Raw genomic sequence first — 56790 nt, forward strand, 5'->3', positions numbered from 1 at the left:
TGAGCCATGATCAAACTCTTCAGTTCAAACATCTTTGGGTTTTGAGAAAACCCTAAACTTGGCTCAGCAATCGTTGGTTACATCTTTGATTTCTCGCGGAGTAACTTGTGATGCTGATAATCTGTTGACTAGCAGTCTGACTCCACAAGCACCCACACGAATTGCTTGATTCAGTTGTTAAAGAGCGGTGATTGATTCTTTCGTCTCAACCGAGGCGCGCATTCTACAGCGCCTGGTGTTGCTGTCAAGCGGTTATTTAAGAAGTTTTTCAAAGTTTCCCGTGGGAAACATTAACAACTTCAACCACTTGCGCTTTCGATCTCTCGTTAGCGGGAGGCGAATTCTACAGCGTTGTTCGCTGCTGTCAACACCTCTTTTTCACCGCTTTCGGCCGAGAGGATCGAACCACTGATAAAGCCAAACGACAGCGCCTTATCCACGGCTTCCGGACTTCGATGAACTGAAGCCCCGCGCTGCCGAAAATCGTTTAACTCATTGAAACTCAAGGAGTTTTCCGTTTCGACTGCGCCGGAAGTGGGGCGAATTATAGACGTCTGGAATCTGCCGTCAACACCTATTTTCACAATTCTGTCACATCAGTCAAAAAGCCGCGCAAATGCAAAAGGCCGGCCCCAGGGGGCCGGCCTTTTGCATTGCCCCTTACAGGCTAGGAAACGCGAACTGCGAAGCCTCGTGACTGGACCGCTGCGGCCAACGCTGGGTAATCGCCTTACGTCGGGTATAGAAACGCACGCCATCGGGACCATAGGCATACAGGTCGCCGAACAACGAACGCTTCCACCCGCCAAAGCTGTGATATGCAACAGGCACCGGCAGTGGAACGTTGACGCCCACCATGCCCACTTCGATCTCATCGCAGAACAACCGCGCCGCTTCACCATCGCGGGTGAAGATACAGGTGCCGTTGCCATATTCGTGATCGTTGATCAGTTGCATCGCCTCTTCTAGGCTGTTGACTCGGACGATACACAGCACCGGCCCGAAGATCTCTTCCTTATAGATGCGCATCTCGGGTGTCACGCGATCAAACAGGCAGCCGCCCAGGAAGAAGCCTTCCTCATGACCGACGACGCTCAAGCCACGACCGTCGACGATCAGCGAAGCCCCCGCCGAGACGCCATCCTCTATATAGCCACTGACCTTGTCCCGATGCTGACCGGTCACGAGTGGCCCCATGTCCAGTCCGCAAGAAGTCCCCGCACCGATTTTCAGCGCCTTGATCTGCGGCACCAACTTGGACACCAGTGCGTCGGCCACCTGGTCGCCGACACAGACCGCCACCGAAATCGCCATGCAACGCTCGCCGCACGAACCGTACGCCGCGCCCATCAGTGCGCTGACCGCATTGTCCAGATCGGCATCCGGCATCAGGACCGCATGGTTCTTCGCCCCGCCCAGCGCCTGGACGCGTTTGCCGCGCCGGGTGCCTTCGGCATAGATGTATTCGGCAATCGGCGTCGAGCCGACAAAACTCAAGGCCTTCACTTCCGGCGCTTCGATCAACGCATCCACCGCCGCCTTGTCGCCATGCACCACACTCAACACGCCCTTGGGCAGCCCCGCCTCCAACAGCAACTGGGCGATCAGCAAGGTCGAGCTCGGGTCGCGCTCGGACGGCTTGAGAATGAAACAGTTACCGCAAACGATCGCCAACGGGTACATCCACAGCGGCACCATCGCCGGGAAGTTGAACGGCGTGATGCCTGCAACGACACCCAAGGGTTGAAAGTCTGACCAGGCGTCGATATTCGGTCCTACGTTACGGCTGTATTCGCCCTTCAGGATTTCCGGCGCGGCGCAGGCGAACTCGACGTTTTCAATGCCACGCTTGAGCTCACCAGCCGCGTCTTCCAGGGTCTTGCCGTGTTCTTCGCTGATCAACTGGGCAATGCGCGATTCGTTCTGCTCCAGCAATTGCTTGAAACGAAACATCACCTGCGCGCGCTTCGCCGGCGGCGTGCTGCGCCAGGCCGGGAAAGCCGCCTTGGCCGCGTCGATGGCCTGTTCAATGGTCGCGCGATCCGCCAAAGGCACCTTATGGATCGCCTGGCCAGTGGACGGGTTGAACACGTCGGCCGTGCGAGCACTGTCGTTCAGCAGTTCGCCATTGATCAAATGCGGGATGAGGCTCATGAGGACTCCAGAATTTATCCACAGGCGCCCGTCACCGGACGCCCGTTGTTGAAAGCGATTAGGAAAGGGTGGGTCAGTCGAGCTTGTTCAGCACTTCGCCGACCGCATCGAACAAACGGTCCAGGTCCTGCGGCTTGCTGTTGAACGTTGGTCCGAACTGCAAGGTGTCACCACCAAAGCGCACATAGAAACCGGCCTTCCACAACGCCATGCCGGCCTCGAACGGACGCACGATCGCATCGCCGTCCCGCGCAGCGATCTGGATCGCCCCGGCCAGGCCATAGTTGCGAATGTCGATGACGTTCTTCGCCCCTTTCACCCCATGCAGTGCGTTCTCGAAATGCGGTGCGACCTCGGCCACGCTCTGCACGAGGTTTTCCTTCTGCAGCAGGTCCAGCGCCGCCAGGCCGGCCGCGCAGGCCACCGGATGCGCCGAGTAGGTGTAGCCATGGGGGAATTCCACGGCGTATTCGGGCGTCGGCTGATTCATGAAGGTCTGGTAGATCTCGGAACTGGCAATCACCGCGCCCATGGGGATCGCGCCGTTGGTGACTTGCTTGGCGATGCACATCAGGTCCGGTGTCACGCCAAAGCTGTCGGCACCGAACATCGAACCGGTGCGGCCGAAGCCGGTGATCACTTCGTCGAACACCAGCAGGATGCTGTGCTGGTCGCAGATTTCCCGCAGGCGCTTGAGGTAACCCTCAGGCGGCACCAACACGCCAGCCGAACCCGCCATCGGCTCGACGAACACTGCCGCGACGTTGGAAGCGTCATGCAATTCGATCAGCTTCAGCAGTTCATCGGCCAGGGCGACACCACCCTCCTTGGGCATGCCACGGGAATAGGCGTTGCTGGCCAGCAGGGTGTGCGGCAGGTGGTCGACGTCGATCATGGCCTGGCCGAACAGCTTGCGGTTGCCGCTGACACCGCCAAGGCTGGTGCCGGCGATGTTCACGCCGTGATAGCCACGGGCACGGCCGATCATCTTGGTCTTGGTCGCTTGCCCCTTGAGGCGCCAGTAGGCGCGGACCATTTTCACCGCGGTGTCGGCGCACTCCGAACCGGAGTCGGTAAAGAACACATGGTTGAGGTTGCCGGGGGTCAGGCTGGTGATTTTTTCCGCCAACTGAAACGACAGCGGGTGACCGTACTGGAACCCCGGCGAGTAATCGAGGGTGCCCAGTTGTTTGGCGACCGCGTCCTGGATTTCCTTGCGGGTGTGCCCGGCACCGCAGGTCCACAGGCCCGACAGCGAGTCGTAGACCTTGCGGCCCTTGTCGTCGACCAGCCAACTGCCCTCGGCGGCCACGATCAGGCGAGGGTCGCGCTGGAAGTTGCGGTTGGCAGTGTAGGGCATCCAGTGAGCATCGAGCTTGAGCTGACTGGCCAGGGAACCGGCTGCGTGTTCGGGCATGTTCATCGACAAAACCTCTCAGGACAAAGGCGACAGGGATCAAAAGGCGTTATTGCAGCTAAGTTGCCACGGCGATAAAGTCGGTGAAATTCAACTTTTCTAACCTTCAGTCAGTAGCCTACTAAACTATGAGCACCCGCCGCCCCGATCCCCTGGCCCAGGTCAGCGACTTCGACATCCGCCTGTTGCGCATTTTTCGCAGCGTGGTGGAGTGCGGCGGTTTCTCCGCCGCCGAAACGGTGCTCGGCATTGGCCGCTCGGCCATCAGCCAACAGATGAGCGATCTGGAGCAACGCCTGGGCCTGCGTTTGTGCCAGCGCGGGCGCGCGGGGTTTTCGCTGACGGAAGAAGGGCGCGAGGTGTATCAGTCAGCGTTGCAGCTATTAAGTGCGCTGGAAAGCTTCCGCACCGAGGTCAACGGCCTGCACCAGCACCTGCGTGGCGAACTGACCATCGGCCTGACCGACAACCTCGTCACCCTGCCCCACATGCGTATCACCCATGCATTGGCCCAATTGAAAGAACGCGGGCCCGACGTGCAGATCCAGATTCGCATGATCGCCCCGAATGAAGTCGAGCAAGGCGTACTCGACGGTCGCCTGCATGTCGGCGTGGTTCCCCAGGCCAGCGCCCTGTCCGGGTTGGAATATCAACCGCTCTACAGCGAACGGTCGTTGCTGTATTGCGCCGTGGGGCATCCATTGTTCTATGTGGATGACCAACAACTCGACGACAATCGCCTCAACAGCCAGGACGCCATCGCGCCCACCTTCCGCCTGCCGGCCGACATCCAGGCCCACTACCAGGCGCTCAACTGCACGGCCAGTGCGTCGGACCGTGAAGGCATGGCGTTCCTGATCCTGACCGGACGCTACATCGGCTACCTGCCGGACCACTACGCCAACCTCTGGGTCCAGCAAGGCCGGTTGCGAGCCCTGAAACCTACGACTCGCTTCTATGACCTGAGCCTGGCGTCGGTCACGCGCAAGGGGCGGCGGCCTCATCTGGTGCTGGAGAGTTTTCTCGAAAGCCTGGCGGCAACGCGCTGAGTCTGGATCGCCAAACGGCTTTAAATGAGGGTGGCACTTGTCGGATCGCCGCCGGTGCGTTATCAACGCATTTGCTTGCCCCACAGACCCAGCCCGGAAACGTCCATGACCTTTGAAGTCCCTGCCCACGGTGGCAAGCCCACCAGTCGCATTCGTCAGAAAAACGAAGAGACCATTCTCAAGGCCGCTGAAGATGAATTCGCCCGCCACGGGTTCAAGGGCACCAGCATGAATGCCATTGCCTTGAAGGCCGGGTTGCCCAAGGCAAACCTGCATTATTACTTCACCAATAAACTTGGCCTGTACGTGGCGGTGCTGAGCAACATCATCGAGTTGTGGGACAGCACCTTCAATCACCTCACCGCCGAAGATGATCCGGCCGAGGCCTTGACCCGCTACATTCGCGCCAAGATGGAGTTCTCCCGTCGCCAGCCCCAGGCCTCGCGCCTGTTTGCCATGGAGGTGATCAGCGGTGGCGAGTGCCTGACCGAGTACTTCAACCAGGATTATCGCGCCTGGTTCGGCGGCCGCGCTGCCGTGTTCCAGGCCTGGATCGACGCCGGCAAGATGGACCCGGTCGACCCGGTGCACCTCATTTTCCTGCTGTGGGGCAGTACCCAGCATTACGCCGACTTCGCCACCCAGATCTGCCGCGTGACCGGGCGCAGCAAATTGACCAAGCAGGACATGATCGAAGCCGGCGACAACCTGATCCGTATCATTCTCAAGGGCTGCGGCCTGACACCAGCCATTTAAGATTGCCCATGCCTTTTACCCTTGCCGGTTTTTGCGAATACCGCGAAGAAATTCGCAAGAGCCGCTTCATCACCTTCGCCGCTCCCATCACCTGCCCCGCCGATGCCCAGGCCTTTATCGAGCAGCACAGCGACCTGGACGCCACGCACAACTGCTGGGCCTGGAAGCTCGGCGATCAGTACCGCAGCAACGACGACGGCGAACCGGGCGGTACGGCCGGGCGGCCGATATTGGCCGCCATAGAAGCGCAAGCTTGCGATCAGGTGGTGGTACTGGTTATCCGCTGGTACGGCGGGATCCAACTGGGCACCGGCGGACTGGCGCGGGCGTACGGTGGTGGCGCCAACAAGTGTTTGCAAAACGCTGACAAGATCGAACTGATCAGCCGCGAGGCACTTCGCTGCGCCTGCGGCTTTGCAGAATTGCCCCTGGTGAAGCTACGGGTCGCCGAGTGCGGCGGGCTGGTGACCGAAGAGCAATTCACCGCCAACGGCGTGGCCCTGCAACTGGCCGTCGGCGAAGCGCAGATCCCGCTATTGCAAAAGCAATTGGCTGACTTGAGCCGTGGGCGGATTCTGCTGGAACGTTGAGGGCGAAGGCTCGCCCCTCTGCGCCGCAAAAACTTGCCCACACCCACTGTGCACCCGACTGTGGATAACCTGAGCACATTCTTCTGTAACCCTTCTGTCACGCGGCTTTGAGGGGGATGCTCAGTTTTTGTCCAATCTTTCTTTCAGTTGATAAATCCGCCCGCAAAACAGTTGCTTGCGGTGGTTTATCACCTTTGGGAGAAAGCCGCGCGGCGCTTATGCCCGCGCGTCTCGCTTGCGCACAATTACTGTGGAGCAAGCTGTGGATAACCCGTTCATGGGTCTTCAGGTGCCAATAACGGCATGGCTCGCAGGGGCTTGATCATTTTTTAACCACTGGCCACGAACAGGCAAGACCTGCATCAGGCCCCATGCCAGTTCAAAGAACAGAAATACCCAGACGATGGCACTGGCCCCGTGGAGCAATGCATAAAGCATCCACGTTGCAAACAGCAACCGCCCCGCCGCGTCATAGCGCCCATACGTCGGCTGTGGGTCGCGGATCCGCAACACCGACCACACACAGACAATCGAACCCAGCAGGTTCGCCATCAACAGGTGCGCGGGCGCAAACGCCGGCAACTCACCCGGCAGTTCGAGTGCCTGAGCGAGGCTCGTCAGCGCGCCATGCAGCATGGCAAACGTCCAGGGCGTGGCGAAGGCGGCGGTCACGATCAGGTCGTACCAGGCGCCGCCGCGCACCACGCGGCGGTACTGCGTTGGGGTCCACATAAACAATGCTCCAGATAATCAAGGAGCGAACAGGCTAAAGCTTGGGGTATGCTCCAGGGTCAAGCCCTTCTGGAGACCCTCATGCGCATCGGTGAACTCGCCCAGGCCTGCGCCGTCAGCCGCGATACGCTGCGCTTCTATGAGCAGCGCGGCCTGATCGCGGCGGGCCGCAGCGCCAATGGTTATCGCGATTACCCCGACGACATGGTGCAACTGGTGCTCTACATCAAGACGGCCCAGCGCCTGGGCTTTACTCTGGGCGAGATCGGCCATAGCGTCGCCGCCCTGTGGCGCGTACCGGATCCGGGCCACGCCATCACGCAATTGCTACAGGACAAACTGACCCTGATCGAAACCCGCATGACCGAACTCGACGCGTTGCGTCACGAGCTGAAACAACGGCTCGGGCAACGTTGTCCATTAAATCCGTGACCTTTTTCTTTCAAGGATGCCCTCATGAATTCGGCAAAAAACGCATTGATCATCGGTGCCTCCCGGGGCTTGGGCCTCGGCCTGGTGAAGGTGTTGCTGGACGATGGCTGGAACGTGACCGCCACCGTGCGCAACCCGCAGAACGCCGAGGCGTTGAAGGCGTTAGGTCCGGTTCGGATCGAAAAACTCGACATGGACGACCAGCAAGCGGTCATCGCCCTGAGCCAGCAGCTCAAGGGTGAAACCTTCGACCTGCTGTTCGTCAATGCCGGCGTCAAGGGCCCGGACAATCAGAGCCCCGGTGGCGCGACGCTGGCCGAAGTCGGCCAGTTGTTCTTCACCAACGCCGTGGCACCGATCAACCTGGCGCAGCGCTTCGTCGGCCAGATCCGCGAGGGCAGCGGCGTGCTGGCGTTCATGAGCTCGGTGCTGGGCAGCGTGACCATGCCCGACGCCCCGGAGCTGGCGCTGTACAAGGCCAGCAAGGCCGCCCTCAACTCCATGACCAACAGCTTTGTCAGCCAACTGGGCGACCAGACGTTGACCGTACTGTCGCTGCACCCGGGCTGGGTGAAGACCGACATGGGCGGTGAAGGGGCGGACATCGATGTCCAGACCAGCACCCGCGGCTTGATCGACCAGGTCAACGCCTTCGCCGGCAAAGGCGGGCATCACTTCGTCAACTACAAGGGCGAGACGATTCCCTGGTAAACCTTGTGGGAGCGCGCCTGCTCGCGAAAGAGGCCGGCCAGCCACCTGAGTGGCACCTGACACACCGCTTTCGCGAGCAAGCTCGCTCCCACAAGGGGCCGGGGCAAGGCACTGGCCATGTGCGACTGAACCTGAGTAAACTCCCCACCTCGCCCCCGACGGCGACCCTGGATCAGCAGACAGGGCATCACTGAGCTGGCTAACCTGAACCCACTTTCAGAGGAGCCGGCCACCATGCCTGCGACCCGTACCTGGTTAAAAAACCCCCTCGCCATTTTCACAGCCAACGACCTCGATGCCCGCGGCGGCCTCGTCCTGCAGGACGGTGTGATCGTCGAACGGCTGGGCCTTGGCCAGCAGCCCGCCCAGCCCTGTGACACGGTCTTCGACGCGCGCGAGCACGTGATCCTGCCCGGACTGATCAACACCCATCACCACTTCTATCAGACGCTGACACGGGCCTGGGCGCCGGTGGTGAACCAGCCGTTGTTTCCATGGCTGAAGACCCTCTACCCAGTGTGGGCGAGGCTGACCCCGGAAAAACTCGCCCTGGCGAGCAAAGTGGCGCTGGCCGAGCTGCTGCTGTCAGGCTGCACCACCGCCGCCGACCATCACTACCTGTTTCCCGACGGCCTGGAAAACGCCATCGACGTGCAAGTGCAGAGTGTGCGCGAACTGGGCATGCGCGCCATGCTCACGCGCGGTTCCATGAGCCTGGGCGAAGCCGACGGTGGCCTGCCGCCGCAACAGACCGTGCAGCAGGGCGAGGTCATTCTCCAAGACAGCCAGCGCCTGATCGATCGCTACCACGAGCGCAACGACGGCGCGCAGATCCAGATTGCCCTGGCGCCCTGCTCGCCGTTCTCGGTCACGCCCGACATCATGCGCGCCAGCGCCGAGCTGGCGGAAAAGCTCGACGTGCGCCTGCACACGCACCTGGCCGAAACCCTCGACGAAGAGGCGTTCTGCCTGCAACGTTTCGGCCTGCGCACGGTGGATTACCTGGACAGTGTCGGCTGGCTCGGCCCGCGCACCTGGCTGGCCCACGGCATTCATTTCAACCCGGACGAGGTCGCCCGTCTCGGCGCCGCCGGCACCGGCATCTGCCATTGCCCGAGCTCCAACATGCGCCTGGCGTCGGGCATCTGCCCCACCCTGGAACTGACCGCCGCCGGCGCTCCGCTGGGCCTGGGGGTCGACGGTTCGGCCTCCAACGATGCCTCGAACATGCTGCTCGAAGCCCGCCAGGCGCTGTACATCCAGCGCCTGCGCTACGGCGCGCCGGCGATCACACCCGAGCGCGTCCTCGGCTGGGCCACCCGTGGCTCGGCGCAATTGCTCGGACGCAGCGACATCGGCGAGCTGGCCGTCGGCAAACAGGCCGACCTGGCGCTGTTCAAGCTCGATGAACTGCGTTTCTCCGGCAGCCACGACCCGATCTCGGCCCTGCTGCTGTGCGGTGCCGACCGGGCCGATCGGGTGATGATCGCCGGCCGCTGGCGGGTCATCGACGGCCAGGTCGAGGGGCTGGACCTGAAGGGGTTGATCGCCGATCACAGCCAGGCGGCGCGAGAGCTGATTGCGGGAAGCTGACCCGACGCCCCTCCCATGTGGGAGCAGGCTTGCTCGCGATAGCGGCCGGTCAGTCGACATCGATGCTGGCGGCACCGACGCTTTCGCGAGCAAGCCCGCTCCCACCTCTGGCGCTGCGCACGATTTACAGGCCGAGCAACGACAACATCACAAACGTCGCGAACAGCACGAAGTGGGTCATGCCTTCGATGGCATTGGTTTCGCCATCGTTGAGGTTGATCGCGCTGACGATCAGGGTGATGAAGATCATCACCGTCTGCACCGGGGTCATTGCCATCTGGAAGGGTTGGCCGGTATAGAGGGCCATGGCCTCCATCACCGGCACCGTGAGAATCACCGTGGACAACGAAGCCCCCAGGGCGATGTTCACCACCGACTGCATGCGATTGGCGAGCGCCGCGCGCAGGGCAGTGAGAATTTCCGGTGCGGCGGAGATGGCGGCCACCAGGATGGCCGTGACCACCGGCGGCGCTCCGGTCCCTTCCAAGCCCAGGTCGATGGCCTTGGACATGACTTCCGCCAGCGCGCCGATCACCACTACACCAAACACCAGCGCCGCGATGGAGAACGCTAGGCTGACGGGTTTCGGCTCGTCCTCCACCGGCTCTTTCCGGCGGCGTTTTTCCGGGTAGCTGTAGCTGAAGAAGTAACTGTGGGGGCCGACCTGCATGCGCAGGAACAAGGTGTACAACACCAGCATCGCGCCAATGGTAAAGGCCGAATAAGTCTTCCAGCTTTCCCGGGGGATGAACTCCGGCACCACCATCGACACCCCCATGGCGGTGAGGATCATCACGCTGTAGGTGCGCGCCGAGTCGTCGTTGTAGACCTGCTCGCCGTGCTTGATCCCGCCCATCAGTGCCGCGAGCCCGAGGATGCCGTTGATGTCGAGCATCACCGCCGAATAGATCGTGTCCCGCACCAGCGTCGGTGAAGCCTGGTTGCTCATCATGATCGCCAGGATCACCACTTCCACCAGCACCGCCGATAAGGTCAGGATCATCGTGCCGTAGGGGTCACCGACCTTTTCCGCCAACAGTTCGGCGTGATGGGCCACGCGCATGGACGCGGCGACGATGAAGCCGATCAGCGCCAATGCGCCGATCAATGCCACCATCTGCCCGCTGCCCAGCAGCCAATGCTCCAGCGGATAAGCCACGAACGCGGCAAGCAACGCCAGCAGCAGGAGTTTTTCTTGCTTGATCAACGTGAGCATCGCTGGCCTTTCATCGTGCACAGGGTCATGAGCTACTAGACTGTCAGGGGCGATGAACGTTTCCTTGGGGTGTGACGGCGGCGAATATTGCCGCACAGTGGATCACCCGGTCAGGTTTTAGCCGACATTGCGCCCGGCCCCTGTAGAATGCCGCCATTGATTCGCTGATGAGAAAAAACCATGTACGACTGGCTCAATGCCTTGCCCAAGGCTGAACTGCACCTGCACCTGGAAGGCTCGCTGGAGCCCGAGCTGCTGTTCGCCCTGGCCGAACGCAACAAGATCGCCCTGCCCTGGAGCGACGTGGACACCCTGCGCAAGGCCTATGCCTTCAACAATCTGCAGGAGTTTCTCGACCTGTATTACCAGGGCGCCGATGTGCTGCGCACGTCCCAGGATTTCTACGACCTGACGTGGGCCTACCTGCTGCGTTGCAAGGCGCAGAACGTGATCCACACCGAACCGTTCTTCGATCCGCAGACCCACACCGACCGCGGCGTCCCGTTCGAAGTGGTGCTCAACGGCATCGCCGCCGCCCTCAAGGACGGTGAGCAGCAGTTGGGCATCACCAGCGGCCTGATCCTGAGCTTCCTGCGCCACCTCAGTGAAGAACAAGCGCAAAACACCCTCGACCAGGCGCTGCCGTTCCGCGACGCCTTTGTCGCCGTGGGCCTGGACAGTTCGGAAATGGGCCATCCGCCGAGCAAGTTCCAGCGGGTCTTCGACCGGGCACGCCACGAAGGCTTCCTGACCGTCGCCCATGCCGGTGAAGAAGGCCCGCCCGAGTACATCTGGGAAGCCCTGGACCTGCTGAAGATCCAGCGCATCGACCATGGCGTGCGGGCCATCGAAGATGAGCGACTGATGCAACGGATCATCGACGAGCAGATCCCGCTGACGGTGTGCCCGTTGTCCAACACCAAGCTGTGCGTGTTCGACGACATGTCGCAGCACAACATCCTCGACATGCTGGAGCGGGGCGTGAAGGTGACGGTCAACTCCGACGACCCGGCGTACTTCGGTGGCTACGTCACCGAGAACTTCCACGCGCTGCACACCCACCTGGGCATGACCCAGGACCAGGCCACCCGCCTGGCGCAGAACAGCCTGGATGCGCGGTTGATCAAGCCTTAAACCTGACGCCTCGCCCCCCGTGGGAGCGGGCTTGCTCGCGAATGCGGTTTGTCAGCGACATATGTGTTTGCTGACACTGTGCATTCGCGGGCAAGCCCGCTCCCACAGGAGGACGGTGTCTAACCTGCTGAACCCTCGCTCAACTCCTCTAACGTCTTGCCTCGGGTTTCCATTCCGAACAGCCAGACCACTGCGGCCGCCACGGCGAAACACAAGGCGCCCAGGGCGAAGACGCCGCCCTGGCCGGTGATGGGGAATACCAGGCCGGTCACCAACGGTCCCAGCAACGAACCGATACGACCGATCGCCGAGGCAAAGCCCGAGCCCGTGGCCCGTGCCGAGGTGGGGTATAGCTCCGGGGTGTAGGTGTAGAGCACCGCCCACATGCCGAACAGGAAAAACTGCATCAGCAGCCCCGTCCCGATCAGCAGCCCGACGTTGCCGCCAAACACCGCGCTCTGGCCATAGAGAAACGCCATCGCCCCGCCCCCCAACAAGGTGATGACGCACACGGGTTTGCGTCCCCAACGCTCCACCAGCCATGCCGCGACAAGAAAGCCGGGAATCCCGCCCAGGGAAATCAGCACGGTGTAATACACCGACTGGGTCACTGCGAACCCCGACTGCTGCAACAGCGCGCTGAGCCAGGACGTCAGGCCATAGAAACCAAGCAGGGCAAAGAACCAGACGCTCCAGATCATCATCGTGCGTTGGCGGTACTGCGGCGACCAGATTTGTGCCAGGGCCGAGAAGAAACCGCCCGGCACGCTCACCTGCCTGGGCAGTCGGATGGGCGCCGGCAGGTCCGCGCGCCCCAGCGAGGCCCGGACCTTGTCTTCGATCCGCCGCAGGACCGCGTCCGCTTCAGCGCCTCGACCGGCCTGCTCCAGCCAGCGCGGAGATTCGGGTATGAAGAAGCGGATCGCCAGGACGAACACCGCCGGTATCGCCAGCACCAGGAAGATGTCGCGCCAGCCGATCACCGGCAACAGGAAGTACGACAGCACACCCGCCGCCACGAAGCCCAGCGGCCAGAAGCCATCCATCAAGGCGATGTAGCGCCCCCGGCGCTGGGCCGGGATCAGCTCGGAAAGCATCGACTGGGCAATCGGAAACTCCATGCCCATGCCAATGCCCAACAGCACGCGAAACAGCGTCAGCGTCTCGATGTCCTGGGCCGTGGAGCACAGGTAACTGGCGACACCCCACAACACGATGCTCCACTGGAACACCGGCTTGCGCCCGAACCGGTCGGCCAGCATCCCCGACAACGACGCCCCCACCACCATGCCGAAGAAACTCGAACTGGCGAGCAGGCCGGCCTGGGCCGTGCTCAGGCCGAACTCGGCTTTGATCGAGCCGAGCAGGAACGTCATCATCGCCAGGTCCATGGAGTCGAAGAAAAACGCCAGGGCAATGATGATGAAGATCACCCGGTGATAACCGCTGATGGGTAACCGCTCCAGGCGTTCCGCCGCGCTGTAACCTTGAATGTCCATGCTGCCTCCCCAATCCGATGATTCCCCGGACCGAGTGTGCGCGAACCCTGCGCGAAGCGACGGCTGGATGCGACCTGCCAGCAGCCCTGAGCGACTTGCCGGCGGCGTTCCTAGAGCGCCATTTCCAGGTTTTCCTGCCGGGCGAACCGGTGAATCTCCTGCTGGCCGAGCGCGGTCACGTGCAACGCGCGCGAATCGTTGGGCAGGCTCAGCCAGCCCGATTGCATGAACAGTTGCAGCAAGGCCGCCCCCAATGCGCCCCCCAGGTGCGGGCGACGCTCGCTCCAGTCGGGGCAGGCGCAAGCGATGTGGGCGTTGCGATGGGCCAGCGCCTGGATGAACAGGCCGCGGCCGGCCAGTTGATTGGCGCCCTTGAGGGTGACCGTCACCCGCTGGTCGCACTGCTCGACCCAACCGTCGTCCAGCAGGCGCTGGTACAGGTCGGCTGCCAGGGTGCCACCCAGGTGATCGTTACACAGCCGGGCGCGCATCAGCGAGACGGGCGCCGACGGCGCCTGGGTCAACTTGACGCTACGCTTGAAAACCTCCGGAATCTGCCGTGGCGTACTGACCAGGGTCGCGCTGGCCAGGGCTTCGACAGCCGCGCCGATCTCGGGCGCAGCCAGGCGAAAGAATCGTTTGCGACCGCGAACCTCGACGTTCAGCAGGCCACCGGCGCACAGGCGCCCCAGATGAGCACTGGCCGAGGACGGCGACAGTCCGGCGAGCAAGGCCAATTCTTCGGCCTGCCGGGCCGTGCCGTCCATCAAGGCCCACATCATTGCGCTGCGCTTGGGATCGGCCAGCAGCGTGGCGATGTGGCTGATGCAAGGTGCATGTTCCATGTATTCACTCCCTGTTGAATCATTCGTCTACTGCTCTGGCGCCTATCGACCAGCAATGGGACCGCCGCAAGCGGCACGATACGGCGCCGGCTCGGGCGGCCGCTAGTATAAGCGTGGCGATCGAGGTTTCCTGCCCTCCGGAAACCTTTGGAGGCGATTGAGCATGCGGGAAATGTCTCTATTTGCCCGCGACTATTGGCTCGCCCCTGATGCGTATGGGAATTGCACCGTCAATCGGCCGCAACGGGCCTGGAGCATCTCTCGCAAAAGGTTGATGGGTTTGCTCAACTGCGCCCGGTGGGCGCACAGCAGATTGAGCGGGGCCCGTTCGCATTGCAGGTGCGGCAGAAGGATGTTCAGGCGCCCGGACAGCACGTCGGTGGAAACATCCAGCCACGACTTATAGGCAATCCCGGCACCCGCCACGGCCCAGCGCCGCACCACATCGGCGTCGTCGCTGAAGCGGTCGCCGCTGACCGTGAGGCTAACCTCCCGCTTGCCGTCATGAAAGCACCAGCGGTCGTGGACGCGGGTGCCAAGCATGTACAGCAGGCAGTTGTGCTGGGCCAGTTGCTCCAGGTGCTGGGGTTCCCCCGCGCGCGCCAGGTAGTCTGGGGAAGCACAGAGCACCCGACGATTGTCCGGTGCGACGGGCAGCGCCACCAGGCTCGAATCCTCCGGCTCGCCATAGCGCAACGCGATGTCCACCGGTTGCTTGAACAGGTCGGCAATGCGATCGCCCAACAGCAGCCGCACCGTCAAGCCCGGGTGCTCGCGCTGGAAGGCATCCAGCCACGGCAGCAGCAGGTTGCGGCCCAGGTCCGAGGGCGCGGACAACTGCAACACTCCGCTGACCTGATCCTGGCCGCTGGTCAACAGCCGTCGTCCTTCGTCGAGACTGCTCAAGGCCGCGCGGGCGTATTCGAGAAAACCTTCCCCTTCGGCAGTCAGGCGCAGGCTGCGGGTGGAACGGGCCAGCAACCGCGCGCCCAAGTGCTGCTCAATTCGCTTCAACGCGGCGCTGGCCACGGCCGCCGACAGGTCCATGACCCGGGCCGCCGCAGAAAGGCTGCCCAGATCGGCTGCACGGACAAACAGCTGCAAGTCATCGAATCGAAGCATGACGGCTCCATTATCAAAAAATCATTGAAAGAGCCTGTTCTTTTAGCCGGTTTTATCGCGCCGATAAATAGCTAACCATGGCCGCATTGTCACCGACCTCACGGAGCTGCTCATGAAAGCCATTGCCTATTACCATTCGTTGCCCATCACCGACCCTCAATCGTTGCAGGACATCGAGCTGCCGGCCCCCGTCGCCGGGCCCCGGGACCTGCTGGTGGAAGTGAAGGCCATCTCGGTCAACCCGGTAGACACCAAGGTTCGCCAGAACGTCCAGCCCGAAGGCGGCGAGGCCAAGGTGCTGGGCTGGGACGTGGCCGGCGTGGTCACGGCCGTGGGCAGCGAGGTCACGTTGTTCAAGGTGGGCGACCGGGTCTTCTACGCCGGCTCCATCGCCCGGGCCGGCGGCAACAGCGAATTGCACGCTGTGGATGAGCGCATCGTCGGCCACATGCCCAAGACCCTCGGTTTCGCCGAAGCGGCCGCCTTGCCCCTGACCGCGATTACCGCCTGGGAGTTGCTGTTCGAACGACTGCACATCCCCCAAGACCAGGACGATCAGGGCCAGAGCCTGCTGATCGTCGGCGCGGCGGGCGGGGTCGGTTCGATCCTGACCCAACTGGCCCATCAACTCACCGGGCTGAAGGTCATCGGCACCGCGTCCCGCCCACAGACCCAAGCGTGGGTACGGGACCTGGGCGCCGACCTGGTGATCGACCACAGCCAGCCGCTGAGCGAGGAATTGAAGAAGGCCGGCCACGGGCCAGTGACCCACGTCGCCAGCCTGACCCAGACCGACCAGCACCTGGACCAGTTGGTCGAGGCGCTGGCGCCCCAGGGCAAACTGGCGCTGATCGATGACCCCAAGGCACTGGACGTGACCAAGCTCAAGCGCAAGAGCCTGTCACTGCATTGGGAGTTCATGTACACCCGCTCGCTGTTCGAGACGCCCGACATGATCGAACAACACACGTTGCTCAACCGGGTCGCCGAGCTGATCGATGCCGGCACGCTGAAGACCACCGTCGGCGAGCATTTCGGCACCATCAACGCCGAGAACCTGCGCCGCGCCCATGGGTTGCTGGAGAGTGGCAAGTCCAAGGGCAAGATCGTACTCGAAGGGTTCTGACCGCGCGGGCCTGGGGTGGCGAGGGAGCGAATGCCCTCGCCACCCTCCCTTCATCGTGCCGTCAGTCCGAGACTTGACCGTTGTCACATTTGCGATCGCATTCCGGTCTACACTCGAGGCCTTTGCAACGCAATCTTTTACGTGAGGAGGTCAGCAATGAAGATCCTGATAAAAGAAGTGGCAAAATCCCAATGGCAAGTGCGCCTCGACCAGCACGTCGTGACGTTCCGCACCGAGGCCGAAGCCCAGGCCTTCGCCAATACCCTGCAAGCGCGGATCCACGCGCCGCATCATTTCCCCGAACAGCAGCAACGCGCGGCCGGCTGAATCAGACCTTGCCGGCGGCCTGGGCCAGTGCCCGGGCATTTTGCAGGCGCCGGGTCAGCATGGCTGCGCTGACCACCAACAGCCCGCAAAGGCTGATCACCAAGGCCATGGGCACGGCGGTGCCGTCATGCAGCGCCGCCACCAGCGCGGCAGACCCGGCTGCCACGGAAAACTGCAGGCAGCCCAACAGGGCCGAAGCGCTGCCGGCCCGGGCGCCCTGCCCGGTCATGGCGCAGGCCGAGGCGTTGGGCAGGATGCACCCCAGGCTGGCGATGCAGATGAACAGTGGGATCAGCAGCGGCCACAACTGCTCGGGCTGCAACGCGCTCACCGCCAGCAGGCTCAACCCCGCCAACAGGTAAACCCATACCGCGCGGGCCAGCAGGAACGCCGGGCCGCGCTTGGCCAACAACCGGGCGTTGACCTGGGCGACCAGGATGAAGCCGGCCGCATTGGTGCCGAACAGCCAGCCGAAGTGTTCGGCAGGCACCCCATACAGCTTGATGAAAACGAACGGCGAGCCGGCGATGTAGGCAAACATCCCGGCGATGGCAATCCCACCCGTCAAGGCATGACCCAAATAAATCGGGTCGGTCAGCAGCCGCGTGTATTGGCGCAATGCCCCTGACAGCGGTTGTCGAGGCACATGGTCCGGCAGGCTTTCCGGCAACCACAAGGCCACGGCCGTCGCCGCCAACGCGCTGAACAGGGTCAGGGCGATGAAGATCGATTGCCAGCCATGCAGGTTCACCAACAAGCCGCCGAGCATCGGCGCCAGGATCGGCGCCAGGCCCATCACCAGCATCAGTTGCGAGAACACCTTGGCCGAGCCCACCGCGTCGCATTTGTCGCTCACCACCGCCCGGGAAATCACCATGCCGGCGCAACCGCCCAGGGCCTGGACGAAACGGGCACCGATCAGCCATTCGAGGCTCGGCGCATAGGCGCACGCCAGGGACGCCAGGGTGAACAAGCCGACGCCGGCCAGCAGGGGAATGCGCCGCCCGAAGCGATCCGCCACCGGGCCATAGCCCAGTTGCCCGATGGACAGCCCAAGGAAATAAGCGGCCAAGGTCAGTTGAATATGTTTTTCGTCCGTACCGAAGGCGGTCGCCATGGCCGGGAAGGCGGGCAGGTAAAAGTCGATCGCCAAGGGACCGAAAGCGCTCAAGGCGCCAAGAATCAGAATGATGCGAAGGTTCATCGGGCGTCCAGGTCAGGCGTCAGTCGGCAGCCCGACAGTTTAGCCCTGCCGGGCGCGCTTGAACATTCCGATAGGTCGCTAACGATTAAAAAACTTCAGGCGGCACTGACCTCGTACCCCTCCTCCTTAATGGCCTCGACCACTGCGGCGGCTGGCAGCGAACTCTGGACCTGGACCGTCTTCGCGCTCAGGTCGACCTGCACGTCGGCGGCCGGATCGCGGGCCTGCACAGCCTGGGTGATGGCTTTGACACAGTGGCCGCAGGACATGCCCTGGACATTGAATACTTGCATGGGATGACTCCTTGGATTGAGGTTGCCAGCAGTTTCAAGCTTGCCCTCATGGCAAGGTCAAGTTCCAGGGAAAACTGCCGGGCTGGCAATCGGCAACGGCCTCAGCCAAGCTGCACACATCAAGGATTCCACACCGGAGGTTCAGCCATGCGCTGGTCAGCGTTCAGCCTGTTTTGCATGCTCGGTTTTTCAGCGGTGGTGCCCCAGGCATCGGCCGACGACTACGGCGTGCTGATCATTTCCCGCGAGCGCCTGGAAGTGGCGACGTCCTGCGAAATCGGCATCTACATTCAGGATCAGCTCTCGGCTCGACTGTTCCAGGAACAAAGCACCTCGTTCAACCTGCCGGCCGGCCGATTCTCCCTGCGCCTGAAACTGTTGCCAGGCCAGGCACCGGGGTGCAACCCGGGCATGCTCGCGCCGGGCTCCCAGGAAATCGTGCTCAAGGCCGGCGACATCCTCAAGTACCGCATCGCCATGAACGAGCAAGGCATGTACCTCAAGCAGGCTGCGCTGGGTTACTGAGCCGTCATCGCGCCCACCTGAGCAGGGCTGCATTTCGGTGGCGCTTGACCTTGCCAGCATGGCAAGGTTGATCCTGTAGTCATTCACTACAGGGAGCCAGACCGATGTCCGAATCCAGCACCTTCGACCTGCCGATCAGCGGCATGACCTGCGCCAGTTGCGCCGGGCGGGTCGAGCGGGCCTTGAGCAAGGTGGCGGGCGTGAACAGCGTCAGCGTCAACCTCGCCAACGAACGCGCCCATCTCGAATTGAACGGCCAGGTTGACCCGCAGATCCTCGTCGATGCGGTCAGGCGTGCCGGCTATGAGGCCGAGGTCAGCCCCGTCGAGCCATCCGCCGAGCTGCAACGCCAACGCCTGGACCATGAACGCCTGGCATTGGTGCTGGCGATCCTGCTGGCCATGCCGCTGGTGTTGCCGATGTTGCTGCAGCCGCTTGGCGTGCACTGGATGTTGCCGGCCTGGGTGCAGTTCGCCCTGGCGACGCCGGTCCAGTTCATCTTCGGGGCGCGTTTTTATGTCGCCGCTTTCAAGGCCGTGCGCGCCGGTGCCGGCAACATGGACCTGCTGGTCGCCCTGGGCACCAGCGCCGGCTACGGCTTGAGCCTTTACGAGTGGGCCAGCGCCCGCCCCGGCAGCCTGCCGCACCTGTACTTCGAAGCCTCGGCGGTGGTGATAGCCCTGGTATTGCTGGGCAAGTACCTGGAAAGCCGCGCCAAGCGACAGACCGCCAGCGCCATCCGCGCCCTCGAAGCCTTGCGACCGGAGCGGGCCATCCAGGTGGTCGACGGCCAGGAGCGCGACATCGCCATCAGCGCCTTGCGCTTGAATGACCTGGTGCTGGTCAAGCCCGGCGAGCGCTTCCCGGTGGACGGTGAAGTGCTGCAAGGCCAGAGTCACGCCGACGAAGCCCTGATCAGCGGTGAGAGCCTGCCGGTGCCCAAACAGCCCGGCGACAAGGTCACCGGTGGCGCCATCAATGGCGAGGGCCGACTGTTGGTGCGCACCCAGGCACTGGGTGCCGAAACCGTCCTGGCGCGCATCATTCGCCTGGTGGAGGACGCCCAGGCCGCCAAGGCACCGATCCAGAAACTGGTAGACAAGGTCAGCCAGGTCTTCGTGCCGGTGGTGCTGGTGCTGGCCTTGGCCACGCTGGTCGGCTGGTGGTGGTACGGTGCGCCGCTGGAAGTCGCCGTGATCAATGCCGTGGCAGTGCTGGTGATCGCCTGTCCCTGTGCCCTGGGCCTGGCGACGCCGACCGCGATCATGGCCGGCACCGGCGTGGCCGCGCGCCACGGGATCCTGATCAAGGATGCTGAGGCGCTGGAGCGCGCCCACGAAGTCGACACCGTGGTGTTCGACAAGACCGGCACCCTGACGTCCGGCACCCCGCGCATCGTGCACTTCAGTGCCCTGGAGGGTAACGAAGACACGCTGCTGCAATGGGCCGGCGCGCTGCAACGCGGCAGCGAGCATCCCCTGGCCAAGGCGGTGCTGGACGCCTGCGGCGAACGCGACTTGAGTGTGCCGGACATCAGCGACAGCCAGTCCCTGACCGGCCGCGGCATTGCCGGCAGCCTCGACGGGCGTCGCCTGGCGTTGGGCAACCGGCGCCTGCTGGAAGAACTGGGGCTGGACCCCGGCACGCTGGCCGAGTCGGCGCAAACGTGGGAAAGCGAAGGCCGCACGTTGTCCTGGCTGATCGAGCAAGCCCCGACGCCACGGGTATTGGGCCTGTTCGCCTTCGGCGACTCGCTCAAGCCCGGCGCCCTGGCTGCCGTCCAGGCCCTGGTTAAGCGCCACATCGCCAGTCACCTGCTCACCGGTGACAACCAGGGCAGCGCTCGGGTGGTGGCTCAAGCGCTGGGCATCGCCAACGTGCATGCCGAGGTGCTGCCGGCGGACAAATCCGCCATCGTCCAACAATTGAAAGACCGTTCGGTGGTGGCAATGGTCGGCGACGGCATCAACGACGCCCCTGCGCTGGCCGCCGCGGACATCGGCATTGCCATGGGTGGCGGCACCGATGTGGCCATGCACGCGGCTGGCATCACCCTGATGCGCGGCGACCCACGACTGGTGCCGGCAGCGCTGGACATCAGCCGCAAGACCTACGCCAAGATCCGCCAGAACCTGTTCTGGGCGTTCGTCTACAACCTGATCGGCATTCCCCTGGCGGCATTCGGCCTGCTCAACCCGGTGCTGGCCGGCGCGGCGATGGCACTGTCGAGCGTCAGCGTGGTGAGCAATGCGTTACTGTTGAAATTCTGGAGACCCGAGCCGTTGGAGGAAAAGCGATGAACATCGGCCAAGCAGCCCGGCAGAGCGGCCTGAGTGCGAAGATGATCCGGTACTACGAATCCATCGGCCTGCTCAAGGCGGCCCATCGTACCGACAGTGGCTACAGGATCTACGGCGCCGAAGACCTGCATACGCTGGCGTTCATCAAGCGTTCGCGGGACCTGGGGTTTTCACTGGAAGAAGTCGGCAAACTGCTGACCCTCTGGCAGGACCGCCAACGGGCCAGCGCCGATGTGAAGGCCCTGGCGCGGCAGCACATCGACGAACTGAACCAGAAAATCCGCGAACTGGCCGAACTGCGCGACACCCTCCAGGACCTAGTGGACCACTGCCACGGCGACCACCGCCCGGACTGCCCGATCCTCAAGGAACTGGCGTCGGGGTGCTGCGCCCGAACCGCCTGAGTGCCCGCCCCCCCCCCCCGGAAAATGGAAAAATTGCGCGCTCAGCACACAATGTCCTTGTGGGAGCGGGCTTGCCCGCGAAGGCGTCATCCCTGCCAGCTCACCTATCGCCTGACACACCGCTTTCGCGGGCAAGCCCGCTCCCACAGTGGGTCTTCGGGGGACGGGAGAATTGCGCTAGACACACCGTTCTTTGTGGGAGCGAGCTTGCTCGCGAAGGCGTCATTCCAGCCAGCTCACCTCTCGCCTGCACACCGCTTTCGCGGGCAAGCCCGCTCCCACAGTGGGTCTTCGGGGGACGGAAGAATTGCCCTCGGCACACCGTTCCTTGTGGGAGCGGGCTTGCCCGCGAAGGCGTCATTCCAGCCAGCTCACCTCTCGCCTGACACACCGCTTTCGCAGGGCAAGCCCGTTCCCACAGGGTTCACTCATCGGGCCGGGCTTTTATTGCATCCAGGGCGGAGGCGGTTCTTCGGTTTTGCCGGGGGGTGCATCGTCGGCGGCGCGGGCGGCCTGGCGACGTTGTTCATCGAGGCGGGCGGCCTCGATCTCGCGCATGACGCCACCCACATCCGCCAGCTCTTCAGGCTCGTCGAACTCGCCGGTCAACACGCTGGCCGGGTGCAAGGTGCCGGACTCATACAACGCCCACATCTCCTTCGCGTATCGGGTGCGCTTGAGTTCCGGGGCGAACCGGCCGAAGTAGGACGCCATGTTGCCCACGTCTCGCTCCAGCATGCTGAAAGCATGGTTGTTGCCCGCGGCATCCACGGCCTGCGGCAGGTCGATGATCACAGGCCCGGTCGGCGTAAGCAGCACGTTGAACTCGGACAGGTCACCGTGCACCAGCCCGGTACACAACATCAGCACGATCTGGGAAATCAGGAACGCGTGATACTCCCGGGCTTGATCCGGCTCCAGTACCACATCGTTCAGGCGCGGCGCCGCATCGCCGTACTCATCGGCCACCAGTTCCATCAGCAGCACGCCTTCGAGGAAGTCATACGGCTTGGGGACTCGCACACCGGCGTTCGCCAACCGGAACAGCGCCGCCACCTCGGCGTTCTGCCACGCGTCCTCGGCTTCCTTGCGCCCGAACTTCGAGCCCTTGGCCATGGCCCGGGCCTGCCGGCTGTTACGCACCTTGCGGCCTTCCTGGTATTCGGCCGCCTGACGAAAACTTCGCTTGTTCGCCTCCTTGTAGACCTTGGCGCAACGTAACTCGTTGCCGCAGCGCACCACATAAACAGCTGCTTCTTTACCACTCATGAGTGGGCGCAGCACTTCGTCGACCAGACCGTCCTCGATCAGGGGTTCAATGCGTTTTGGAGTCTTCATCAGCTTTTATTGTGGGTCCTTTATTACCGAACACGCGAATGACAGTCGTTATACGGCAATCCTCGCTCCACGGGGAGGGGTTGCCGACCTATGAACCTGCGATGCACACACTGTGCCGGATCGCATCGAACGTGCCGAATCATAGCCGACGCCGGGCACGGCGCCGGTAACGGGAGGCGAAGGTATTTGCTACAAGCGCTGACAGCCGCATCCATGGCCAGCGTCGGCGTCAATGCTTGAACAACTCCCCCGGGGTGAAACCGAACATTCCCTTGAAGGCGGCAATGAAGGCGGAGGTCGAATCATAGCCACAGGACAACGCCGCGCTGGTGACACTGTCGCCTTCCTCCAGCGCCCCCAGGGACGACAACAAGCGCATGCGCTGGCGCCAGGCACGGAAACTCAGGCCGGTTTCCCGCTGGAACAAACGCATCAGGGTTTTTTCCGACGTCCCCAGGCGTTCCGCCCAGGCTTGCAGCGTGACGCCTTGCTCGGGCTGCTCGATCAGTTCGTTGCACAGCGCCAACAGGCGGGCATGACGGGGCAACGGCAGGGAAAACCCCACTTCCGGCAGCGTCGCCAACTGGTCGAGCAACACCTGCACCAGGCGTTCTTCCTGGCTATCGCCCTGGGGGTAATCGGCCGGAAACTGACAGAACACCTTGATCAACTCCCGCGCCAGCGGCGTAACTTCCAAGACCCGGCACCGCCCGTCCGCCCACGGGCAGGCCTGGCGATGGACATACAGGCTGCGCATTTCCGCCCGAGTGGACGTCACCACCTGGTGCTCCAGGTCGGCCGGGATCCAGATGCCCCGCTGGGGTGGCGCGAAGAAACTGCCCGCGGCCGTGTGCACGCCAAGAACACCACTGATGGCGTAGGAAAACTGCACCCAGTCATGCCGATGGGCCTGGGTCCAGGACCCCGCGCTCAAGCTTTCGACACGGGCATAGAGTGGCCGCGGCAGTTGAGTCAAGTCGGGGATGCGGCGCTCGAGCTGCTGGTGTCCGTTAGTCGGCATTGATTGGCCTTATGTCGCAAGACGACTGTTTGCGACGACGTTAGGCTAAGTCGTCTTTTCTTACAACTTGCGGTGCCCTATGCATATTTTCCGACACCTCAAACGGATAGTGACCGACTGGTTCCTCTGCGGCATGGTCCTCGCCACGCTGCTGGCCTATTTCTTTCCTACGTTCGGTGCCACCGGGGGCGCCATGCATGCCGAATGGGTCGTCAACATCGGCATCTTCGTGGTGTTTTTCCTGCATGGGGTCAACCTCTCCGGCGAGCAGATCCGCCACGGCCTGAAAAACACCCGGCTGCACCTGATGGTGCAAGGCTTTACCTTTGGCGTGTTCCCGCTGATCTGGCTGATCAGTCACTGGCTGGTGGGCAGTCACGTCCCGGCGCTGCTGATGCTGGGCTTCCTGTACCTGTGCGCCCTGCCCTCGACCATTTCCTCGTCGGTGGCCCTGACCGGCAGCGCCGGCGGCAACGTGCCCGCGGCGATTCTCAACGCGAGCCTCTCCAGCGTACTGGGGGTGGTGCTAACGCCCTTGCTGGTCAGCCTGGTGGTTGGGCACGGCGCCGGGGGAATCGACCTCGGCTCGACCCTGCTCGACCTGTGCCTGATGTTGCTGCTGCCGCTGGTGCTCGGGCAGGTCCTGCGGCGTTGGCTGGCGGGGTTCTTTGGCCGCTACAAACGCTACACCAACATCATCGACAAGCTGGTGATCCTGCTGCTGGTGTACGCGGCGTTCTGCAACTCGATGGTCTCCGGGATCTGGCAGCAGCAAGGCAACGGCCTGCTGCTCAGCGCGGCACTGGGCAGCGCCATCCTGCTGGCGATCATCCTATGGATGACCACCCGCACCGCACGTGCCTTACGGTTCAGCAATGCCGATGAAATTGCCGCGGTGTTCTGCGCCAGCAAAAAATCCCTGGCCGCCGGGGTGCCGATGGCCGCGTTGATCTTTGGCAACAACCCCGGCCTGGGCCTGATCCTGCTGCCGATCATGATCTACCACCCGCTGCAGTTGATCGTCTGCTCGATCCTCGCCGAGCGCTACGCCAGCCGCCGACGGGCACAGGTCGCCCAGGCGAACGAGGCGGCCCTCAGCGCTCGATGATCGCCGTCACCCCCTGGCCGGCCGCCGCGCAGATGGAAATCAGCCCGCGGCCGCGCCCGGCGGCATCGAGCAGCTTGGCGAGATTGGCGACGATGCGCCCGCCCGTGGCGGCGAACGGGTGCCCGGCGGCCAATGAGCTGCCCTTCACGTTCAAGCGGCTGCGGTCGATGGCACCCAGCGGGGTGTCGAGGCCCAGGCGGCTCTTGCAGTAGTCCGGGTCTTCCCAGGCCTTCAACGTGCACAACACCTGGGCGGCGAATGCTTCATGGATCTCGTAGTAATCGAAATCCTGCAGGGTCAGGCCGTTGCGCGCCAGCAACCGCGGCACCGCGTAGACCGGCGCCATCAACAACCCTTCGGCACCATGGACGAAATCCACCGCCGCCGTTTCGCCATCGCGCAGGTACGCCAGGATCGGCAGGCCCTGCGCCTTGGCCCATTCTTCGCTTCCCAACAGCACCAGCGAGGCGCCATCGGTCAACGGCGTGGAATTGCCTGCTGTCAGGGTGCCCTTGGCGCTCTTCTCGAAAGCCGGTTTGAGCGAGGCGAGTTTTTCCGGGGTCAGGTCGGGGCGCAGGTTGTTGTCCCGGGTCAGGCCGAGAAACGGCGTCATCAAATCGTTTTGCCAACCTTCGGCGTAGGACGCGGCCATTTTCTGATGGCTTTCCAGGGCCAACTGATCCTGCGCCTCCCGAGGGATCTGCCAGGTCTGGGCCATCAACTCGCAGTGCTCGCCCATGCTCAGGCCGGTGCGCGGTTCGTTGATGCGCGGCAGGTCAGGCAGCAGGTGCTGGGGGCGCACTTGCAGGAAGGCCTTGATCTTGTCGGCAGTGGTCTTGGCGCGATTGGCTTGCAGCAGGATCCTGCGCAGCCCCTCATTGACCGCAATCGGAGCGTCGGAGGTGGTGTCCACGCCGCCGGCAATGGCGCTGTCGATCTGTCCGAGGGCAATTTTGTTGGCCACCAGCAACACCGTTTCCAGGCCGGTGCCGCAGGCCTGCTGTACATCGTAGGCCGGCGTGGTGGGCGACAGCCGCGAGCCGAGCACGCATTCACGGGTCAGGTTCATGTCCCGGGAATGCTTGAGCACCGCGCCGGCGGCGACTTCGCCAATGTGCAGGCCATGCAGGTTGTAGCGCTCGATCAGCCCCTCGAGCGCGGCGGTCAGCATCGCCTGGTTGCTGGCGGTGGCATAGGGCCCGTTGGAGCGGGCGAACGGAATGCGGTTACCACCGATAATCGCGACGCGGCGTAGCTGTGTCATGAAGAACTCCCCGTGTAGGTTCGAATGCGCAAATGGCCTGAAAAAACGCCGCTCCCTGCGCAAGCTTAGGCTTTATCTCGGCGATCGAACGACTGATTGCCAATCATGGTCCACACTTGGAACCTCATCAGCCGGAGTGTGTTCCATGTCTGACCGCTATATCGACTTCGCCAATTCACCTGTTGGCCTGCGTCTGGTCGGGGCCCTCGGCCTACCCTCGCCGGTGCGCCTGGAGCGCTGGCAGGCTGGGCGGCTGCGACCGATCGAGGGCGCGTTGCTGCTGGGCGGCGGGCCGTTGACCGAGCAGGTGGGCACGTTCGCCAAACGCCTGACCGACGCCATTTTCGTCTACGGTGGCGAACCGAGCCTGGCCACCGAGTGGATCCCCGGCCACGGCCCGAAAATCAAGGCGGTGGTGTATGACGCCAGCCACCTGGTGCAGGCCGACCAGCTCAAGCAACTGCGCGAATTTTTCCAGCCCTTGATGAAAAATCTCGACCGCAGCGCCCACGTGGTCATCCTCGGTCGCGCCCCGGAACGACTCAGCGACCCGTTCGCCGCCAGTACCCAGCGTGCGCTGGAGGGTTTCAGCCGATCCCTGGCCAAGGAGTTGCGCCAGGGCGGGACGCTGCAACTGCTGTACGTTGGCGACGGGGCCGAGACCCAACTCGAAGGTGCGTTGCGCTTCTTCCTGTCGCCCAAGAGTGCCTTCGTGTCCGGGCAGGTCGTTCGCCTCAATGCCTGCGACACCCAGGTCCAGGATTGGACAAGGCCGCTCACCGGGCTCAAGGCTTTGGTCACCGGGGCTGCCCGCGGGATCGGCGCCGCCATCGCCGAAACCCTGGCCCGCGATGGCGCCGACGTGATCCTGCTGGATGTGCCGCAGGCCAAGGCCGACCTCGACGCCCTGGCCGCACGCCTGAGCGGGCGCAGCCTGACCCTGGATATCTGCGCCGAAGACGCGCCTTCGCAATTGATCGAACACTTGCCCGACGGCGTCGACATCGTGGTGCACAACGCCGGCATTACCCGCGACAAGACCCTCGCCAACATGACCCCGGAGTTCTGGGACGCGGTCCTGGCCGTCAACCTCAACGCCCCGCAGGTGCTGACCAAGGCCCTGCTCGACAGCGGCACGCTGCGGGACAATGGCCGGCTCATCCTGCTGGCGTCCATCAGCGGCATCGCCGGCAATCGCGGGCAGACCAACTATGCCGCGAGCAAGGCCGGCCTGATCGGCCTGGCGCAGGCCTGGGCGCCAACTTTGCAGGCGCGGGGTATCAGCATCAACGCCGTGGCACCGGGCTTCATTGAAACGCGCATGACCGCCGAGATTCCTTTCACCCTGCGCGAAGCCGGGCGACGCATGAGCTCCCTGGGCCAGGGCGGCCTGCCGCAGGATGTCGCCGAAACCGTGGCGTGGCTGGCGCAACCCGGCACGGGCGCCGTCACCGGGCAGGCCGTGCGGGTGTGTGGGCAAAGCCTGCTGGGAGCATGACATGACGATCCAATGGCACGAGGTCAGCGGCGCACCGTCGATGACCGCGCTCTACGTGAAAGCGGCGACGCGGCGCAAGATCACCGGCAAGACCTTGCCGGAACAAGGGCTGCGCCAGGTGCTCCAGGTCGACCCGCAGCGACTGGCAGCCTATCGCAAGGTCTGCGGCTTCGCCGAGAACGGCTTGCTGCCGCCGACCTATCCTCACGTCCTGGCCTTCGCCCTGCAAATGCAGTTACTCACCGACCGAAACTTTCCGTTTCCGTTGTTGGGCTTGATCCATTTGAACAACCGCATCCGCGTGCTGCGGCCCATGGGCGGCGTCAACCAGGTGCGGGCCAGCGTCAATGTGGAGAACCTGCAATCTCACCCCAAAGGCGCGGTGTTCGACCTGGTCACCCGCCTGGAGGATCAACTGGGGCTATTGTGGCAAGCCCACAGCCAGATGCTGTGCAGGGGTGTCGAACTGGACGGGACGCCGCTGGCCGACACGCCCGCCACCCACCTGGCATTGATGGAGGTGGCGCACTGGCGCGCACCCGCCGACATTGGGCGGCAGTACGCCAAGGTGTCGGGCGACTACAACCCGATTCACCTGAGCGCCGCCAGCGCCAAACTGTTCGGCTTCCCGACTGCCATTGCCCATGGCCTGTGGAACAAAGCCAGGACGTTGGCCGCCCTGGATCAACACCTGCCCGAGGCCAACCTCGAAATCGAGGTGGCCTTCAAAAAACCCGTACGCCTGCCCAGTGAAGTGACGCTGCTGGCGAGTGCGGCAGGGTCCAGCGGGGACTTGCGGTTGATGGGGGCTGGGGATCTGGAGCACATGGTGGGAAGCTGGCGGCCGGCGGGCTGAGAGGTAACCGCGAGCAATGCAGTGGCCGCAAGGCCGCCTTCGCGAGCAAGCTCGCTCCCACGAGGGACGGAGGCTGTCCGGGACTCTGGGGCTGGCATCCATCCCCCTGTGGGAGCGAACTTGTTCGCGAAGACGTCGGTCCATCCAACGTCAACGCCTCAGGCAGGCCCGCTCCCACAAATGCAATGCACCAACTGGCTATCGCGGCGGATAGGTCGACAGGATCCGCCCCACCGTCTCCCGTACCGCGGTGTTGCGGTCCGTCGGGTTCGGCGAGTCGCTCAGGATCTGTTCATCACTGCCCCGCCACACCAGCTTGCCGTCCTTGCCGTCGAGCAGGTCGATCTGCACGGTGCCGACCTTGTAGCTGATGTTGCGGGTTTCGTTGTACATCGGCCCGCCCCAATAGCCGTTCCAGGGACCGCCCCAACCACCACCATAGTTCGTGGTCACCTGCTGCTGGCGATCCTCGACGATCAGGTAAGCCTGGACCAGCACATCAGCCCGCCCACCCGCCGCCACCGGGCGCAGGCCGCGTTGGTCGAGTTGATCGGCAACGGCTTGGCGAATGCGCTGCTCGGTCAGGTCGCTCTTGATGCGCGGGTCATCGGGACGGTATTGAAGCGCCGGCTCTTTCCAACTCCAACTGCGGTACGCCGCGAAATCGCGGCTGGTGTCGAAGTCGTGATTGACCTGGTTGGAGGCACAGGCGCCCAGTAGCAGCGCAAAGGACAGTAAGGCAAGACGGCGCAACATGGTTTTTCTCCGTTGCAGGATCAACTGGGCGGATACGCCGACATGGCTTTTTCCACCGCTTCGCGGATAGCGTCCGTGCGTGCACCCTGGCTGCCGCGCTGACTGGTTTCGGCGCTGGCGCTCCAGACCGGCTGGCCATTGCGCGCATCGAACAGCTCGACGCGCACGACCACCACCTGCTCCTGGTACGTGCGCACCACCGGCACCGTGTGATACATGCCGTACCCAGGGCCATAGCCGGGGCCGTAGCGGTTGTAGCCGCCGTAGTAGCCGGTGTCGTAGTCATCGCGCACTTGGCGCAGGCGGGTTTCCAGGCGCAGGTCGGCGCTGACGAACAGGTCGGCCGGCCGATTGTCATGCAGCGGGCGCAAGCCGCGCTGGTCCAGCGCATTACTCACTGCCTCGGCCACCTGGGCCGAGTCCGCCCAAGCGGTGCCCGGCGGCAGTTGCCCGTTGCGCCAGGCCCAACTGCGGTAGCGCCCGTAGTCCCGAGGCGGCGCGGGGTACGCACTGCGGTCGAACACCTGGGCGGCTTCGGGTGGTGCCGGCGGCAGCGGGTTGGAAGTGGCGACATACGGGTTGCTGCCCTGGCAGGCCGCCAGCCCCAGGCACAGCACCAATACCCCTGAACGACCTTTCATGTTGCTCTCCAGTGCCGCTGGATCAGCGCGGACGGCAGATCCAGTGCAGATAACGTCCCAATCCGGCAAACGCGGGATGGCGACGGTGGGCCAGCTCCATTTCCAGCAACTGCGCCAGCTCCACGCGCCCTTGGAATTCCACGGGCATGTAGTCATGGAAAACCCGCACGCCACTCTGGCTTTCGACCTGCCACAGGCCTTCAAGTTGCGCCGCCAACGCGCGCGGATCAAGGGGTTGTTGCGGTGTCAGGCTCTGTTTTTCGCCGGCCATGTCATTTTTGCGCAACTTGCGGAAATGCCCCTTGAGCAGGTTGCGATAGACCAGCGCATCGCGGTTGTAGAACGCCAGGGACAACCAGCCGCCCGGCGCCGTGAGCTGATGCAGCACCGGCAGGATGGCATGGGGCTCGGCCAGCCATTCGAGCACCGCATGACACAGCACCAGGTCGTAGGGCTCGGTGAGTTGGCCAAGCAGATCCTGCCACGGCGCCTGGATGAACGTTGCCTGCTGCCCCGCCTCGGCAAACCGTTGGCGGGCACCTTCGAGCATGGGCTCGGCCGGCTCGGCGAGGGTCACCTGGTGACCGCGCTCGGCCAGCCACAGCGACATATGACCCAGGCCCGCGCCAATATCCAGCACCCGCAGCGGGCGCTCAGGCAAGGTTTCCAACAGATCGGCCTGAAGCACCGCCAGGCGGATCGCACCCTTGGCCCCGCCGTAGATTTTCTCGGCAAACCGCGTGGCCAACTGGTCGAAATGACGGTCGCTCATTGGCCGAACCGCCGTTCGCTGTCGGCCAGTTTGCTGCGCACCACGGCGTCCATGTCCAGGCCCAATTCGCTGCACAACAGCAACAGGTACAACACGATGTCACCGACTTCCTGCCCGGCATGGGCCAGGGTGTCTGCCGGCAACTGGCGGGACTGATCCTCGGTCAGCCACTGGAAAATCTCCACCAGCTCGGCCATTTCCACGCTGGCGGCCATGGCGAGGTTCTTCGGGCTGTGGAAGCGCCGCCAATCGTTACGGTCGCGAATGGCGTGCAGGCGTTCGGTCAGTTCAACAAGGTTCATCGGGCTCTCCTGAATGCGCATAGCTTCGGGGGGATGACCGGGGAAGGCAAGCCTCTCGGTGCGCGTGGCAATTTGCCCCATAATCGAACCATCGCGACGCCAACAGCTCCTACAATCAGACAGTTCAACCCGGATCCCCCTCATCAGGACGCACACATGCAGGTAGAAAGCTTTTTCGAATGGCTCGGCCAAGCGCTCGGTTCGGTGATTCGCTTCATCGTCGACCTGCTCAGCGGCCTGTTCAACACCCTGGCCAACGCCGGCGGCAACTTCGTCGACGGCCTGGCGCGCACCTTGGGCATGGACACCTCGATCATCAGCATCATCGCGCTGATCATCGGGTTGATGATGCTGTACTCGGCGATCCGCGCCTTCATGCGGGCCTCGATCATCATGGGGATTATCTGGCTGGTATTGGGGTTGTGGTTGTTGAGTTGGATTATTCACTAGCACCGCGAGTACTCCCCACCACAGAGCCCCCGTGCCGGACACCGCACCTGTGGCGAGGGAGCTTGCTCCCGCTCGGCTGCGAAGCAGTCGTAAAACCGGCTGGCGCGGTATGTTTGAAAAACCGCGTCAGCCCTTTTTTGGGGCGGCTTCGCCACCCAGCGGGAGCAAGCTCCCTCGCCACAATGAGTCCGAGTCACTTTTGAGTATCGCGTGTTCCCCTGCGCACCGGGCACGATCAATTCAGGAACCCGCTACAATTGCGCTCCATCAAGGAGCCCGCATGTCCAACCTGATCACCGACTGGCGCGACCGCCTTACCCATCGCCGGGTCTGGGCGCTGGCGGCGCCGATGATTCTCTCGAACATTTCCGTGCCGCTGGTGGCGCTGGTGGACAGTACGGTCATCGGCCATTTGCCCCATGCCCATCAGTTGGGCGCGGTGGCGGTGGGGGCGAGTTTGTATACCGTGTTGGCGTGGGCCATGGGTTTCCTGCGCATGGGCTCTACCGGGTTCGCCGCCCAGGCCGCCGGACGTGGCGATGGCGCGGCGCTGCGGCAGGTGCTGGTGCAAGGCCTGCTGCTGGCGATGGGGTTGGCGGTGATGCTCGGCGCCGTCGGCGTACCGCTGAGTGGCGTGGCGTTGCACTTCATGCAGCCGTCGGCCGAACTCGACCAATTGACCCGCGACTTTTTCCACACCCGACTCTTCGGCCTACCCGCGGCGCTGGCCAGCTATGCGTTGGTAGGGTGGTTCCTCGGCGCCCAGAATGCCCGGGCGCCGCTGGCGATACTGCTGGTGACCAACCTGGTGAACATCGCCCTGAACCTGTGGTTCGTGATCGGCCTGGACTGGGGCGTGGCCGGCTCGGCCCGAGCCTCGGTGATTGCCGAGTGGACCGGTGCGCTGGTCGGCCTGGCCCTGGCACGCAAGACACTGCGGGCCTGGCCCGGACAGGTGGCCTGGGCAGCCTTGGGGCGGTGGCAGAGCTGGCGCCCGCTGCTGGCGGTGAACCGGGACATTTTCATTCGCAGCCTGGCGCTGCAAGCGGTGTTCTTCCTGATCACCGTACAAGGCGCGCGACTGGGGGACGCGACGGTGGCGGCCAATGCCCTGCTGCTCAACGGCTTGCTGCTGACCGCCCACGCCCTGGACGGCCTCGCCCACGCGGTGGAAGCCTTGTGTGGGCATGCCATCGGCGCCCGCGATCGCCTCGCCCTGCGCCGTTCGCTGGTGGTGGCCTGCGGCTGGTCACTGATTGCAAGCCTTGGGTTCGCGCTGCTGTTCCTGCTCGCCGGCCACCTGTTCATCGCGATGCAAACCGACATTCCCGACGTGCGCGCCACCGCCGACCAGTACCTGCCTTACCTGGCGGCCCTGCCGCTGATTGCGGTCTGGAGCTACCTGCTCGACGGGCTGTTCATCGGCGCCACCCGCGCCCGGGAAATGCGCAACGGCATGCTGCTGACGCTGTTGCTGGTACTGCCTGTCGCCTGGGCGCTGCAAGGCTTGGGCAACCACGGGTTGTGGATCACCTTCCTGCTGTTCATGGCCTTGCGCAGCCTGACCCTCGGGGCCATCGCCTGGCATCTGCAACGGCGCGATCAATGGCTGGGCAGCCCCAGCCCATGACATCTCACCCCGGACCGCCCTGCCATGCCCGGCGTAGCTGATCGAGGTATTCCCGTGGCGACCGGCCTTCCAACTTCGGCACCGGCCGGGCATCGGGGTGTTGCAGGCGAAGCCACAACCAGTCATCGAGCAACGCCTGTTCGGTGAACCCCAGCCCCAGCCCCTCCTGAAAGCGCTTCCAGAGCAAATGATAATCACGCCCGATGGCGCGCGACCAGCGCCAGGCGTGGCGCTCCAGCAGGCATTGCTGGAGTTGGCGTTGCTGCCGATCACTGAGGCTGTGTTCGTTCTCCAGCGCCGTCACCGGCAACCCGGGATTGGTCAGTTGCTGCCAGCCCAGGCTGCCGATGGCGCGGTCGGCCCAGGTGCCACCGAACCAGCGCACCTGGCTGATGGGCCCCAGCCAGCAACTGAGTTCCTGCGGGTCGCAACCGTCGAAAAAATAGCTGGCGGTGTGCGGGTTGTAATAGTTCAGCAACGCTTTGTGGTGCAGGCCCAAGGTCACCGTCAGCATCCGTCGCAGATGCGCCAGCAGTTGTTCCGCCGATGCGCTGCTGATCAACACCAGCCCCGGCCAGGCCTGCGGATCCAGATGACAGAGACTGACCAACCCACCCGCTCGCCGAAGATCCAGCAACAGTGGGCTGTGCTCCCCGAGGCCGTGCAACTCGGTGTCGTCGAACAGCACCTTCGCCTGAACCCCTGCGAACTGTTCTTGCAGGCGCCGCGTCGCGTCGGGCGCACTCGGTACGTCGAGCAGCAACCAATGGGACCCGGCCAGGGCGCCCGCGCTCATGGCGCAATGCCCGCGCCGGGCAGGGTCAGCAACCGGCAAGTGCACAGCGCCTCGGTGCAATGGCTGAAACTGCCGCCGCCGGGTAGCAGGCACAACAAGACCAGCGGCTCGGCACTGCGGATCGCCGACAGGAGCATCGGGTCGACGACCGCCGGCCCTGGCGCGCGGGGGACGATCGGGGCAGCCGCAGACTCCATCGGCGCAGCCAACGCGGACCCGTCGAGAAAGGCACTGATCAGCGGCCGATCCGGATCACCTTCGATAAAACTCACCAACACCTCGGTGCCCTCGCGCAACTCGTCCGCCCCCACCAGCAACTCGGGCGCCAACGGCAGCCAGCAATGGCTGGGACGGGCGCCCTCGCCCTGGTAGACCCAATCGAACTGCACCGCCACGCGCCCGGCTTCTTGCACCGCCGACTCCTCCACCGCCACCACCCAACCCCGTTGCCGGCTCGCCATGCGTGGCTTCGACGGCCGCCGGGCCGCCTCCCACGGCGCGCCCTGGGGGATCGCCTTGAACTGGTTGCCATACACCCCCGCCTGGCCGCGGTGCTCGACGCCGGTCAGCAGCCAGCAGCGGTTCCAGCCCTCCAGGGGATGCGCTGCCAGCGTCACCGCCCGACCAACGTGCAGGTTCTTCAGGTCGCTGCGCCCTCGGGCAAGCTGTGCGCCCGGCAGCGTGCTCTGCACACTGAAGGCCCGTACGCCCGGCGCTGGCCGGTGGTCGCCATAAGCCGCCTCGCCCACCAACGGGAAACGGTCTGGACTGTCGGTGAACACCAGGCAATGTCCGTCCGGGGTCTGTTCGAAATGAAAATGGATGCCGGCTTGCGCGCACAGCCGTTGGAGAAATTGCAGGTCCGACTCCCGGTACTGGGTGCAGAAGTCTTGCGCGGGGTAATCGCCGCTCAGGTCCAGGCACAGGTGCCGGCCGTCGATGCCATGTTCCCGGAGCACCTGGCGCAAGATCTGCGGCACCGAGCGAGCAGCGAAGACCCGTTGGCTGAAGCGCTGCGCCAAGCAGGCCAGCTTCGGCCCGATACGCACCCGGCAGCCGGCACCCGGAGGCTGCTCGAGCAGTTCGTGCAATTGCCCATGAATGCCTCGGCCCGGCGCGCCGAAGCTCAGCCACACGTTGCGGTACAACAGCCCGGCCAAGTCCACGGGGGCGTCGGGGAGCAACAATTGCGCCTCATAGGCGAAGGGTTCGCTGATGGCTTCGCTGCCCGTGAAGGCCACGACGACCAAGGGTTCGGGCAGACCGGCTATCTCCAGACGAAAGGCTGACTCGCGGGCTGGATCGGACATCGGCGTTTCTCTACAGGAGGGGCGGCCGAGGATTCTCGCCGAGAGCCATGGCCGAGTAGAGGGCCGAAGTACAAGTTAGGAAAGGGACTACACGAAATTAGGACTGCGCCGGTTATGTGCACCGATGCGCGGAAATAACACCGGCACAAACAAAAATGCCCTTCAGGACTGCCCGAAAACTCCCGCGATATGCGGTGCAGTTTTCTGACAGACCGAAGGGCATTGCTGATCGTTTGACGATGGAGCAGATGACAAACCGTGGCGAGGGAGCTTGCTCCCGCTGGGCTGCGTAGCGGCCCTTTCCCAGTGAGCGCTTCGCGCTCAAGCGGGAGCAAGCTCCCTCGCCACGATGGGTCAGGTTGGCTGAGGCCATCAAGCCCGCCTCAAGCCACCTATGCCCCACTGAAGCCTCACTTCATCAAGAAGACAGGTACGACGAACGCGTCAGGCCCAGGCGCAAGGCGTCCAGGAACTGGGTGCGCTCGGCAGCGCTGATCCGGGCGCTGGCGCACTTGTCGCGGTAGTGAGTCATCAACTCTTCCGGCGACAGGTGCACGTAGCGCAGCATGTCTTCGATGGTGTCGTGGGTCTCGATACCGGCGTGGTACACACTGCCGTCGGCGTTCTGGTAGATGTTCACCGAGTCGGTGTCACCGAACAGGTTGTGCATGTCGCCAAGGATTTCCTGGTAGGCGCCCACCAGGAAGATGCCCAGCAGGTAGTCTTCGCCCGTGTTGAGGGCATGCACCGGCAGGCTGGTCTCGATGCTCTGCTCGTCGACGTACTGCTTGATCTTGCCGTCGGAGTCGCAGGTCAGGTCTTGCAGCACAGCACGGCGCATCGGCTCTTCGTCAAGGCGATGCAACGGCAGGATCGGCAATACCTGGCCGATGGCCCAGGTGTCCGGCAGGCTCTGGAACACCGAGAAGTTGCAGATGTACTTGTCGGCCAGCTTGTCGTTGAGTTCGTCCAGCACCTGGCGGTGGGACCGCTGGCGAGCCTTCAGCGAATTGTGCAGGCGCCGGCAAACGGCGAAGTAGCACTGCTCGGCCAGGGCTTTCTCGGCCAGGGTCAACTTGCCGTCGGCGTATTGCGCGGCCACGTCGCTCATGTAGTGGGTGGCACGCCAGTAGGTCTCGGTGACCATCTCGATGTCGGTCGGCCCCAACAGGTCCACCAGCCATTGCACGGTTTCCGGCAGTTCCAACTTGTTGTCGATCACCGGCACGTCGTCGTTGTGCTTCTCGACGTCGGTCACCTGCACCACCAGCATGGCGTGGTGGGCGGTCAGCGACCGGCCGCTTTCGGAGAAGATGTGCGGATGCGGCAGGCCCTGGGCGTCGCAGAACTCCTTGAGCATGCCGACCACGACACCGGCGTAGTCGTCCATGTCGTAGTTGATCGAACTGGCATTGCGCGAGTGCGTGCCGTCATAGTCCACGCCCAGACCACCGCCCACGTCGATGTGGTCCACCGGCAGGCCGAGGTTGCGCAGCTCGCCGTAGTAGCGGATGGCTTCCTTGAAGCCGTGCTGGTAGTCCGCCAGGTTGGCGATTTGCGAACCCATGTGGAAGTGCAACAGGCGGATGCCCTGGTCCAGGCCCGCGGCGCGGAAGCGCTCGACCACCGACAACAGTTGCGCGGCCGACAGGCCGAACTTGGATTTCTCGCCGCCGGTATCGGCCCACTTGCTCGATGCCAGGGACGACAGGCGCACCCGCAGGCCGACCTGTGGCTTGACCTTGAGCGAGGTCGCCTCTTCGATCACCAGGCCGACTTCGGACTCTTTCTCGATGACGATGAAAACGTTGTGGCCCAGTTTCTGGCCCATCAGCGCCAGGCGAATGAACTCACGGTCCTTGTAGCCGTTGCAGACGATGGTCCCGCCCTTCGGCGCCAGCGCCAGCACCGCCAGCAGCTCCGGCTTGGAACCGGCTTCCAGGCCGATGGAAACGTTCTGGGTGGCGATGATGTTCTCGATCACCGCTTCCTGCTGGTTGACCTTGATCGGGTAGAGCGCGGTGTATTGGCTCTGGTATTCCAGGCGCGCGATGTTGCTGTCGAACGCACCGGTGAGCTGGCGCACGCGGTCTTGCAGGATGTCGGGGAAGCGCACCAGCAAGGGCAGCGACAGGCCGCTCTGGCGCAGTTGCTCGACTTGCTCGAACAGGTCGATGGGCGAGCTGCCGGGACCGTTCGGACGGACTTCGACGCGACCGGCGTCATTGATCGCGAAATACCCGGCCCCCCAATGGCGAATCCCGTAAACACTGCGGCTGTCCGCAACTGTCCATTGGCTGCCATCGTCTTTGCGTGTGCGTCGTACGGACATCGAAGTCCCCTATAAAGAAGTCAAAATGCACCATCCGGTCGGAGGCTGGGGCAGTCTAGAGAGTGAAAATGACGAATTGTCTGTCAGCAGGGTAGACCCTGCTGGCAGCGCTGAGTTTAGGCTCTGTCTGAAAAGCCTTGATACTCGTTCATGCTGCGTTGAAAACCGGCTCGGAATGCTCATTTACTCCAGTAAACTCCGCTTCCTCGCCGGTTTTCGCCTTGCCTGACCTTCGTCTCAAGACTTTTCAAACAGAGCCTGGAAACCCGTTCAGAACAGGCTCTGTGAAAACCATGCGGGCGACCGCGAACCGTACGTTCGGATCAAGCCGAGGGTGGTTTTCACAGAGGCTGCTAGCCGCCGGATTTCTTGGCCTTGAAACCGTGCTTGACCAATTCGGCCAGCAACAGCTCGACGTGATCGCCCTGGATCTCGATGACGCCGTCCTTCAACGCGCCACCGGTGCCACAGCGTTTCTTCAACGTCGTCGCCAGTTCCTTGAGCGCGTCTTCGGCCAGCGGCACGCCTGTGATCGTGGTCACCGTCTTGCCGCCGCGGCCCTTGCTTTCGCGGCGCACGCGGGCAATGCCATCACCGGCAGGGATGACGGTCTGTTTGCAGATGCAGGCATCCACCGGTTGACGGCAATCAGGGCAATGACGACCGGCGTCGGTAGAAAATACCAGGCCGCCCAAGGCGGCGAAGGATGCGGCTTTTTTGGCCACCGGCAATCCTCTCGGGAGGACAAAGACTGGTCGAGGGAGCAATGCCTCGACCGCGAAGCCCCACTCAGGCAGGGGCAGCGCTACTGGACCGCAGACGTCGGTTCAGCTTGAAAAGTCGCGCAGTGTAACGGCAAAAAGCCGACTTGCTAAGGGCCAATCGGCGCCAATTTATAGCTTCTTTGCGACGCCATCGCCGTGGGCGCGCAAATAGCGCTCCAACGCCGCCAGCGAGTCCGGGCAGTAAGGCTTGCGGCGGATTTCATCCAGCACCTGGTCGATGGGCAGAAACCGCGCTTCGAGCACTTCTTCCGGTTGCAGCACCAGGGGGCCGTCCCACACCGCCGAGAACGCCGAGCACCACAGCCGGCTGCCGGTGTCCTCGAAATAGAAGTGGTCGTGGGCGGTCAGCGCGACGCCGCTCACGCCCAGTTCCTCGGCCAGCTCCCGGGCGGCCGATTCGGTGTAGGTCTCGTGGGCCTGCACCATGCCGCCCGCCGCCACGTCCCAGAATCCCGGATAGATCGCCTTGCTCAACGTGCGCCGGTGAACACACAGTTCGCCGGCCGAGTTGAACAACAGGATGTAGGTGCCGCGCCCGATCAGCCCGCGCTCACGCAGGTCCGAGCGCACCAGGCTGCCCAGCAGGTTGTCGTGTTCATCGACCCAGGCGATCAGCTCGGCATCCGAGGCCTCTCGGTGGGCGACCTCCCGGGCGCTTTCGCTCATCGATCAGCCCTGGTTCAGCAGTTGTCGCAGGTCGATGACCGCCGCGTTGGCCCGGGAAATGTAGTTGGCCATCACCAGCGAATGGTTCGCCAACACGCCGAAGCCGCTGCCATTGAGGATCATCGGACTCCAGACCGGTTCCTGGGACGCTTCCAGTTCACGAATGATCTGCCGGACGCTGACGGTGGCGTTCTTCTTCGCCAGCACGTCGGCGAAGTCCACCTCGATGGCCCGCAGCAAATGCGACAGCGCCCATGCCTGGCCGCGCGCCTCGTAGAACACGTTGTCGATTTGCAGCCATGGGGTCTCGACGACTTCTTCATCCACCTGCGGCACCTGGCCCGGCGCCGGGATTTCGGTTTTCAGCGACGTGTTGAGCTTGACCCGGCCCACGCTGGCCGACAGGCGCTGGGACAACGAACCCAGGCGGGTGCCGACATCCCCCAGCCAGTTGTTCAGGTTGTCGGCACGGGCGTAGAACAGCGCGCTCTTCTGGGCCGGATCGGACAGGCGTGCCTGGTAGCGGCTCAGGGAATTGATGCCTTCCTGGTACTCCGACTCACTGGAGGGCAGCACCCAACTGCGGTTATCGAAGTTGAAGCGCGGCTCGGCCTTGGCCAGGTCGGCGTCTTCGGCGGACTGGGACTGGGAACGGGCGAAGTCCTTGCGCAAGGCGCGGCTCAGGTCGCGGACCTGCACCAGCACGCCGTATTCCCAGCTCGGCATGTTGTCCATCCACAGGCCCGGCGGAAAACGGTCGTTGGAAATGTAGCCGCCCGGTTTGGTCAGCAAGGTGCCGGCCACGGTCTTGAGGGTCTCGACGGTGGTGTAGCCCACCACCATTTGCCGGCCGTCCCGCTCGGCTGCCGCCTGGGCGTTCTGCTGCACCGGGAACAGCGCCGGCTCCTGGCTCCAATACCAACCCAGGGCGATGGTCACCAGCAGGTACAGGCCGACCAGCGTCGCCAGTGCCCGACTGAAAAACAGCCCACCCAGGTAGCTGCGGGTGTCCGATTTCGGTTCGGCGGCACGTTCAGGCGCGCTGCCCGCGCGGTTTTTCCAGTCCAGCATGGCGATGTCCCTTCAATCACTTGAGTTCTCGGTTCGACCACAACCCTACGCCATCGTGCCTGATTTGAAACGCGATAATGTGGCGGCCAGTCAGGCCTGCCCTGGCAGGGTCGTCGAGCAGCCACTATAAATGAAGCGCCGCCGTCGGTCTGCGAAACTGGCCGGTCATTAACTGAATGTCGCGGTTGGACAGATTATTGACGTATGACACTGATGCAAGGGAAAAGAGGTGCTAGCATAGAGCCACCAGTCGACCTCAGCATGCAGCCTAACTAGTAGTCAGGATATGACCGAGCCAGAAGACCCCAGCCGCGAGCGCCTCAAGCATCACTTTGCCCAGCGGGTAATTCACCAGGCTCGTCAGATCCTGGAGATCTGGCAGCGCCTGCAGCGCAGCGAGTGGTCCAGCACCGATCTTTCCGAGCTCAGCGAAGCCAATCTGCGGCTGCTGCGTTTTGCCGAACGTTTCGAACAACCCGAACACACCCAGCTCGCCCAAGGCATCAGCCAGTCGTTGCAGGCAGTGGACGCCAACCGCGGACGCCTGAGCAGCCACCTGATCACCGAAATCAACCGCCTGATGCAGCGCCTGTCACGCACCGGCCTGCGCCATGGCGACCAGCTCGAACAGACCTTCCTGCCGCCGCTGCGCAAACCCATCTATGTACTGCTGCAAGACCACGACCGCGCCGAACGCCTGGCCAAGCAATTGGAATTCTTCGGGCTCAGTGCCCAGGCCCTGGACAGCGTCGCGGCATTTCGGGCGACGATGGTCGAGCGCCTGCCGGCGGCGATTGTCATGGACGTGGATTTCAGCGGCCCCGGCGCCGGCCTGAAACTGGCCGCCGAAGCCCAGGAAGGCCTGGACCAGCCGCTGCCGTTGCTGTTCTTCAGTTTGCTGGAGACCGACACGCCGACCCGCCTGGCGGCCGTGCGGGCCGGCGGGCAGGAGTTCCTCACCGGCACGCTCGAAGCGTCGAGTCTGCTGGAAAAAATCGAAGTGCTGACCTGCGCCGCCCAGTACGAGCCCTACAAAGTGCTGATCATCGATGACTCCCGCGCCCAGGCCCTGCACACCGAACGCCTGCTCAACAGCGCCGGCATCGTCACCCGCACGCTGATCGAACCGATCCAGGCCATGGCCGAGCTGGCGGACTTCCAGCCCGACCTGATCATCCTCGACATGTACATGCCCGCCTGCACCGGCACCGAGCTGGCCAAGGTGATCCGCCACAACGACCGCTACGTCAGCGTGCCGATCATCTACCTGTCCGCCGAAGACGACCTGGACAAGCAGCTCGATGCCATGAGCGAAGGCGGCGACGATTTCCTGACCAAGCCGATCAAGCCCCGCCACCTGATCACCACCGTGCGCAACCGCGCGGCGCGGGCGCGCAACCTCAAGGCGCGGATGGTGCGCGACAGCCTCACCGGGCTGTACAACCACACGCACATCCTGCAGTTGCTCGAAGATTGCAGCTTCCGCGCCCGCCGGGAAGGCAAGCCGCTGAGTTTCGCCATGCTCGACATCGACCACTTCAAGCGAGTCAATGACAGCCATGGCCACCCCATGGGCGACCGGGTGATCAAGAGCCTGGCGCTGTTTCTCAAGCAGCGTCTGCGCAAGACCGATTTCATCGGCCGCTACGGGGGCGAAGAGTTCGCCATCGTCATGCCCGACACCGACATCGAGGCCGCCTGCAAGGTGCTGGATGAAATCCGCCAGCGCTTTGCCGAAATCCACTACCCGGCCCAGCCCCATGACTTGTGGTGCACCTTCAGCGCCGGCGTGGTGGAGATGAGCGATGACTCCGACAGCCTGATGATGGCGAGCCAGGCGGACGAGGCGCTGTACCGGGCCAAACACGCCGGGCGCAACCGCGTGCAGGCGGCCAGGCAAAGTGCCACCTTTTCATCGGAATCCACCGATTCGGTCATAAACCTGTAACTCAAACGCAATAACTTCAGGCACTTACGATTCTGCCCTTGGTAGACCTTGATGCGCCTGAAGCTGCTGACCAATCTCAATACCCTTCTTTTAGTTGCCGTGTGCCTGGGCCTGGGGGCCACGTTGTGGTGGTCGCAGATCGCCCTGGAGCGCCCCTATCTGTTAATGGAGCGTTACCTGGGCCTGTCGCGGCAGTTTCAGGGCGAGGTGACACGCAACATCGAGGAGTACCTGAACAGCGGCGATGCCTTGCGCTTGAGCGCCGCGACCCAGGCCTTGGAAACCCTGCAAAGGGAACTCGATGCGTTCCCGCCGGAGCTGGCCCAGACCCTGCGCCCGAGCCTGTCCAACCTCGACAGTTTCAGCAGGACCGACCTGCTGGGGGCCGGCAAGCTGGCCGGCGACCCCCAGGCCCTGTTGCTCCAGGCCGAACGTGAATTGAGCGCCAACCTCGACCAGCTCGCCCAATACGCCCAAGGCGCGCCGGCCTACCTGCCACCGCTGTTCGCCGCGTCGCAGCACCTGGGCCGGCTGTCTCTCACCCGGGACAAGCTGGTCAGCAGCGGTCGCAGCGAAATGGCCGCTGACGTCGAACGGGAACTGCAGAGCATCCGCACCCAGGCCGCCCAAATCGATGGCTTGCCATTGCTCGGCGTGACGACCAGCAGCGAGACCGCCGGCGATGATTTCGCCGCGCTCATGGGCCTGGAGACCCAGGAAAAAACCGCTGCCGAAGATGCCGGCATCGCCCTCAAACGCGAACTCAACAGCCTGCTTGGCCGCTACCCGGCGGAGCTGTCGCGCACGCGGGAACTGATCCAGAAACGCACCGAGTTGAGCAACGCCACGCACCTCAAGACCGCTGACGTGCAGCAGGCCATCGATGCCATGGAGCCTGCGGTGCGGGCCCAGCACGGGCGGATCCAGGGCGAGGTGCGCTTGATCCAGGGCGTGATGATCGGCCTGATCCTGCTGATCGCGTTGCTCATCGACACCTTGCAGCGACGCCTCGCCCGGACCCTGACCCACCTGGCACCCGCCTTGTCGACCTGGGCGGAGGGCGATTTCAGCCGTGACATCCGGGTGGGCGCCAGCAACCGCGAACTGCAGGACATCGAAGCGTCGCTCAATCGCCTGCGCGCCTACCTGGTGGACCTGGTGGGCACCATTCGCGTGAACGCCGAACAAGTGGCCGGCAGCAGCCGGACCCTGGCGGAACTGAGCAGCGAGCTGCACAGCGGCGCCGAGGACCAGGCCGACGACACGGCGCTGATCCGCGACTCGCTCAGTGAATTGGAGGCGACGATCCAGCAAGTCGCCGGCGACGCCAGCCAGGCCGCCGACGCCAGCCGCAGCGCCGGGCATGCGGTGGAGCAAGGGCAGAAAGTCATCGGCCTGAGCCTTACCGGTTTGCATGCGCTGGTGGGGGAAGTGCAGGACAACGCGCAAATGATCGAGCAACTGGCCGAGGAGTCGGCCACCATCGGCGGCGTGCTGACGGTGATTCGCTCCATCGCCGACCAGACCAACCTGCTGGCCCTCAACGCCGCCATCGAAGCGGCCCGCGCCGGGGAAATGGGTCGCGGCTTCGCAGTGGTGGCCGAAGAGGTTCGCTCCCTGGCGCAACGCACGGCCGGCGCCACCGCCGAGATCCAGACGCTGATCGCCCGCCTGCAACAGGCCGCGCGCCAGTCGGTGGACGGCATGCGCGCCCAGGTCGAACACGCCGAAGCCACCGCCAGCCAGGCCCAAGCGGCCGACGGCGCACTGGACGAAATCGTCGGCGCCATCCAGACCATCGCCGACACCGCTGTGCGCATCGCTGACGTCACCGCCCAGCAGAGCGGCGCCGTCAGCGAAATCCGCGACCACAGCGAACGCATCCACCAACTGGGCGGCGACAACCTGCTGCGCATCGGCCAGGGCCGGGAACAGGGTGACAACCTGCTGGTACTGGGCGGACGCCTGCACACGGCGGTGCAAGCATTCCGGGTCTAAACCCTATCCCACAATCATTCGGGTTGGCCCCAGAATTAACGTCCGCCACCAACCCTCTGTGGGAGCGGGCTTGCCCGCGAAAGCGCTGAGTCAGCTTGCAAAGATGTTGAATGTACCGCCCCCTTCGCGGGCAAGCCCGCTCCCACAGGTATTCATGGTTGGCCGCAGGATTAACGTCCGCCACAAACCCATTGTGGGAGCGGGCTTGCCCGCGAAAGCGCTGGATCAGCTTGCAAAGATGTTGAATGTACCGCCCCCTTCGCGGGCAAGCCCGCTCCCACAGGTATTCATGGTTGGCCGCAGGATTAACGTCCGCCACAAACCCATTGTGGGAGCGGGCTTGCCCGCGAAAGCGCTGGATCAGCTTGCAAAGATGTCGGATGTACCGTCCCCTTCGCGGGCAAGCCCGCTCCCACAAGGGGCAGTGCGGGCTTTCCGGCTGCGGGTGACCGGATCCTGGGGCATGGTCATAAATTTCGCGCAAACATCGGTCATCGTGCTGGCTATTGCAGAGAACTGGACAGTCATTAAGGCTTTGCGGCATAGTCGCCGGGTTCTGACACCTGCGCACGGATAACAAGGAACAGCAGATGGCAACCCTTTTGGTCCTGCACGGACCCAACCTGAACCTGCTCGGCACCCGCGAACCGGGCGTCTACGGCGCCGTGACACTGGCACAGATCAACCAGGACCTGGAGCAGCGGGCCCGCGCCGCCGGCCATCATCTGCTCTACCTGCAAAGCAATGCCGAATATGAATTGATCGATCGCATCCATGCCGCGCGTGGCGAAGGCGTGGACTTCATTCTGATCAATCCAGCAGCTTTTACACACACAAGTGTCGCATTACGTGACGCGCTGCTGGCGGTGAGCATCCCATTCATCGAAGTGCATTTGTCCAACGTGCATAAACGCGAACCTTTCCGCCATCACTCTTACTTCTCCGATGTAGCGGTGGGAGTGATCTGCGGCCTTGGCGCCAGCGGTTACCGATTGGCCCTGGAGGCTGCCCTGGAGCAGCTTGAACAACAAGCTACACGCCCCTGACCGACCCTTGGGAGTTGATGATTCATGGATATCCGTAAAGTTAAGAAACTGATCGAATTGCTGGAAGAGTCCGGCATCGACGAGCTGGAGATCAAGGAAGGCGAAGAGTCCGTACGCATCAGCCGCCACAGCAAGACGCCAGCCCAGCAGTTCTACGCCCCGGCACCGATGCAAGCACCCGCCGCCCCTGCGCCAGCCGCACCGGCAGCTGCCACCGCCGCCGCTGCTCCGGCCGCTGCCGCCGCTCCGGCACTCAACGGCACCGTTGCTCGCTCGCCCATGGTAGGCACGTTCTACCGCAAGTCTTCGCCAACCTCGCCGTCCTTCGTTGAAGTGGGCCAGACCGTGAAGAAAGGCGACACCCTGTGCATCGTCGAAGCCATGAAGATGATGAACCACATCGAAGCTGAAACCAGCGGTGTGATCGAGTCCATCCTCGTCGAAGACGGCCAGCCGGTTGAGTACGACCAACCGCTGTTCACCATCGTTTGAACCGCGGAGAGCCTTTGATGACTGCGAAGTTGGAAAAAGTCCTGATCGCAAACCGCGGTGAGATCGCCCTGCGGATTCTGCGAGCCTGCAAGGAGATGGGCATCAAGACCGTCGCCGTTTACTCCAAGGCCGACAAAGAACTGATGCACCTGGGCCTGGCAGACGAGTCCGTCTGCATCGGTCCGGCGTCGGCTGCGCACTCCTACCTGCACATCCCGGCGATCATCGCCGCTGCCGAAGTGACCGGCGCCACCGCCATTCACCCAGGCTACGGCTTCCTGGCAGAAAACGCCGACTTCGCCGAACAGGTCGAGAACTCCGGTTTTGCCTTCATCGGCCCGAAAGCCGACACCATCCGCCTGATGGGCGACAAGGTATCGGCCAAGCACGCCATGATCGCTGCCGGCGTACCGACCGTTCCGGGTTCCGACGGCCCGCTGCCTGAAGACGAAGAAACCGCTCTGCGCATCGGTCGTGAAGTGGGCTACCCGGTGATCATCAAGGCCGCTGGCGGCGGCGGTGGTCGCGGCATGCGCGTAGTACACAAGGAAGAAGACCTGATTTCCTCGGCGAAACTGACCCGCTCCGAAGCCGGCGCGGCGTTCGGCAACCCGATGGTCTACCTGGAAAAATTCCTCACCAACCCACGCCACGTCGAAGTCCAGGTGTTGTCCGACGGCCAGGGCCAGGCCATCCACCTGGGCGACCGCGATTGCTCGCTGCAACGTCGTCACCAGAAGGTACTCGAAGAAGCGCCAGCACCGGGCATCGACGAGCAGGCGCGCCAGGAAGTCCTGGCCCGTTGCGTCAAGGCCTGCATCGACATCGGCTACCGCGGCGCCGGCACCTTCGAGTTCCTCTACGAGAACGGTCGTTTCTACTTCATCGAAATGAACACCCGTGTTCAGGTGGAGCACCCGGTTTCGGAGATGGTCACCGGTATCGACATCGTCAAGGAAATGCTCAGCATTGCCGCCGGCAACAAGCTGTCGTTCACCCAGGATGACGTGGTCATCCGCGGTCACGCACTGGAATGCCGGATCAACGCCGAAGACCCGAAAACCTTCATGCCAAGCCCAGGCACGGTCAAGCATTTCCACGCCCCGGGCGGCAATGGCGTTCGCGTCGACTCGCACCTGTACAGCGGTTATGCCGTTCCGCCGAACTACGATTCGTTGATCGGTAAGCTGATCACCTACGGTGCGACCCGCGACGAAGCCATGGCGCGCATGCGCAATGCCCTGGACGAAATCGTGGTGGACGGGATCAAGACCAACATCCCGCTGCACCGTGATCTGGTCCGTGACGAAGGCTTCTGCGAAGGCGGCGTCAACATCCATTACCTGGAACACAAGCTGGCCCACCAGGCTTGATGCTTCGAGTGATGTAAAAGACCCCGGCCCATTGGCCGGGGTCTTTTTTTGCCTGCCGATCGCTCAGCTCAGCAGCACCGTCGCGAAGGCTTGCGCTTCGACTTCCGCCGGCGTCGCCAGCCGCCCCTGCCCCGTGCTGATGGCACCGCTGGGATTGGCGACCAGGGGTTCGTTGCGCACGCGCCGCATGAACCCGCGGGCTCGCGCCGAAACCGGATCGGCGCTCTTCTTCGCCCGCGCCAGCACCGGGATGTAGTAACGCTCGACCTGGCCGCGCGAGGTCTTGAAGACCGATGTCACGCCATTGCGCAGGTCCAGCGCCAGACCGTAAGTGTTGCCAAAACAGGACGAGTACGACCAGTGATCCCACGTCGGTTGCAGGCCTTCGCGCCGCATCGCCGACCGGACCCGCCCGCCAATGTCAGTGCCGGTCAGCCAATCCCCGCCCACCAGGGTGGCACGAACCTCTTGCGCCGTCGTGTCCAGGCGCTGCATGACGTCCCGCAGGCTGCGCTCGATCAGCGCGCGGATGTTGTGGTCGAAGTGAATGACGGCTCCGGTCCGGGTGGCCGGGCTGTACAACGCCGCGATCACGCAGGTCTGCGCGTTCAACGAGAACAGATAATTGTCCGCGACCGCCTCGCTGTAGCGCGCCACCAGCGCCTCGCCCTGCAACGCCCCCCTTGAGACATCCGGGAAGACATGACCGGGAAACGCCTCGCGCAAATCCCTCACGTGCCCGAGGACAAGCACCTCATCATTACCCCCACGCAGGCCGACTTCGTTACGTACCCATTTACCGTTCCCCAGCCGTCGGATGGGCACGTTGTACAAGGCGCCGGGGCGGCGGGCGTCCACCAGGCACAACCCGCCGAAGTAGGCACTTTCCTTCACCTGGTAGTACCGACCCTGATGGCGCACGTAGTAAAGGCTGCGCGGCTGCGAGGCGCTGGCCGGGCTGCGATAGGTCCCGTTGAAAATTCCCTCCTTGGTCACGTACTCCAGGTGCTCAGGGGCCTTGCCCACCGCCTGTTTCGGCTTGAAGCGGATGGGCTGGAGCACCGGCCCGGCGTCCCTGGCAACCCGCGGAGGCAAGCCCGCCAGGCGCTGGGCGGACAGCGACAGCGGCCTGACCACCCGCTGGAGGCTGCTGGCCGCCCGTCCCAGCAATGCCACCAGGGTCGTAACGCCCAAGGCTGCGAACAAGGCGCCCCAGGAGGCCATCAACCAATGGCCCAACGCCCGTTCCGTGTTTCCTTGCCCGTGGGACTCGGCAGCCTGCTGGACGCTGCTGGCGATCACGACTGCATCCAACAGCAAGCCCAAAGGTGGGTACACCAGGCACATAGGCGCCGACACGAACAGCAATCCCTTGATGACCTGTTGCCGGATCACCTCGGCACGACTGCGGGTGACCGCTTCCACATCGGCGACAGCACGCTCGATGCAGGCATCGAACTCCGCCCGGACATCGTTTACCCGATTGAACTCGCGCAATGTATCCACGTTCACGGTGCCCGCCGCCAACGCCACCAGGGTGCGCCTGACCGCAGCGCGGGCGTCGAGGGCAACCCGCTCCAGCAGGTAATCGTGCAGGCGGGAAACGACGACACCGGAGAAATCCTGGTAGCGACGGAACGCGATACCGTCCGCAGAATCCGGCGTATACAGCCAATACACGCCCCTCGGCTGGAAATAAGCGAACACATACACGCCGATCACGACATGCCCGCCGAGGGTAAACCGGATCATCCCCTCCTGCTGCACGGCGGCCCCCGAATACCCCGGGCCGACCGCCGGCTCCGGCTCGCCCAACCGGCTGACCTGCCGGGTGAGCCACCAGAATTGCTCGGCATTCAACCGGGACTGTCCCATGGCGATACGCAGGTCGCGGTCCATTCGGGTCAACAGCAAATTGCGGTAGGCCATGCGGCGGGCGGTGTATTGCGCCGCCTCGGTATCGAGAAACCGGGCACGGGTGTCCCGCGCATAGTGCTCCCCCACATACGCCCTACGCAGGTAAACCGCCAGCTCCGCGCTGCGCACTTGCCGCAGGTCCTGGCCGACCGATGAGCGCACGCCTTTTCGAGGGTCGTCGATTCCACCATTGTCGTCATACCCATAGATGGCCAGGTCGAGCAGGCTGGCGGTTGTCGTCGCGCCTGTCAGGCCGGGCTTGTAGTCGATCAGCACCGTGGCCGGATCGACCGGCGCCTGCACACCCTTGCTGCGCATGTACGGGGCAATCGCCTGGGTGACGACCCGTTTGGCGAAGTCCATGAAGACTTCATAGCCGGCCATCTGCTCGATGAACACGCGCTGATGAACCCGCAACTCCTGGTCCAAGCTGCTGAGGTTGCGCCGGGAGTCGAGCGACATCGCCGCGTACCAACGGGGCGACTCGTCCTTCTCCACCTGGGCCAGGTGGTTGTCCATGCCCCTGGCGACGCTGTCTTGTAGGCATTCCCTGAGACCGCTTACCGCCCGCCTGGGGTCGCGGCTTGAATCCCAGACCGTCGGCTTGTCCACCACCCGGCTGAAGTACTCACGGGCCGCGTCCCGATCCGTCGGGGAGATCCTCTGCAACAGGTACTCTCGGCCGGCCTCGTCGCGCGTCCACGCCCCCACCTCGACGCTCACGGCCCACAGCGAAGGCAGCTCGATCCACTCCTGGCCGTCCGGTTTTCCGGGGGCATACAACAGCACATCGCCTTGCAGGTCCTGGCGATGAAACAAGAGCACATCATCACACCGCAAGGCATTGGGCAGCACCAGGCCACTCGCCCGCAGGGGGCCGGTCTCGCGGCCCCACAGGGCCTGGACCGCTTCATGGTTGGCCACCTGCAAATGACCGGCACAGCGGGCAACGAACGCACTTTGCTGCAGCCGCGCCAGGACCCAATCGAACAAAGCGTCCTGCAGGTCCCTTCGTCCATGGCGCTCCACCAGCGCTTGCCAATACCCGGCAGGTGCGTCGACGTCCGCCAGCAACTGGCTGATGAACGATGGCGTCAGCGCCTGGTTGCGCAGCATGGCGCCGTTTTCCACCAGGAACACCGTGACGGCGTCCGGTCTGATCGGACCCGCCGCCAGCAGCTGGCTGAGGCTGTGGACGCGCACCGGCTGGCCCATCACGCCTCGCCATTGCACCTGCACGCGAATGCTGTCGGGTTCGACCGTCATGTCCAGTTCACGTCTGACGTAATCCTTGGCCAGTTGCCGGGCGAAGGCTTGCAACGAACCCAGCTCACCGAGCAGGCCATCCACCAGCGCCTCGGCCTGGGAGGTTTGTTCCTCAAGCGCCTCCAGTCGCTGACGGTCGTCCTCGCCCAGCCCGCGTAACCACTCCGGCAGTTGCGCACGCGCGAGCGCCTCGAGCGGCTGACGCTGCGTGGCACTCGCCAACCCGGCCAGCTCGCCGAGCCGGCGCCAGTCCTGCTCGAGCACTTCGAGCCGTTCGTGCAACGCTTCGACGCCAAGGCCAGCCAACAGTTGCGGTTGCAACAGCGCCTCGACGTCGTTCAGGTGCCCCTCGAGCCGCTGCCTGACCAGCGCCACCAAGGGCTCATCGTCCCCGGCCATTGACCAATGTCGGCGCAGATAATCCCGATAGTGCGCGATGAAACTCGACGCGACGCTCTCTATCACTTGCGCGATCCGTTCCTGGCGCTCGGCCGAAAACCCTCGGTCAGCCCCACCCGGCCAGCGGTACGGCGCCTCGGCCTCGTCGTCCGGAGCCACGGGCGCCAGGTCGATCATCCGTCGCAGCACCGTGTCGATCAGGGTGTCGATGAAATGCGGGTCGACGTTGCCATCATGATAGTGGGTGCGCAGTTGCACGAGCAGGTACTCTTCCAGCATGTCCAGCACGCCCATCTGAGCTTGCAGCCGCGCTTCGATGACGGCCTGCCATTGGGCCAGTCTTTCCAGCACGACATGAGTCGCCGCCTCTGGCGGGGAAGAAAGCAGCCCCGCGCCGTTCACAGTGTTTTGTCGCTTGGCGGTGTTGTCCATCACAGACCTCCCTGTTGTGTGGACCGGCACCTTATCCGCCGCACGCGACGTCCAAGGCATACATATATATATCGAAACACCCACCCGACGCTGCGCGACTCGCTTATCCACTTTGAGGGCGACCTGGCGTACACTGCGCGCCTTTGCAGCCCCACGCTGCCCCCTGTATTTTTTTCCAAAGGTGCCCGCCATGCCTTGGCTGCAAGTACGCCTGGCCATCAGCCCGGAACAAGCCGAAACCTACGAAGACGCGTTTCTCGAAGTAGGCGCCGTATCGGTAACCTTCATGGACGCCGAAGACCAACCGATCTTCGAGCCGGAACTCAACACCACGCCGCTGTGGTCGCACACCCACCTGCTGGCGTTGTTCGAAGGCGGCACCGAGGCCGCCAGCGTGCTGGCCCACCTCGAACTGCTGACCGGCAGCCCGCTGCCCGAGCACCACAGCGAAGTGATCGAGGACCAGGACTGGGAACGCAGCTGGATGGACAACTTCCAGCCGATGCGCTTCGGCCAGCGCCTGTGGATCGTGCCCAGCTGGCATGCCGCGCCGCAACCGGACGCCGTCAACCTGCTGCTGGACCCGGGCCTGGCGTTCGGCACCGGCACCCACCCGACCACCGCGCTGTGCCTGGAATGGCTCGACGGCCAGGACCTCAAGGGCTGCGACGTGCTCGACTTCGGCTGCGGCTCGGGGATCCTGGCCATTGCCGCGCTGCTGCTGGGCGCCCGTGAGGCGGTCGGTACCGACATCGACGTCCAGGCCCTGGAAGCGTCCCGCGACAACGCCGGGCGCAACCACATTGCCGAAGAACGGTTCCCGCTGTACCTGCCGCAAGACCTGCCGCCAGCGCAGGCCGACGTGCTGGTGGCCAATATCCTGGCCGGACCGCTGGTCTCCTTGGCGCCGCAACTGTCGAGCCTGGTCAAGCCGGGCGGACGCCTGGCACTGTCGGGCATCCTCGCCGAACAGGGCGAAGAAGTCGCTGCCGCCTATGCCGAGGACTTCGACCTCGACCCGATCGCCAATCGCGATGGCTGGGTGCGCATCACCGGACGTCGGCGCTAGAATGGCCGCCTGTATCAACCGGATTGCCGCATGACTGACAGCTTCGTCACCCAGTGTCCGCATTGCCACACCAGCTTTCGCGTCAACCATGCCCAACTGAGCGTGGCCCGCGGGGTGGTTCGCTGTGGCTCGTGCCTGCAAGTGTTCAATGCCGCTCGCCAGTTGCTCGAACAGCGGGCCGCCCGGGAAGCCGCGCCGCCCCTGGTGCCGGTCGCCAGGCCGGCCGCCGAAGCGCCGCCGCGAGCCATCAGCCAGAAACAATGGACCGCCGCCGAGCTCGACCTCGATGACCTGGACAAGGAACTGGCGCGCCTGGAGCGGCGCGACAATCGGGCGCCGGGTACCGCCGGGCGCCGTCGCGAAGACAACCTGAGCGCGCAGCGCGAACCGCTGACCGACGAACAGGCCGACTGGTCCGACAGCCTGTACAGCGATCCGCCCGACGAGCGCGCCGAAGCCGTGCTCCTGACGCCTGCCGAACCTTTCGAACCCCACGAACCGGCCCGGCCGCCGCGCACCGAACCGTCGCTGTCCCTGGCGCTGGAACCCCTGGAACCGGACGACGAACCCCTCTCCCCCCTGCGCCTGGCGCCGCACGACGAGCCCGAGGAACACCTCGAACGCCTGTCCGCCACCGACGATCACGATCACGACGAAGAACCGGCGCAACCGGTCCCGCTGCGCAAGTCGCGCGAACGCCAGGAGCCCGGCATACGCGCCGAAGACCTGCAGGACCTGGACGACGACCCATTGCAACTGGACTGGCGCAAGCGCCGCTCGCCGTGGGGTCGACGCCTGCTGTGGGGCTTGCTGATCCTGCTGGCCGCCGCGGCCCTGGGTGGCCAATACATCGCCTATCACTTCGAGGAACTGGCCCGCCAGGACCAGTACCGACCATGGTTCCTGCAAATCTGCCCGACCCTGGACTGCGACGTTCCGTCCAAGGTCGACATCGCCAAGATCAAGAGCAGCAACCTGGTGGTGCGCAGCCATCCGGAGTTCAGCGGCGCCCTGGTGGTGGACGCGATCATCTACAATCGCGCGCCCTTCTCCCAGCCGTTCCCGCTGCTGGAGTTGCGTTTCGCCGACCTGAACGGGCACCTGATCGCCAGCCGCCGCTTCAAGCCGGGGGAATACCTGGGCGGCGATCTCGAAGGCCGCGGCGAAATGCCGCCCCAGACGCCCATCCACATCGCGCTGGACATCCTCGACCCAGGATCCAAGGCGGTGAACTACAGCCTGAGCTTCCATTCCCCCGAGTGAAGCCGTGCCAGGGCCGGCCGATTGACGGCAGCTTTCTGACTCAACCGACCCAGACCAAACCGCTGGCGATAACAAAATAGCTGTTCAGATTTTATCCAATTCGATCTTTATCCAGTCATCGAGAGCGGGTATCATGCCAACCCTTTTTCGAAGTCTCATGATCCGGCCCCACTTCAGGGAAGTCCTATGTCGGCGGTACGCATCGGCCCATATACATTGCAGAACGGCCTGGTTCTCGCCCCGATGGCGGGCGTCACCGACCAGCCCTTTCGTCAGCTGTGCAAGCGACTGGGTGCCGGCCTGGTGGTGTCGGAAATGGTCACCAGCGACATGAGTTTGTGGAACACCCGCAAATCGCGTCTGCGCATGATCCACGAAGGCGATCCCGAGCCCCGCTCGGTACAGATCGCCGGTGGCGACGCTCAGATGCTGGCGGAGGCGGCCCGGGCCAACGTGGCGCTGGGCGCGCAGATCATCGACATCAACATGGGTTGCCCGGCGAAGAAGGTCTGCAACAAGGCCGCCGGTTCCGCGCTGTTGAAGGATGAAGCCCTGGTGACCGAGATCCTGCAGGCCGTTGTCGGCGCAGTCGATGTGCCGGTGACCCTGAAGATCCGTACCGGGTGGGACCGGGACAACAAGAACGGCCTGACGGTGGCGAAGATCGCCGAACAGGCAGGTATCACGGCGCTGGCAGTGCATGGCCGCACCCGCGCCGACCTGTACACCGGCGAAGCCGAGTACGACACCATCGCCGCGATCAAGCAGGCGGTGTCGATACCGGTCTTTGCCAATGGCGATGTCGATTCGCCCGAGAAGGCCCGGTACGTGCTGGACGCGACCGGTGCCGATGGCCTGTTGATCGGCCGGGCCGCCCAGGGGCGGCCATGGATTTTTCGTGAGATCGAACACTTCCTGCGCACCGGTGAAAAGCTCGCTGCGCCGCAATTGTCCGAGGTGGAACGTATTCTGCTAGAGCATCTGGCCGCGCTGCATGCCTTCTACGGTGAAGTCATGGGCGTCCGCATCGCTCGCAAGCATGTGGGCTGGTATCTCGCAACCCTGCCGGGCGCCAGGGAGTTTCGCGCCCGCTTCAATCGTTTGGATGGTACGCAAGCACAATGCGCCGACGTTCAGGCTTTCTTCGCTGAGCGTTACAAGAGCCTGACAGGGGACGAAGGGGTGGCCGCATGACGATGATGACCGAGACTTTAGTGAGTGGAACAACACCCGTGAGCGACAACGTGAATTTGAAACAGCACCTGAACACGCCCAGCGAAGAAGGTCAGACCCTTCGCGGAAGTGTCGAGAAGGCGCTGCACAATTATTTCGCCCACCTTGAGGGCGCTGCCGTCACGGATGTGTACAACCTGGTGCTTTCCGAAGTCGAGGCGCCGCTGCTCGAAAGCGTGATGAACTACGTCAAGGGCAACCAGACCAAGGCCAGCGAGCTGCTCGGACTGAACCGCGGCACCCTGCGCAAGAAACTCAAGCAGTACGATCTGCTGTAAGCATTCAATCAAACCAGAAAGGCGCCCGCGTAAAAAACGGTCGCCTTTTTTGCTGACTTCCCTTGCTTGTGATGGAAATTGAAATGACCGACCAGACCACCCGCCTGCCGATCCGCCGCGCCTTGATCAGCGTCTCCGACAAGACCGGGATCCTCGAATTCGCCCGCGAGCTGCAACAGCTGGGCGTCGAGATTCTTTCCACCGGCGGGACCTTCAAACTGCTGCAGGACAACGGCGTCGCCGCAGTGGAAGTCGCGGACTACACCGGTTTTGCGGAAATGATGGACGGTCGCGTCAAGACCCTGCACCCGAAAATCCACGGTGGGATCCTCGGCCGCCGCGGCATCGATGACGCCATCATGAACGAGCACGGCATCAAGCCGATCGACCTGGTGGCGGTCAACCTCTACCCGTTCGAAGCCACCATCAACAAGCCTGGCTGCGACCTGCCGACCGCCATCGAGAACATCGACATCGGCGGCCCGACCATGGTCCGCTCGGCGGCCAAGAACCACAAGGACGTCGCCATCGTCGTCAACGCCAGCGACTACGCCAGCGTCCTGCAAAACCTCAAGGCCGGTGGCCTGACCTACGCCCAGCGTTTCGACCTGATGCTCAAGGCGTTCGAACACACCGCCGCCTACGACGGCATGATCGCCAACTACATGGGCACCGTGAACCAGGTCGCCGAAACCCTTTCCACTGACGGCCGCAGCGAGTTCCCGCGCACCTTCAATACCCAGTTCATCAAGGCCCAGGAAATGCGTTACGGCGAGAACCCGCACCAGAGCGCGGCGTTCTACGTGGAAGCCAAGCCTGCCGAAGTCGGCATCGCCACCGCGACCCAGTTGCAAGGCAAGGAACTGTCGTTCAACAACGTGGCCGACACCGACGCCGCGCTGGAATGCGTGAAGAGCTTCGTCAAGCCCGCCTGCGTCATCGTCAAGCACGCCAACCCGTGCGGCGTGGCCGTGAGCCCGGACGCCGAGGGCGGCATCCGCCAGGCCTACGAACTGGCCTACGCCACCGACACCGAGTCGGCCTTCGGCGGCATCATCGCCTTCAACCGCGAACTGGACGCCGAGACGGCCAAGGCCATCGTCGAGCGTCAGTTCGTCGAAGTGATCATCGCCCCGTCGGTGAGCGAGCAAGCACGCGCTATCGTGGCCGCCAAGGCCAACGTACGCCTGCTGGCCTGCGGCCAATGGTCGGCGGATCGCGCCCCGGCCTGGGATTACAAGCGTGTCAACGGCGGCCTGCTGGTGCAAAGCCGTGACATCGGCATGATCGGCAGCGCAGACCTTAAGGTCGTGACCCAGCGCGCGCCGAGCGAACAGGAAATCAACGACCTGATCTTCGCCTGGAAAGTGGCCAAGTACGTCAAGTCCAACGCCATCGTCTACGCCAAGAACCGCCAGACCATCGGTGTCGGCGCCGGCCAGATGAGCCGCGTGAACTCGGCCCGCATCGCCGCGATCAAGGCCGAACACGCAGGCCTCCAGGTCCAGGGCGCGGTCATGGCTTCCGATGCATTCTTCCCGTTCCGCGACGGCATCGACAACGCGGCCAAGGTCGGCATCACCGCGGTGATCCAGCCGGGCGGCTCGATGCGAGACAACGAAGTGATTGCGGCGGCGGATGAAGCCGGCATCGCCATGGTCTTTACTGGTATGCGCCACTTCCGTCACTGATACACCGATCCACTGTGGGAGCGGGCTTGCTCGCGAATGCAATCTGTCAGTAACGCTGTAGTTGACTGACACACCGCTTTCGCGAGCAAGCCCGCTCCCACAGAAAAGCATCTCTGCGGTGCTCCACAGAATCAGCTTCATCCGAGGTTTTTGAAATGAATGTTTTGATCATTGGCAGCGGTGGCCGTGAACACGCCCTGGCCTGGAAAGTGGCCCAGGATCCCCGCGTGCAGAAGGTGTTCGTGGCGCCGGGCAATGCCGGCACCGCCATCGAAGACAAGTGCGAAAACGTCGCCATCGACGTGCTGGCCCTGGAGCAGTTGGCCGACTTCGCCGAGAAAAACGTTGCACTGACCATCG

52 protein-coding genes (1 of these 52 only partly in view) are annotated in these 56790 nt (G+C 63.7%); 28 read left to right on the forward strand and 24 right to left on the reverse strand.

The window, feature by feature from the left end; all coding sequences use genetic code 11:
* Positions 1–326: 326 nt before the first annotated feature.
* From AD664_RS27550 to AD664_RS16305, 3 genes are all read right to left on the reverse strand, one after another.
* Complete coding sequence (locus tag AD664_RS27550; RefSeq protein ID WP_157061575.1) at positions 327–506, reverse strand: hypothetical protein; 180 nt, start codon at positions 504–506, stop codon at positions 327–329.
* A gap of 154 nt (positions 507–660) precedes the next feature.
* Complete coding sequence (locus tag AD664_RS16300) at positions 661–2154, reverse strand: CoA-acylating methylmalonate-semialdehyde dehydrogenase (protein WP_053147875.1); 1494 nt, start codon at positions 2152–2154, stop codon at positions 661–663.
* 73 nt (positions 2155–2227) lie between these two features.
* Complete coding sequence (locus AD664_RS16305; RefSeq protein WP_053147877.1) at positions 2228–3577, reverse strand: aspartate aminotransferase family protein; 1350 nt, start codon at positions 3575–3577, stop codon at positions 2228–2230.
* A gap of 122 nt (positions 3578–3699) precedes the next feature.
* Between AD664_RS16305 and AD664_RS16310 the strand changes: the two genes are divergently transcribed.
* The 3 genes from AD664_RS16310 to AD664_RS16320 all read left to right on the forward strand — a co-directional run bounded on the left by AD664_RS16310 (position 3700) and on the right by AD664_RS16320 (position 5966).
* On the forward strand, positions 3700–4620 hold the full coding sequence (locus AD664_RS16310) for a LysR family transcriptional regulator (protein WP_053147879.1): 921 nt from the start codon (positions 3700–3702) through the stop codon (positions 4618–4620).
* A gap of 105 nt (positions 4621–4725) precedes the next feature.
* On the forward strand, positions 4726–5376 hold the full coding sequence (locus AD664_RS16315; protein ID WP_042732597.1) for a TetR/AcrR family transcriptional regulator: 651 nt from the start codon (positions 4726–4728) through the stop codon (positions 5374–5376).
* An 8-nt stretch (positions 5377–5384) separates the two neighbouring features.
* Positions 5385–5966, forward strand: coding sequence for a YigZ family protein (locus AD664_RS16320; RefSeq protein WP_053147881.1), 582 nt, complete (start codon positions 5385–5387; stop codon positions 5964–5966).
* Positions 5967–6251: 285 nt separating this feature from the next.
* Here the strand turns inward: AD664_RS16320 and AD664_RS16325 are convergent, their stop codons facing one another.
* Positions 6252–6698 carry a hypothetical protein gene (locus AD664_RS16325; protein WP_053147883.1) on the reverse strand — a complete coding sequence of 149 codons (447 nt, stop codon included), beginning with the start codon at positions 6696–6698 and terminating at the stop codon, positions 6252–6254.
* Between the two features lie 81 nt (positions 6699–6779).
* Between AD664_RS16325 and AD664_RS16330 the strand changes: the two genes are divergently transcribed.
* The 3 genes from AD664_RS16330 (at position 6780) to AD664_RS16340 (ending at position 9434) form a co-directional block, all read left to right on the forward strand.
* Positions 6780–7130 (forward strand): MerR family transcriptional regulator, encoded by a 351-nt coding sequence (locus AD664_RS16330; protein ID WP_053148030.1) that lies wholly within the window; start codon positions 6780–6782, stop codon positions 7128–7130.
* Between the two features lie 24 nt (positions 7131–7154).
* Positions 7155–7841, forward strand: a complete 687-nt coding sequence (locus tag AD664_RS16335; protein ID WP_053147885.1) for an SDR family oxidoreductase — start codon at positions 7155–7157, stop codon at positions 7839–7841.
* Between the two features lie 234 nt (positions 7842–8075).
* The gene (locus AD664_RS16340; protein ID WP_053147886.1) at positions 8076–9434 is read left to right on the forward strand and encodes an 8-oxoguanine deaminase; all 1359 of its coding nucleotides are present in this window, start codon (positions 8076–8078) and stop codon (positions 9432–9434) included.
* Between the two features lie 124 nt (positions 9435–9558).
* Here AD664_RS16340 and AD664_RS16345 read toward each other — a convergent pair whose 3' ends face one another.
* Entirely contained in the window at positions 9559–10650 is a 1092-nt protein-coding gene (locus AD664_RS16345; protein WP_047735994.1) for a calcium:proton antiporter, read from the reverse strand.
* A gap of 180 nt (positions 10651–10830) precedes the next feature.
* Between AD664_RS16345 and AD664_RS16350 the strand changes: the two genes are divergently transcribed.
* Positions 10831–11784 carry an adenosine deaminase gene (locus AD664_RS16350; RefSeq protein WP_053147888.1) on the forward strand — a complete coding sequence of 318 codons (954 nt, stop codon included), beginning with the start codon at positions 10831–10833 and terminating at the stop codon, positions 11782–11784.
* A gap of 119 nt (positions 11785–11903) precedes the next feature.
* Here AD664_RS16350 and AD664_RS16355 read toward each other — a convergent pair whose 3' ends face one another.
* The 3 genes from AD664_RS16355 to AD664_RS16365 all read right to left on the reverse strand — a co-directional run bounded on the left by AD664_RS16355 (position 11904) and on the right by AD664_RS16365 (position 15250).
* Positions 11904–13283 carry an MFS transporter gene (locus AD664_RS16355; protein ID WP_053147890.1) on the reverse strand — a complete coding sequence of 460 codons (1380 nt, stop codon included), beginning with the start codon at positions 13281–13283 and terminating at the stop codon, positions 11904–11906.
* Positions 13284–13393: 110 nt separating this feature from the next.
* Positions 13394–14128, reverse strand: a complete 735-nt coding sequence (locus tag AD664_RS16360) for a helix-turn-helix transcriptional regulator (RefSeq protein ID WP_053147892.1) — start codon at positions 14126–14128, stop codon at positions 13394–13396.
* A gap of 192 nt (positions 14129–14320) precedes the next feature.
* Positions 14321–15250 (reverse strand): LysR family transcriptional regulator, encoded by a 930-nt coding sequence (locus AD664_RS16365; RefSeq protein WP_053147894.1) that lies wholly within the window; start codon positions 15248–15250, stop codon positions 14321–14323.
* Between the two features lie 112 nt (positions 15251–15362).
* Here AD664_RS16365 and AD664_RS16370 point away from each other — a divergent pair, with 112 nt between their 5' ends.
* Together AD664_RS16370 and AD664_RS27675 are read left to right on the forward strand one after the other, a co-directional pair.
* Positions 15363–16376 (forward strand): zinc-binding alcohol dehydrogenase family protein, encoded by a 1014-nt coding sequence (locus AD664_RS16370; RefSeq protein WP_053147896.1) that lies wholly within the window; start codon positions 15363–15365, stop codon positions 16374–16376.
* Positions 16377–16532: 156 nt separating this feature from the next.
* Positions 16533–16703, forward strand: a complete 171-nt coding sequence (locus tag AD664_RS27675) for a hypothetical protein (RefSeq protein ID WP_172679735.1) — start codon at positions 16533–16535, stop codon at positions 16701–16703.
* Between the two features lies 1 nt (position 16704).
* Here the strand turns inward: AD664_RS27675 and AD664_RS16375 are convergent, their stop codons facing one another.
* Both AD664_RS16375 and AD664_RS16380 read right to left on the reverse strand, forming a co-directional pair.
* Positions 16705–17907 (reverse strand): multidrug effflux MFS transporter, encoded by a 1203-nt coding sequence (locus AD664_RS16375; RefSeq protein WP_053147899.1) that lies wholly within the window; start codon positions 17905–17907, stop codon positions 16705–16707.
* Positions 17908–18002: 95 nt separating this feature from the next.
* Positions 18003–18200 carry a heavy-metal-associated domain-containing protein gene (locus AD664_RS16380; protein WP_042730139.1) on the reverse strand — a complete coding sequence of 66 codons (198 nt, stop codon included), beginning with the start codon at positions 18198–18200 and terminating at the stop codon, positions 18003–18005.
* A 147-nt stretch (positions 18201–18347) separates the two neighbouring features.
* Here AD664_RS16380 and AD664_RS16385 point away from each other — a divergent pair, with 147 nt between their 5' ends.
* The 3 genes from AD664_RS16385 to cueR all read left to right on the forward strand — a co-directional run bounded on the left by AD664_RS16385 (position 18348) and on the right by cueR (position 21429).
* Positions 18348–18725: a hypothetical protein gene (locus AD664_RS16385; protein ID WP_047736000.1), complete on the forward strand. Its 378-nt coding sequence runs from the start codon at positions 18348–18350 to the stop codon at positions 18723–18725.
* 104 nt (positions 18726–18829) lie between these two features.
* Positions 18830–21025 (forward strand): cation-translocating P-type ATPase, encoded by a 2196-nt coding sequence (locus AD664_RS16390; RefSeq protein WP_053147900.1) that lies wholly within the window; start codon positions 18830–18832, stop codon positions 21023–21025.
* Positions 21022–21429, forward strand: a complete 408-nt coding sequence (gene cueR / locus AD664_RS16395) for a Cu(I)-responsive transcriptional regulator (protein ID WP_053147902.1) — start codon at positions 21022–21024, stop codon at positions 21427–21429. Before AD664_RS16390 ends, cueR begins: the two co-directional genes overlap by 4 nt.
* 444 nt (positions 21430–21873) lie before the next feature.
* Here the strand turns inward: cueR and AD664_RS16400 are convergent, their stop codons facing one another.
* Positions 21874–22767, reverse strand: a complete 894-nt coding sequence (locus AD664_RS16400; protein ID WP_053147904.1) for a PA4780 family RIO1-like protein kinase — start codon at positions 22765–22767, stop codon at positions 21874–21876.
* Positions 22768–22996: 229 nt separating this feature from the next.
* Positions 22997–23788, reverse strand: a complete 792-nt coding sequence (locus AD664_RS16405; protein ID WP_053147906.1) for a helix-turn-helix domain-containing protein — start codon at positions 23786–23788, stop codon at positions 22997–22999.
* Positions 23789–23867: 79 nt separating this feature from the next.
* On the opposite strand from AD664_RS16405, the gene AD664_RS16410 reads away from it, so the two are divergent.
* On the forward strand, positions 23868–24896 hold the full coding sequence (locus AD664_RS16410; RefSeq protein ID WP_053147907.1) for a bile acid:sodium symporter family protein: 1029 nt from the start codon (positions 23868–23870) through the stop codon (positions 24894–24896).
* On the opposite strand, the gene AD664_RS16415 is transcribed toward AD664_RS16410, so the two are convergent.
* A complete protein-coding gene (locus AD664_RS16415) occupies positions 24883–26160 on the reverse strand; it encodes an acetyl-CoA C-acetyltransferase (RefSeq protein WP_053147909.1) in 1278 nt (425 codons plus the stop codon). The two genes, AD664_RS16410 and AD664_RS16415, sit on opposite strands and share 14 nt — an antisense overlap.
* Before the next feature lie 145 nt (positions 26161–26305).
* Here AD664_RS16415 and AD664_RS16420 point away from each other — a divergent pair, with 145 nt between their 5' ends.
* Both AD664_RS16420 and AD664_RS16425 read left to right on the forward strand, forming a co-directional pair.
* A complete protein-coding gene (locus tag AD664_RS16420; RefSeq protein ID WP_053147910.1) occupies positions 26306–27658 on the forward strand; it encodes a 3-oxoacyl-ACP reductase in 1353 nt (450 codons plus the stop codon).
* A 1-nt stretch (position 27659) separates the two neighbouring features.
* Positions 27660–28514 carry a MaoC family dehydratase gene (locus AD664_RS16425; protein ID WP_053147911.1) on the forward strand — a complete coding sequence of 285 codons (855 nt, stop codon included), beginning with the start codon at positions 27660–27662 and terminating at the stop codon, positions 28512–28514.
* Positions 28515–28712: 198 nt separating this feature from the next.
* Here AD664_RS16425 and AD664_RS16430 read toward each other — a convergent pair whose 3' ends face one another.
* Genes AD664_RS16430 through AD664_RS16445 form a run of 4 tightly spaced genes read right to left on the reverse strand, consistent with a single transcriptional unit; the run spans position 28713 to position 30985 of the window.
* A complete protein-coding gene (locus tag AD664_RS16430) occupies positions 28713–29270 on the reverse strand; it encodes a DUF4136 domain-containing protein (protein WP_053147914.1) in 558 nt (185 codons plus the stop codon).
* A gap of 20 nt (positions 29271–29290) precedes the next feature.
* On the reverse strand, positions 29291–29911 hold the full coding sequence (locus AD664_RS16435) for a DUF4136 domain-containing protein (RefSeq protein WP_047736008.1): 621 nt from the start codon (positions 29909–29911) through the stop codon (positions 29291–29293).
* 22 nt (positions 29912–29933) lie between these two features.
* On the reverse strand, positions 29934–30683 hold the full coding sequence (locus AD664_RS16440) for a methyltransferase (protein ID WP_053147916.1): 750 nt from the start codon (positions 30681–30683) through the stop codon (positions 29934–29936).
* Positions 30680–30985 (reverse strand): MazG-like family protein, encoded by a 306-nt coding sequence (locus AD664_RS16445; RefSeq protein WP_053147918.1) that lies wholly within the window; start codon positions 30983–30985, stop codon positions 30680–30682. Before AD664_RS16445 ends, AD664_RS16440 begins: the two co-directional genes overlap by 4 nt.
* Positions 30986–31141: 156 nt before the next feature.
* Between AD664_RS16445 and AD664_RS16450 the strand changes: the two genes are divergently transcribed.
* Both AD664_RS16450 and AD664_RS16455 read left to right on the forward strand, forming a co-directional pair.
* Entirely contained in the window at positions 31142–31435 is a 294-nt protein-coding gene (locus tag AD664_RS16450) for a hypothetical protein (RefSeq protein ID WP_053147921.1), read from the forward strand.
* A gap of 280 nt (positions 31436–31715) precedes the next feature.
* The gene (locus tag AD664_RS16455) at positions 31716–33065 is read left to right on the forward strand and encodes an MATE family efflux transporter (protein WP_053147923.1); all 1350 of its coding nucleotides are present in this window, start codon (positions 31716–31718) and stop codon (positions 33063–33065) included.
* 4 nt (positions 33066–33069) lie between these two features.
* Here the strand turns inward: AD664_RS16455 and AD664_RS16460 are convergent, their stop codons facing one another.
* From AD664_RS16460 to AD664_RS16485, 6 genes are all read right to left on the reverse strand, one after another.
* The gene (locus tag AD664_RS16460) at positions 33070–33861 is read right to left on the reverse strand and encodes a DUF4123 domain-containing protein (RefSeq protein ID WP_053147926.1); all 792 of its coding nucleotides are present in this window, start codon (positions 33859–33861) and stop codon (positions 33070–33072) included.
* The gene (locus AD664_RS16465) at positions 33858–35171 is read right to left on the reverse strand and encodes a type VI secretion system Vgr family protein (RefSeq protein WP_053147928.1); all 1314 of its coding nucleotides are present in this window, start codon (positions 35169–35171) and stop codon (positions 33858–33860) included. The genes AD664_RS16460 and AD664_RS16465 overlap by 4 nt, the downstream gene beginning before the upstream one ends.
* Positions 35172–35589: 418 nt before the next feature.
* Positions 35590–37503, reverse strand: a complete 1914-nt coding sequence (speA, locus tag AD664_RS16470) for an arginine decarboxylase (protein ID WP_042729005.1) — start codon at positions 37501–37503, stop codon at positions 35590–35592.
* A gap of 353 nt (positions 37504–37856) precedes the next feature.
* Positions 37857–38228, reverse strand: coding sequence for a translation initiation factor Sui1 (locus AD664_RS16475; RefSeq protein WP_024781395.1), 372 nt, complete (start codon positions 38226–38228; stop codon positions 37857–37859).
* Between the two features lie 168 nt (positions 38229–38396).
* Positions 38397–38954 (reverse strand): NUDIX hydrolase, encoded by a 558-nt coding sequence (locus tag AD664_RS16480; RefSeq protein ID WP_042729006.1) that lies wholly within the window; start codon positions 38952–38954, stop codon positions 38397–38399.
* A gap of 3 nt (positions 38955–38957) precedes the next feature.
* A complete protein-coding gene (locus AD664_RS16485) occupies positions 38958–40025 on the reverse strand; it encodes a DUF2333 family protein (RefSeq protein ID WP_053147930.1) in 1068 nt (355 codons plus the stop codon).
* Between the two features lie 286 nt (positions 40026–40311).
* On the opposite strand from AD664_RS16485, the gene AD664_RS16490 reads away from it, so the two are divergent.
* The 5 genes from AD664_RS16490 (at position 40312) to accC (ending at position 46882) form a co-directional block, all read left to right on the forward strand.
* Positions 40312–41973 (forward strand): diguanylate cyclase, encoded by a 1662-nt coding sequence (locus AD664_RS16490; RefSeq protein ID WP_053147932.1) that lies wholly within the window; start codon positions 40312–40314, stop codon positions 41971–41973.
* 51 nt (positions 41974–42024) lie between these two features.
* The gene (locus AD664_RS16495; protein ID WP_053147934.1) at positions 42025–43971 is read left to right on the forward strand and encodes a methyl-accepting chemotaxis protein; all 1947 of its coding nucleotides are present in this window, start codon (positions 42025–42027) and stop codon (positions 43969–43971) included.
* A 590-nt stretch (positions 43972–44561) separates the two neighbouring features.
* Positions 44562–45017 (forward strand): type II 3-dehydroquinate dehydratase, encoded by a 456-nt coding sequence (aroQ, locus tag AD664_RS16500; protein ID WP_042729010.1) that lies wholly within the window; start codon positions 44562–44564, stop codon positions 45015–45017.
* Between the two features lie 24 nt (positions 45018–45041).
* A complete protein-coding gene (gene accB / locus AD664_RS16505) occupies positions 45042–45509 on the forward strand; it encodes an acetyl-CoA carboxylase biotin carboxyl carrier protein (protein ID WP_053147936.1) in 468 nt (155 codons plus the stop codon).
* 17 nt (positions 45510–45526) lie between these two features.
* Positions 45527–46882, forward strand: coding sequence for an acetyl-CoA carboxylase biotin carboxylase subunit (gene accC / locus AD664_RS16510; RefSeq protein ID WP_042729012.1), 1356 nt, complete (start codon positions 45527–45529; stop codon positions 46880–46882).
* Positions 46883–46945: 63 nt separating this feature from the next.
* Here the strand turns inward: accC and AD664_RS16515 are convergent, their stop codons facing one another.
* Entirely contained in the window at positions 46946–50896 is a 3951-nt protein-coding gene (locus tag AD664_RS16515; protein WP_053147938.1) for a hypothetical protein, read from the reverse strand.
* Positions 50897–51086: 190 nt separating this feature from the next.
* Here AD664_RS16515 and prmA point away from each other — a divergent pair, with 190 nt between their 5' ends.
* From prmA to purD, 6 genes are all read left to right on the forward strand, one after another.
* Positions 51087–51965, forward strand: coding sequence for a 50S ribosomal protein L11 methyltransferase (gene prmA / locus AD664_RS16520; RefSeq protein WP_042729014.1), 879 nt, complete (start codon positions 51087–51089; stop codon positions 51963–51965).
* Positions 51966–51995: 30 nt separating this feature from the next.
* A complete protein-coding gene (locus AD664_RS16525) occupies positions 51996–53228 on the forward strand; it encodes a DUF3426 domain-containing protein (RefSeq protein ID WP_053147940.1) in 1233 nt (410 codons plus the stop codon).
* 186 nt (positions 53229–53414) lie between these two features.
* Positions 53415–54422 carry a tRNA dihydrouridine synthase DusB gene (gene dusB, locus AD664_RS16530; RefSeq protein ID WP_042729016.1) on the forward strand — a complete coding sequence of 336 codons (1008 nt, stop codon included), beginning with the start codon at positions 53415–53417 and terminating at the stop codon, positions 54420–54422.
* Positions 54419–54739 carry a DNA-binding transcriptional regulator Fis gene (fis, locus tag AD664_RS16535; protein ID WP_003186237.1) on the forward strand — a complete coding sequence of 107 codons (321 nt, stop codon included), beginning with the start codon at positions 54419–54421 and terminating at the stop codon, positions 54737–54739. The genes dusB and fis overlap by 4 nt, the downstream gene beginning before the upstream one ends.
* Positions 54740–54822: 83 nt before the next feature.
* Complete coding sequence (gene purH, locus AD664_RS16540) at positions 54823–56430, forward strand: bifunctional phosphoribosylaminoimidazolecarboxamide formyltransferase/IMP cyclohydrolase (protein WP_053147942.1); 1608 nt, start codon at positions 54823–54825, stop codon at positions 56428–56430.
* Positions 56431–56585: 155 nt separating this feature from the next.
* On the forward strand, positions 56586–56790 hold the beginning of the coding sequence (gene purD / locus AD664_RS16545) for a phosphoribosylamine--glycine ligase (protein ID WP_053147945.1). Its footprint extends 1091 nt past the window's final position; the window shows 205 of its 1296 coding nt (coding positions 1–205); the start codon lies at positions 56586–56588; the stop codon falls past the right edge of the window.

The organism is Pseudomonas sp. P97.38, from assembly GCF_001269745.1.
Classification (GTDB): Bacteria; Pseudomonadota; Gammaproteobacteria; order Pseudomonadales; family Pseudomonadaceae; genus Aquipseudomonas; species Aquipseudomonas chlororaphis_E.

Excerpts from the sequence above, each read along its gene's own strand:
- AD664_RS16300 (WP_053147875.1), bottom strand. The coding sequence starts at position 2,154 with ATGAGCCTCATCCCGCATTTGATCAATGGCGAACTGCTGAACGACAGT.
- AD664_RS16305 (WP_053147877.1), bottom strand. The coding sequence starts at position 3,577 with ATGAACATGCCCGAACACGCAGCCGGTTCCCTGGCCAGTCAGCTCAAG.
- AD664_RS16310 (WP_053147879.1), top strand. The coding sequence starts at position 3,700 with ATGAGCACCCGCCGCCCCGATCCCCTGGCCCAGGTCAGCGACTTCGAC.
- AD664_RS16315 (WP_042732597.1), top strand. The coding sequence starts at position 4,726 with ATGACCTTTGAAGTCCCTGCCCACGGTGGCAAGCCCACCAGTCGCATT.
- AD664_RS16320 (WP_053147881.1), top strand. The coding sequence starts at position 5,385 with ATGCCTTTTACCCTTGCCGGTTTTTGCGAATACCGCGAAGAAATTCGC.
- AD664_RS16325 (WP_053147883.1), bottom strand. The coding sequence starts at position 6,698 with ATGTGGACCCCAACGCAGTACCGCCGCGTGGTGCGCGGCGGCGCCTGG.
- AD664_RS16330 (WP_053148030.1), top strand. The coding sequence starts at position 6,780 with ATGCGCATCGGTGAACTCGCCCAGGCCTGCGCCGTCAGCCGCGATACG.
- AD664_RS16335 (WP_053147885.1), top strand. The coding sequence starts at position 7,155 with ATGAATTCGGCAAAAAACGCATTGATCATCGGTGCCTCCCGGGGCTTG.
- AD664_RS16340 (WP_053147886.1), top strand. The coding sequence starts at position 8,076 with ATGCCTGCGACCCGTACCTGGTTAAAAAACCCCCTCGCCATTTTCACA.
- AD664_RS16345 (WP_047735994.1), bottom strand. The coding sequence starts at position 10,650 with ATGCTCACGTTGATCAAGCAAGAAAAACTCCTGCTGCTGGCGTTGCTT.
- AD664_RS16350 (WP_053147888.1), top strand. The coding sequence starts at position 10,831 with ATGTACGACTGGCTCAATGCCTTGCCCAAGGCTGAACTGCACCTGCAC.
- AD664_RS16355 (WP_053147890.1), bottom strand. The coding sequence starts at position 13,283 with ATGGACATTCAAGGTTACAGCGCGGCGGAACGCCTGGAGCGGTTACCC.
- AD664_RS16360 (WP_053147892.1), bottom strand. The coding sequence starts at position 14,128 with ATGGAACATGCACCTTGCATCAGCCACATCGCCACGCTGCTGGCCGAT.
- AD664_RS16365 (WP_053147894.1), bottom strand. The coding sequence starts at position 15,250 with ATGCTTCGATTCGATGACTTGCAGCTGTTTGTCCGTGCAGCCGATCTG.
- AD664_RS16370 (WP_053147896.1), top strand. The coding sequence starts at position 15,363 with ATGAAAGCCATTGCCTATTACCATTCGTTGCCCATCACCGACCCTCAA.
- AD664_RS27675 (WP_172679735.1), top strand. The coding sequence starts at position 16,533 with ATGAAGATCCTGATAAAAGAAGTGGCAAAATCCCAATGGCAAGTGCGC.
- AD664_RS16375 (WP_053147899.1), bottom strand. The coding sequence starts at position 17,907 with ATGAACCTTCGCATCATTCTGATTCTTGGCGCCTTGAGCGCTTTCGGT.
- AD664_RS16380 (WP_042730139.1), bottom strand. The coding sequence starts at position 18,200 with ATGCAAGTATTCAATGTCCAGGGCATGTCCTGCGGCCACTGTGTCAAA.
- AD664_RS16385 (WP_047736000.1), top strand. The coding sequence starts at position 18,348 with ATGCGCTGGTCAGCGTTCAGCCTGTTTTGCATGCTCGGTTTTTCAGCG.
- AD664_RS16390 (WP_053147900.1), top strand. The coding sequence starts at position 18,830 with ATGTCCGAATCCAGCACCTTCGACCTGCCGATCAGCGGCATGACCTGC.
- cueR (WP_053147902.1), top strand. The coding sequence starts at position 21,022 with ATGAACATCGGCCAAGCAGCCCGGCAGAGCGGCCTGAGTGCGAAGATG.
- AD664_RS16400 (WP_053147904.1), bottom strand. The coding sequence starts at position 22,767 with ATGAAGACTCCAAAACGCATTGAACCCCTGATCGAGGACGGTCTGGTC.
- AD664_RS16405 (WP_053147906.1), bottom strand. The coding sequence starts at position 23,788 with ATGCCGACTAACGGACACCAGCAGCTCGAGCGCCGCATCCCCGACTTG.
- AD664_RS16410 (WP_053147907.1), top strand. The coding sequence starts at position 23,868 with ATGCATATTTTCCGACACCTCAAACGGATAGTGACCGACTGGTTCCTC.
- AD664_RS16415 (WP_053147909.1), bottom strand. The coding sequence starts at position 26,160 with ATGACACAGCTACGCCGCGTCGCGATTATCGGTGGTAACCGCATTCCG.
- AD664_RS16420 (WP_053147910.1), top strand. The coding sequence starts at position 26,306 with ATGTCTGACCGCTATATCGACTTCGCCAATTCACCTGTTGGCCTGCGT.
- AD664_RS16425 (WP_053147911.1), top strand. The coding sequence starts at position 27,660 with ATGACGATCCAATGGCACGAGGTCAGCGGCGCACCGTCGATGACCGCG.
- AD664_RS16430 (WP_053147914.1), bottom strand. The coding sequence starts at position 29,270 with ATGTTGCGCCGTCTTGCCTTACTGTCCTTTGCGCTGCTACTGGGCGCC.
- AD664_RS16435 (WP_047736008.1), bottom strand. The coding sequence starts at position 29,911 with ATGAAAGGTCGTTCAGGGGTATTGGTGCTGTGCCTGGGGCTGGCGGCC.
- AD664_RS16440 (WP_053147916.1), bottom strand. The coding sequence starts at position 30,683 with ATGAGCGACCGTCATTTCGACCAGTTGGCCACGCGGTTTGCCGAGAAA.
- AD664_RS16445 (WP_053147918.1), bottom strand. The coding sequence starts at position 30,985 with ATGAACCTTGTTGAACTGACCGAACGCCTGCACGCCATTCGCGACCGT.
- AD664_RS16450 (WP_053147921.1), top strand. The coding sequence starts at position 31,142 with ATGCAGGTAGAAAGCTTTTTCGAATGGCTCGGCCAAGCGCTCGGTTCG.
- AD664_RS16455 (WP_053147923.1), top strand. The coding sequence starts at position 31,716 with ATGTCCAACCTGATCACCGACTGGCGCGACCGCCTTACCCATCGCCGG.
- AD664_RS16460 (WP_053147926.1), bottom strand. The coding sequence starts at position 33,861 with ATGAGCGCGGGCGCCCTGGCCGGGTCCCATTGGTTGCTGCTCGACGTA.
- AD664_RS16465 (WP_053147928.1), bottom strand. The coding sequence starts at position 35,171 with ATGTCCGATCCAGCCCGCGAGTCAGCCTTTCGTCTGGAGATAGCCGGT.
- speA (WP_042729005.1), bottom strand. The coding sequence starts at position 37,503 with ATGTCCGTACGACGCACACGCAAAGACGATGGCAGCCAATGGACAGTT.
- AD664_RS16480 (WP_042729006.1), bottom strand. The coding sequence starts at position 38,954 with ATGAGCGAAAGCGCCCGGGAGGTCGCCCACCGAGAGGCCTCGGATGCC.
- AD664_RS16485 (WP_053147930.1), bottom strand. The coding sequence starts at position 40,025 with ATGCTGGACTGGAAAAACCGCGCGGGCAGCGCGCCTGAACGTGCCGCC.
- AD664_RS16490 (WP_053147932.1), top strand. The coding sequence starts at position 40,312 with ATGACCGAGCCAGAAGACCCCAGCCGCGAGCGCCTCAAGCATCACTTT.
- AD664_RS16495 (WP_053147934.1), top strand. The coding sequence starts at position 42,025 with ATGCGCCTGAAGCTGCTGACCAATCTCAATACCCTTCTTTTAGTTGCC.
- aroQ (WP_042729010.1), top strand. The coding sequence starts at position 44,562 with ATGGCAACCCTTTTGGTCCTGCACGGACCCAACCTGAACCTGCTCGGC.
- accB (WP_053147936.1), top strand. The coding sequence starts at position 45,042 with ATGGATATCCGTAAAGTTAAGAAACTGATCGAATTGCTGGAAGAGTCC.
- accC (WP_042729012.1), top strand. The coding sequence starts at position 45,527 with ATGACTGCGAAGTTGGAAAAAGTCCTGATCGCAAACCGCGGTGAGATC.
- AD664_RS16515 (WP_053147938.1), bottom strand. The coding sequence starts at position 50,896 with ATGGACAACACCGCCAAGCGACAAAACACTGTGAACGGCGCGGGGCTG.
- prmA (WP_042729014.1), top strand. The coding sequence starts at position 51,087 with ATGCCTTGGCTGCAAGTACGCCTGGCCATCAGCCCGGAACAAGCCGAA.
- AD664_RS16525 (WP_053147940.1), top strand. The coding sequence starts at position 51,996 with ATGACTGACAGCTTCGTCACCCAGTGTCCGCATTGCCACACCAGCTTT.
- dusB (WP_042729016.1), top strand. The coding sequence starts at position 53,415 with ATGTCGGCGGTACGCATCGGCCCATATACATTGCAGAACGGCCTGGTT.
- fis (WP_003186237.1), top strand. The coding sequence starts at position 54,419 with ATGACGATGATGACCGAGACTTTAGTGAGTGGAACAACACCCGTGAGC.
- purH (WP_053147942.1), top strand. The coding sequence starts at position 54,823 with ATGACCGACCAGACCACCCGCCTGCCGATCCGCCGCGCCTTGATCAGC.